The following is a 57,671-nucleotide window of genomic DNA, read 5'->3' on the forward strand; positions in this document are numbered from 1 at the left end:
GTGGTAAGAGCTATTGAAGTAATAATACTTATCCGTAGGAAACGATTTACAAATCCGGAGAGAGGCATATCTATAGCACCACGAATGATGAGCCATCCATAGATGATGAAAGCGATTGTGATACCGATTGATACAAAGGGCGTAATTGTAGCTATTGTTTTTGAGGAAATATCCGTGACATATGTTTTTGTTATCTGATCAATTTTATTGAAAAGTTGCGTGAACACTGTAAAGTCCATGGAATTCCTCTTTAACGAATTTTCAACTTTTTATATAATTTTTAAGCATTTTTCGTTGAGTTTTTTAGGATAGAATTAAATTTCGTAGATCTTTTCAGTCTATGAGAGAAAACTGAATATTACGCACTAACCTTTGCTTTTTACGAGCATACAGGAAAAATAATACACGAAATATTGTTATAAAAAGCCTTATTTAATAAATCTTATGGTAGGCATTTTCGTGTTTTTACTATTCAAGATTTTTATGTTATGTTTATCCTTCTGCTGTCTGATAAGTGTATATTCAGCATTGCGTAAATGTGTGACCATTTGTAGTTTTGCTGTTTCATTTTGTAGCATAGCGAGCATTCCAATTATATGTGCTTGTAACTCAGCAATACTTTTTAGATCTTTTGTTGTCTTGATTTCGTTTAATAGTTCTTCAATTTGCTGAAAACGATTGTCTGCTTCTTCAAAAGTCTTTAGACTTACGGCTTTATCAGTGATGGCTGCATATTGGCTACGCTTGTTGATAAAACTGCTAGATTCATGGACAGAGATAGGAATTTCTTCTTCTTTTAAAATATTTTCAAGCGATGTAGCTAGAGCAGAAGATTTATTTCTATTGTAGAGCGTCTCCGGATTTTTGAGAAAAAAACTGCTGTGATCTGTTTGTGCATTTTTAAGTTTTTTAATGTCGAACTTTTGGTTTCCCGTTATAGACTCGTGTATCTTTTTTACTTCCTCAAGTTGTTTTTTTAGTGTTTCGAGAAGTGGGTCAGGTGGCGCTTCCTTTTGTTGTGGAGGTTTTTTAGGCGTTGCTTTACGTGACTTTCCAAAAAAATTGGGCCACGACGTTGGAATTGATGATGACAAATCCGCTGCTCCAGCGCCAAAAACCCAGGCCATTGCTGGGTTTGAAATCCCTAAAGTTATTACAACTACTATTGGAATGACCTTTTTTTTCATGTTTCCCTCCTGTCATTTTTTGCGTGCTGTAAGAAAATTGGTAGCCATATTGCCGGATCATCACCAACTTCCGCGATAATGCTTTCGGCTAATTCTGCGTTATCAGGTGTACCTGATAACACCAAGAGCTCGTCACTAAAGTCGTGTTCGATGGTTTTTCCACCGCTTGTCAGATGGAATTTACCAAGATTCAGTTCTGCAAGCGCAGATTGATCACCTTGCTTAATGAGGAATTGGCGACTAAACTCACCAAGTCCTTTAACGAGTTCAAATTCGGTATCTGTTAGTTTAAAACCTTTTGTATAATCTTCATAGTTTGCTTTGGGATTGGCTAGAAAAATGTAAGTCGCACATTGTTGAATGAGTGTTTTGGCAATATTACTTTCCAAGGCATCGCTAGGCTCTTGTGTTGCGTAAACAAAAATACCATTTTGTTTACGGATAGTCTTTTGCTTATTTTTCGCCAAATCTTCAAAGTACGGATCTTGCAAAGGCTTCCAAAACTCATCAAAGATATACATAAATCGCTGTCCGCTAATCATGCCTTCTGTACGGTAAAGCAAATACATCATCACTGGGGTGCGAGTTTCAAAATTATCTAAAAATTCCGTGATATCAAAGCCGTAAATTTGATGTGTTGAGAGATCAAGAGCATCATGGGGATTATCAAATAACCATCCATAATCACCACCTTCACACCATTTTAGTAAGCGAGCATGAACAGATGGGTGAGCATTATAATCATTTAAACGTGGATTTGGTAAAAATTGTATCAGAAAGGACAAACGACGTAGTGATTGGTCAATGTTACTGCTCATAACAGACATAACCGCTTTGTTAATTTCCTCCTCGTCGTGATGCGTGACCTCACCACCAGCTTCTGCCAATTTTTTAACAAATTGCTTCAGAAAAATCAGATTTTCTTGTGTGGGTGGGAGTTGGAACGGATTGAAACCACTTTTCCTGCCTGGCTTGAATGTTAAATATTTTCCACCCATCGCTCGAATGGCAATTTCCATACCACGATCTTTATCAAAAACAACAGTTGTCGGCTTAAATTTTTGTGCTTGTGCTACCAAAAAGCCGAGTAACACGGTTTTACCGGAACCAGATTGTCCGATAAGTGCGGTATTACCGAGCAAACGTTTATTTGTTGAGTCCTCTTCAAGTTTGGAGGCATGAAAGTTGAAATAAAGCGGTGTTTTACTGGTTGTTTTAAGAATTGTGACGGCTGGACCCCATGGGTTGCCAGTGGGTTTTCCTGACATAAAATTATGAAAAGATGAAAATGATAAAAAGTTCAATGATGTAATCGGAGCAGGACGTGGTCTCCATTTCCAATTGCCAGGAAGTTGTGCCCAATAGCCAGCCTCTATCGCTAAGTCTACAGGTTTGGGGAGTAGCGCAACGTCTAGTAATGCTGCACTTGCTTTGGCCATATGGTCGCGAACTTGTTGAATTGTATCACCATAGATAGTCAATGTGCAGTGATGTTCTCCCATGACAAAATGTCCACTGATAAGCTGGTTTAATGCTTCATCAATTTGTTCAATTTGGCTCGTTGCCACATCTCGTGCATCAATAAGGTTACGCTGATGCCGTTGTAAGTAGTCTTTAGCAGCATGTCGGGAGAGCACCGAAAAGCTCTGTGTCAATACGAACTCGAAGTCACTTTCCAACAAAACATTTAATTGTCCTGGTTTGGTTGTTGCATCATATTCTTTAATTTCCAGCATTCCAAATCGACGCATTCCACTGCTTGTTCGCAGTTCACCAAGAGCACCCCATTTTGAGAAAAAAGGTCGATTGATAGACATATAGTCAGAAAAACGGTCCTGGCAAATTGGCATGGGGCGATATTCACCATTGACAAGCATTCCAAGGAACTCAAGTGCAGAAGAATAAGCATGCCCATTTTTTTCATAAGCACCAAGAAGTTCTGCACCGTAACGGTTTAAAGATTGGCCTAAAGTACGATTGATGTCATTGAGTTCTTTGATACATGAGTCTTGTCGCATCTTTTTTTGATCAAGCGTTTCACGTTCATGTTGAGAAAAGAACGACATAATTTTGTCTGCTATCGGTTGAAAAATGACAGTCAGATATAAATCATTGACCATCAAATTATAACCAGTAAAGCTTTGCCGATATTTTTCATCAAGTTGATAGCAAAACATTTGATCAAATGTTGAATCAGGATATTCATAAACACGGCGGCGCACAATGTGTGTCCAAAATGATAAATTGGCTGTTGCAATACCCCGTAGAGTATTGTTAAGCTCTTTTATCCATTGAAAAATATCTTCTTCTGAAGCGCTTTGATGTGAACGCCCGTCAATCTTCCAAATCGATAAATATTCCGCATTTTTAGTAGAGATAATCGTATCTGTAATATGATGTGAATAAGGCAGAAACAGGCTTACAGGTGTCTCTGATGCAAGGCGTTTGCTACTTTCAACAGCTGTCATGTTTATCTCCTTTTACTATAATCAGAGGGACTATAACTTGATGCGCCCCAAAAACCTTTGTTGCGATTGCGAAATTTAGTATCGATCCATAACCACCAGATACGAAACGCCTTATCATCGTTTTTAGTAATTTGCACCATAATGAACCATAATGGAGGTGCTATAATCCACAAAAAGATACTTACTGTCATAGCAGTAGCAGCGACCCCCATAACCATAACGATAAATGGCATCATGGGGACCCCCCATATAGTTGGAACACGTGTTGCTCCTTTGAATAGGGGGAATTCTTTTTGTTCTTGTGATTTCATGGGGTGCTCTTGTCAGTGGAGGTGAAATAATATGTGGCTAATATAAAAGGCTGCACCAGCAATAATGACGCTGAAGGCCCATCGCATAAATGTAGCTCTTGCAATGATGCGAAATATATAAATAAGCAAAAGAAATAAAAGAATAATGATGGCGACGATAGGAATAAGTATACTTAATCCATATTGCATCCCTATGAAAACATCTAAACTTTTCGTTTCCGTTTGAGCATATGCAGATTGAGTTATTAATAACACAACTGAAGTGATAACAATAGCACTAATCTTATTACATATTTTTACTCGAAGTGTGTTTAATTGCTTCATATCTTTTATCCCCTTTTAATTAAAGTTGCTATAAATAATATTCCTTTTTTTGTAGTATGAGCGACATTATTACTGGTACAAATCTATAATCGACGAACATTAAAAACATTACGTATTATACTAATTTATGCATTACCTGTAAATAGCAGTTTAGCAAGTTGGGTTGCAGAACCTGCGATGACAACACCAATTGCCCACCGTATAAATGTATCTCTTTCAATGTATCTTCCTGCGTAACCAATTGCTAAGCACAGAAGTATAACAGCAGCAGCAACAGGAATAATGTTATCAATAAGATCTTTTTGTAGAGCCTTTAGAGCTTTTTCAGCAGGACCTAATTTTACATTTGCATATGCAAACTGTGTTATAAAAAAGGCGCCTATAGTTGCAGAAATTACAATAATTTTGTTATTATTTTTTAATTTGAGATTAATTATTTTTTTCATATTTTACTCTTATGAATACTTTGTATATTTTTAATATAAACGAAATATCACATAATATGTTTAAATTTATCAAACATAAATTCTCACATTAGAAACATTATGTGTTATAAAGACTCACACTTGACCCTTGAATAACAGGCTCGCAAGTTGGGTTGCTGAGCCAGCGACGATAACACCGATTGCCCATCGTACAAATGTATCTTTTCCGATGTAGCGGCCTGCGTAACCAATTGCTAAGCACAAAAGTATAACAGCAGCTGCAACAGGAATAATATGAGTAGTAAGATCTGTTTGCAGAGCCTTTAAAGCATCTTCAGCTTTTAGTTTTGCGTTCGCAGGATGTGCTATAAAAAATACACTTATAGCTGCAGAAATTGCTGTGATTCTGTTGTTATTTTTTAATTGGAAATTAATTAATTTTTTCATATCTTACTCTTAATTAATGCTCTTATTAGTACTTTGTATTTATCATTATAAAGCATATAAGATTCTTATATGTTTAAATTTATCAAACATAAATTCTCACATTAGAAACATTATGCGTTATATAGACTTACACTTGACCCGTGAATAGCAGTTTAGCAAGTTGGGTTGCTGAACCAGCTATAACGACACCAATTGCCCATCGTACGAATGTATCTCTTCCGATATAGCGCCCTGCATAACCAATTGCTAAGCACAAAAGTATAACAGCAGCAGCAACAGGAATAATATGAGTAGTAAGATCCGTTTGTAGAGCTGTTAAAGCATCTTTAGCTTTTAAAGTTTGCGCTTGGGAGTGTACAGGATGAGCCATAAAAAATATAACTACAGCTGCAGAAATTGCTGCGACTTTGTTGTTACTTTTTTGTTGAAGGTTAATTAATTTTCGCATATTTCTCTCATTAAGATTATAAATAACATTTTGTATTATAGTTTTCATCTTTAATTTTAACTAACTGCACCTGTGAATAACAGCTTAGCAAGCTGGGTTGCTGATCCAGCGATGACAACGCCGATTGCCCATCGTATAAATGTATCCCTTTCAATGTAGCGTCCTGCGTAACCAATTGCTAAGCACAAAAGTATAACAGCAGCAGCAACAGGAATAATATTTTTAACAAGATCACCCTGCAGAGCATCTAAAGCAGTTTTTGCATTTGTTAATTTTGCTTGAGCATACACAGGATTGCTAATAAAAAATGCAGTTATAGCAGCAGAAATTGTGATAATTTGATTATTATTTTTCTGGAAATTAGTTAATTTTCTCATATTTAGCTTCATTGATTTATCATAAATATTTTTCTACGCAATAAGAAACAATTTCATTGATGCGTAATGAAGGCATTGAAATCCAAAGTTTCTTTTACAAAAAATATTTCATATTCCAAAAGATTTATACAGGTTTAAATAATAAATTGGCAAGTTCAGCTGCTGAACCAGCGATAACAACACCGATACCCCACCGTACGAATGTATCTCTTCCGATGTAGCGCCCTGCATAGCCAATTGCTAAGCACAACAGTATAACGGCAGCAGCGATAGGGATAAGCGTTTTTAAGTCTGTTTGGAGTGCAGTTAAAGCGTTATTTGCAGGAGTTAAAACTACTGCTTGGGCTAACATAGGATTGGCCATAAAAAAGACAGCTGAAGCTGCAGAGCTTTTAATGGTTTTATTATGAATTATTCTCTGAATGATATTTAATTGTTTCATATTGTTTATCTCAATTTAGATTTCTCTTTAGAATAAAAAAATATTTTATACAGCATGACTTTAATAGTCATTCTCATTACTGGCTTTTAAATAACAAATTGGCAAGTTCAGCCGCTGAACCAGCGATAACAACACCGATACCCCACCGTACAAATGTGTCTTTTCCAATGTAGCGTCCTGCATAACCAATTGCTAAGCACAAAAGTATCACGGCAGCAGCAATAGGGATAATCGCTTTTAAATCTGTTTGGAGCGCTTTTAAAGCTGTGTCTGCAGGAGTTAATGCTACTGCTTGAGCATACACAGAACTACCCATAAAAAATATAGTTAAAGCTGCAGAAATTTTAGTAGTTTTATTTCTAATTATTGTTTGAAGGGGATTTGATTGTTTCATATTGTTTATTCCAATTTAGATCACAGTTGACATAAATAATCTCTTTTTTGATATAGTTTATTATTTCACTAAATAAAAACACAGAAAGCTAAGTTTCTTTTTATGATGCAAACATTTCGTGCCTAATAAGATTTATCAGGGGTTTTTAAATAACAACTCAGCAAGTTCAGTTGCTGAACCAGCGATAACGACACCAATTGCCCACCGTACGAATGTATCTTTTCCGATGTAGCGCCCTGCATAACCAATTGCTAAGCACAAAAGTATAACGGCAGCAGCGATAGGGATAATCGCTTTTAAATCTGTTTGAAGCAGCCCTAAAGCTTTTTTTGCAGGATCTAAACCCGCTGCTTGGGCTTGTGCATGAGCAGAATCACCCATAAAAAATACAGTTAAAGCTGCAGAAAATAAAGCAATTTTATTACGAGCTGTTGTGTGAAGAATATTTAATTGTTTCATGTTCTTTATCCTGATTAAGATTAAAACTCCCACAAATGACCCCTCGTTCATGAAGAAACTTAAAGAGATATTTTGGATCAGCCCAAGTTCTTAATTTTCCTCTTTGTGTAAGTAACGTATATTTATTTGGCTTTCCGGTGATTGGATCATCGGAAATAAACGTAAAATACCATTCTCTTTCTGAAAGCATCACGACTGTAATCTCACGTGCTGCTTTTTGACTAAATGCTATATCAACGCTGTTTTGTTCTATCATTTTCATTATCTTTGCCCTCAATTAGAAGAGATTTTGTCCAATCTTACTAATTAGAGCTTTAACATTTTCTTATCTACCTTTCATTATAATATCCTATCAAAATTCTAGAGTTTCGTGAAAATATCAGCTGTCACTCTAGCGAGCCTCTCGATGAAGAAGAATCTTCAACCGAAAAAGCATCGCCGGTACCACTTTCTTTATGAGTAAATGCATCTTCTTCTCCCTTTGAAGAGAGAGGAAGAGAATCTACGTTAGTTGTCTGTTCTGGTTCTTCTTTTTTAAGCTTTACAGACTCCTGCAAATCTTCATTTTCCTGTACGGCAGCTTTTACTCCAATATATGAAGTAACTTTCTGTATAGAGGTGTGGTTTGAGTTTTCTGTGTTGTAAAAATTTAGCACAGATTGCAAAGTTGCTTTTTCAAAGATGCACTTTGATGTTGTTTGTTCATAGCAGTAAGTCAAAGCGCTTTGTACAGCTGTAAGATTTCCGCAAAAATCAAATGCATCAAAAAGAGAAAACAATTTCACATTTATAACATCAATTTGCCCTAAAATTATGTTAAAATTATGTTTATTCTGGCTAAACTGTTCAGTTATTGGGATTGTTTCCTTAAGCTGAGATGATTGATAGAAGAAGTTATTTTTATCATCTGTTACATAGACATTGTCCCGCGCTTCTTGTTCGGCGATAACTGAAAATGTTATGGGAGGCGTATTGGATATGTATGCAGCAGCAAAAAATGTGAAATCTGGAACAATCATTAGCAATACACCTTATTATGAAGAATTTTATTAATACAAATGCTAATTCTTTGTGGTGCTTTTTCTCGTTGTTTTTTGATTTTATAAATTTGCAGAACAAGATTGTTTAGCTTAGAATATTCCCTGTGATTATTGTTTTGTTCTCTTCTAAAAATATTTCTAATACATGCGAATATCCAACCAACAAGATAAAAGTGTGGAATAAAATAGAGCATATTACGCCAACCAATATTATTGGAATCACGAAAAAAGGCGCTGCTTTTAAAAAATAATAACCTTTGATACTGTATTGAAGCTGCTTGTTTTATATAATTTTCTAGTTGCAAAAATCTTTTCAAAAAAAATTTATACGAAGTAAAAAGCCGTTGTGTATGAGGGGAGGTTTTATTGTCATAATGAACTACACTATCATTATACAGAGAGGGCTTGTTCTTTGTTGCGTATTGCCATAACTTATAGAGTGACGATTTATATTTACTTTTGACTACTGATTCATGAGAGTCAGAGAGGTGTGATGGCGTTTGAGCACTGCATTTAGTAGTTCCAGCGATTGAGCTGAAAAAAGATGCAGTGATGGTAATTGATATACCAATAAACAGTTCTTTGTGGTCCAAAGCACATCTCCGTCAAAGTGATATATGCATCGTAATTTTAATTTCGATAATAAATAGACAGAAATTGTCTATAATTGTGTTTAAAGTATGGCAAGAAAAAATTCTTTTTTGCAAGGGGAGTAATTAAGGTGAATGATCTCAAAAATATGAATTTTGATGAACTACAAGAGATGCGTACACAAATCGATGTGGAATTAAAAAAACGGCAAGCAAAGGAAAAGCAAAATGCGCGACGAAAAATTCTTGAAATTGCTAATGCCCATGGAATTGATATCGCTGATCTTGTGAGCAAAGAGCGCCATTATAGAAATCCTAATAACCAATGGGAATTATGGAATGGGCGTGGACGTAGACCTAAGTGGATTAAAGAGTGGTTGGAGAATGGGTATACACTTGATGAACTTGAAGTAACATAATACGTGTACGATATTTACAAGATAAGGGAATACCAAGGAATGTAAATGCAAGAAGTATGCTCTTTTGGGTAATTTGATTGTATAAACATACTGAACAAATGTATTAAAGTATTGAGTGATCAAATAAAATGATAGGGGGCATGAACAGATGTATTTAAGTGAAAAAGGTTTTGTTGTTATAATCTGGCAAGCATAATGATGATGCCGGATTAAAGTATTGTAATTGCTTTTGGCATTTGAGAGAGGGGGATATTTTACTTCTTTTTATAGTTTTATTGACTCTTTACAAAAGTGCTCGAAATGAGAACAATTTATTGCATAGGGATTTTCACTCAACATGTAAAATGATAATTTTATCAATTAATATGTTAATAAATTAGCATACTTATATTTTTGAAATATTGTTCTGTAGAATAAGCCTGATGTTATAGATTTTGTTTGGTCTTTTTTCTATAAGATTATATATGAGGCATTTTCTTTATTTATCGTTCGTTTTGTTGAGATGAGAGAGTGTGTAGGAAATGAAAAATTTCTATGGCTGTTATGGGTTTTATAGAATTTATGACATATTTCTGAGCGCTTGTGATTAAAATTCATTTATGAGCATTTATGAATAATGAATAAAGAGCATATTTGAAAATAAAAGGATTGAGTCATTTCTATTGCGGTTTATCTTCTTTTATGGTGTGAAATAGGGGGTGATATGCAAGTTTACAATTGTGTGTGATGGTATAGAGTACGGAACACTTTATTATATATTAGAATATTTTTTCTAAAATCGTGTGGTATTCCACAATAAGTTAAAGGGTTTGTCTGAGGAACAGAATACCTCAAACAGAATACAGTTGTGTTACCAATTTACGCGCTTTTTTTAAAAGAAAAATTTTTCAATGCAACGAAGCTTATTTTATGGTGCTTTTCGTGAATAGTATAACGTGAAAGTCCCTATGATTACATAAAATCCATTTTTGTACGCCAGCATTTTTATTTCAATAAAAAATATAAGCCGGCGCCATTATACACTTTACTCGCCTCCAATGTTACTAAAGCCCTTAGTACTTGAGAGGGTAAGGCTTTTTATTGCTGTTTTTATTTATACGACACTCCCGCTTGTGATGTGCAAGTGAATGATTTTGATTGCTTCAACATGAGAGAGATTTGAATTAAGGGTATTTTATGATCGTTAGATTTCTCACTCAATATGATAACAATGAATTTATTATTATAAATAAAATGTTGTGTGCTAAAAAGTCTTGTTTATTTCGTTATGACGTGAAATGGCTTCTTTTAAGGTGTGGTGATATAAGGCAACCTCTTTGAGACATTATTTTTCAGTGCGTAGTGAATATTCTTAGAATGTATCTCGCTTGTCGAGTCTTATGTTAAGTGAAATATGGGAGGAGGAAGTCAAGAAAAAATTACTCGACAGGAATCTGGTTTGTAAACAGATTGGATGAGATAGGAATTTTTTGTTCTTTGAAGGAGGGAGGCAAAGGTTGTAAAAAAGTGAAATAGGATGAATTTTTGCTTAAAGTGGGAAGCCGTGTAGAAGACGTGGAGCATTGGGAGTGAGACCGGAAGCTTCTTGAATGAAGTATTTTTTTATTTTTGGCGCTTGATTAACGATACCAAGGCCGGTATCGCGGAGCATCCGTAAAAGAAGGCTATCATTAGAAAAGAGTTTATTAAGCCAATCATTGCTTAAAGCCATACGGACAACTTCAAAACGTCTCCAGCTTTGATAGCACTCTAAAGCAGTGAGGGAGCCAATGTCAAGACCTAGTCGCACTGTTTCAATAATCACTTCAGCGAGGGCAGCGCTATCGCGTAATCCTAAATTGAGTCCTTGTCCTGCAATGGGGTGGATGGTATGGGCGGCATCGCCAACGAGAGCAAAACGTGGTTTAACGCATTGACGTGTTAAAGAAAGACTCAAAGGAAAAGCTTGACGTTCGCCATTCCAAGAGAGTTTGCCTAATCGATGGCCAATGCGTCTTTCGAGTTCTGTTTCAAAAATAAGGGCATTAGCTTTGAGATAATATTGCGCAGTTTTATGATCTTCATTCCACACAATGGCAGATCGGTTGCCTTTGAGAGGGAGAAGAGCAAAAGGACCGGCAGGTAAAAAATGTTGAATTGCTTGACCATTATGGGGTTTTTCATGTTCAACTGTACAGATGATTGCTGTTTGTTTATAGGGATGAGAAAAGTTTTTAAGACCTGCTTTTTGGCGTAATTTCGAATGGGCTCCGTCGGCTGCAATAAGCAATTTTGTTTGCCAAACCTCTTCATTATTTAAAGTGACGGTTTTATGTTGGTCTTCTTGATGAAAATCAATGACACGCGTGTTTGCAATAACAGGGATATTGAGATCTTTGACACGTTTTTTTAAAGTGTTGATGAGTTCTCTCTGCTCTACCATAGCAGCAAAGGGCTCACCAGGGTTAATGTCGCCTTCAAAGGTTAAAAGAGTGGGTTTGACAGGGTCACTTGTGCTTGTATCTGTGATGATCATTGAATGAATGGGTTGCGCATAGGGTTTTATAGGTTCCCAACATTGTAATTGTTTTAACATACGAATAGAAGCAGCAGCAAGGGCAATGGTTCGTATGTTAGAAGCAGGAGTATCTTCTTGTGGAGCAGCATCAACGATTTTTATTTTCAGATTAGGGGCTGTTTGCTTGAGTGCTATCGCTAAGGTTAAACCGACAGCCGCCCCCCCTGCAATGAGAAGATCACATTGTTTTGTTTTATGAGATTTAATTTTTTTATTGGGTTGTACGTCTTTATTGCGATTAGAACACACAATACTTCTTCCATTGTTTACAGTTTGCTTTCTTTTAAAAAGAATATCTTTTTAAATTGCCTAAAATATCTTAACGTTTACTTTTCTCTCTGCTTTACAAAAACGAGGTTTCTTTTTGGCGCCAATCTGATGACAGATTGGTTTTTCAGAGTTCTTCTGCTTCATCATTTATGTGATTCATTTTACAGATTTATCGGATAAGCTTTTTTGAATGTCCTCTTCAATTCTTTTTACACTTGGTTGATAAAAAAGAAAACTAAAAATAAACAAAGATGATCGTATATTTTTTAAGTTGTATGAATTACTTTAGTATGCCTGTTCTGACGGGGGATATTTAGTTAGTATGATAGATAAAAAATTGTGTTCATTCGTGATGGTTAAAACAGTATTCATATTTTGCCGTTATCATGATGTAGCGTAAAAAACATTATCTGTTTAGGCAGGCGCCTATAGGACCCATGTCAAACTTTACACATGAGGTGTTTTTTGGTTGATCGTGTGATAAATATCCTAGGAGAGCTTTTTGTGCGCCTTATGAAGGATAGTCTCTTAAGGTTGTGATATATGAGTGATATGAAGTGGTTAGAAGGTAGAACGCGCTAGATAAGACGTCGGATTGTTTACAGGCTATTTGTTTACAGATCGGTACAGAGTTTAAGCTTCATCCTTTTTTAAGAGAGAGAGTTATAACTCTTTAAAATATGAAAATTTTGTATTTGGAATTGATAGATGCACCGAAGTTCTTCTCCTTATGATTCATTAGAAGTGCGAAATTCTCAAGGTTCGCGTCTTATTGAGATGTTTTTACGTCAGATAGGGGTATTTATTGGGCTTGGGCTTTTGGGCTTTATTATTTTTTTTGTGTTTGCTTTGGCGACGTGGAATGTTGAGGATCCATCTTTAACCCATGCAAGTACAAATGAGGTTACAAACCTTATGGGGTGGATGGGGGCAATTTTTTCAGATTTTATTATGCAGTTTTTTGGCTTGGCAAGTCTTGCTGTTTTGTTGCCGCCATTATTTTGGTCTTTTCTCTTGTTGGCGCAAAAGAATATCTACAATTTGACTTTGCGCTTTTTTTTATGGGTGCTATCAACGATTTGTTTTTTAATTGCTTTTGCCCTTATGTCACCTGTTGCTTCTTTTACTTATTGGCCATTGCCAATGGGATTGGGAGGGGTTTTAGGAGATAAAGTTTTAAGTGTTGCTTCTTCAGTCTTTCCTCTTTTTCTTTCTCCTCTTTACACGGTGTTTTTCAGTGTTGTTTTTATTTTTTTAGGTTTTTTCACTGCTGCTTTTGCTGGCAATGTGATATGGCGGCGTCGAACAAAGAAAAGAAAAGAAAAAAGCATTCCAAAAGACGCAATCGTTAATCCAGTTTTTGAATTGGAAGAAGATACGGAATATGCTGCAGAGGATGATCGTGAAAATCATGGTTTTTTTGCGACAACTTTTGGCGCTCTTTTACATCTTTTTTATTTTTTACAAGCGCGTTTCTTTCGTTTGTTCTGTTTCAAAAGGCGTTTTCAGAGTAAGGGGCAAGGAAAGTCATTTGATCGGATTGAGCCAACTTTTTTGGGTGAAAAAGTAAAGTGTGAGGAAAATCAAAATAAAGCCTATGTTTCTCCTGTTAAAAATCGAAAGTCTTTAACAGCTTCTTCAAATGGTGGTTTTGTTCTTCCTCTTGTAGATTATCTTTCGGTTCCACCACCGTCTGTTAGGGATGCAAAACTTTCTCCTGCTGTTTTAAGAGCAAATTCTCAGGAACTTGAAGGGGTTTTGTTAGATTTTGGAGTCAAGGGGCAAGTTATTGATGCTTGTCCTGGACCGGTGGTAACTTTGTATGAATTTGAACCGGCTGCCGGCATTAAGTCTTCTCGTATCATTGGTTTGGCAGATGATATTGCACGCTCGATGCGTGCGATTTCGGCGCGTGTTGCGGTGGTTCCAGGACGTAATGTGATTGGAATAGAATTGCCCAATGCAAAGCGTGAGATGGTTTATTTACGAGAAATGTTGCAGGCGCAGGAATTTATTGAAAGCAAAGCAAAATTAGGGCTTGCTTTGGGTAAGACAATCGGGGGGGAAGCTGTTATTGCAGATTTAGCAAAAATGCCCCATCTTTTGGTTGCTGGTACAACAGGATCGGGAAAGTCTGTTGCTATCAATACAATGATTTTATCGCTTCTTTATCGGATGACACCTGAACAATGTCGTCTCATTATGGTGGACCCGAAAATGCTTGAGCTTTCGGTTTATGATGGCATTCCTCATTTATTAACGCCCGTGGTGACAGATCCTAAAAAAGCCGTGATTGCTTTAAAGTGGGCTGTTCGTGAAATGGAAGAGCGCTATAGTAAAATGTCAAAACTGGGCGTTCGTAATATTGATGGGTTTAATGCACGTCTCAAGGAGTCAGAAGGTCAAGGAGAGACAATGGTGCGTACAATTCAAGTGGGCTTTGATCATGAAACTGGTGAGCCTCTTTATGAAACGGAAACACTTGATTTTAGTCCTATGCCCTATATCGTTGTCATTATTGATGAAATGGCTGATTTGATGATGGTTGCTGGTAAAGATATTGAAGGCGCGGTTCAACGTTTGGCACAAATGGCACGTGCTGCCGGTATCCACGTGATTATGGCGACCCAGCGTCCTTCCGTCGATGTTATTACTGGGACGATCAAAGCCAATTTTCCTACACGTATTTCTTTTTCTGTGAGTTCAAAAATCGATAGCCGAACAATTTTGGGCGAACAGGGGGCTGAGCAATTATTGGGACAAGGAGATATGCTCTTTATGATGGGAGGAGGACGTGTTCAACGTGTGCATGGTCCTTTTGTTGCGGATGATGAAGTGGAGCAGGTTGTTGCGCATCTCAAAGCGCAAGCACGACCTGATTATTTGGAAACAATTACGCAAGAAGTTGAAGAGGATGGTGCTGATGTTTCTTTGGCTTCTCCCTCAGAAGATGATCCCTATAGTCAAGCTGTTGCTATTGTGCTTCGTGATCGTAAGGCTTCGACCTCTTATATTCAACGCCGTTTAGGCATTGGTTATAACCGTGCTGCGACATTGATTGAGAGGATGGAAGAAGAAGGTATCATTAGTCCAGCAAATCACGCAGGGAAACGAGAAATTTTAGTGCCTGCCGAAGAAGAACGCTTTTAAAAATCTTTTGATAGTTTTTTCAAACAATATCGTTATCTTGTAAAGAAGGGTGTTTATTCATCGTTGATTACTTAAGTTATAAATTATAAAGTCAATTAAGTATTGCTTGGGAGCATTTTTTATGAAAACGTCTTTTTTGTCGCAAAGAAGAGTCTTTGGGTTGGTGGGAGTTATTATCTTTTGGTGTTTAACTTTTCCTGTTTTTTCGCAAGCGTCTAATAAAGTGATAAAGGCGCAAAATGTTGTAAATCACTTTGCGGCAATCAAAACAATGACGGGTGATTTTATTCAGTTTAGTCCAAAGGGGAAAATGTCTCAGGGGACATTTTATTTAGAGCGCCCAGGGAAAATTCGTTTTATTTATAAGAAAATGCCTTTACAGATTATTGCAGATGGTCAATTTGTAGGTATTAACAATCGGGCTTTGAATACTTGGAACTTTTCACAACTTTCGCAAACGCCAATGAAGTTTCTGTTGGCTGATAAAATTGATGTATCTTCTGGGCGGTTATTGGCATTTCGCGAAGATCCAGGGGCTGTGACGATTGTTCTGCGTGATAAAACGATTGGGGCAGGGCAAATAAGGATGGTTTTTGATTCTAAAGGCTCTGCTTTGCGGCAGTGGACAATTGTTGACCAACAAAATTTGGAAACTACTGTGCAGATTATGAATGTGCGGACAGACGTCCGTTTCGCTAATGGAATGTTTGCACTTCCTTCGAAGAAATAGTGCGGTGTTGTTTCATTGGGATTGAAATGGATGTTATTTCGTATTGCAACTTGGAATATTAATTCTATTCGTTTGCGTCTTGCACAGGTTTTTCAGTATTTGGAACTCTTTTCCGCAGATGTTTTGTGTCTACAGGAAACAAAATGTCCAGATGCTTTATTTCCAGTGGGGGCTTTTGAAGCAGCGGGTTATAAGCATATCGCATTGAGTGGACAAAAATCTTATAACGGGGTGGCTATTGTTTCTCGTTTGCCTTTTAAAAAGGTAGAAAAGCGTTTCTTTTGCCAAAACCAAGATTGTCGCTATATCTCAGTTATTGTGGAAGCCCATGGGAGAAACTTGCGGATTCATAATTTTTATGTTCCTGCTGGGGGAGATATTCCAGATGCTGATGTGAATGAAAAATTTCGTCATAAGCTTGATTTTTTAGAAGAAATGTCTTCCATACGTGCGGATCAAGGAGATGGTCTTTCTTCTCTTTTGGTGGGCGATTTAAATATTGCTCCTTTGGCAGAGGATGTTTGGTCTCATCAGCAATTGTTGAAGGTTGTAAGCCATACTCCCATTGAAACCGAGCGTTTACAGGACTTGTGTTGTCAAGGTGGATGGGTTGATCTGATGCGGTTGCATATTCCTGTGCCTACTAAACTTTATACATGGTGGAGTTATCGTGCACGCGATTGGGCATTTACCGATTATGGGCGGCGGCTTGATCATGTTTGGTCTTCTCCTGATTTAGCACCTTTTGTTGTAGATCTTTCGATTTTTCGTGATGCGCGCGGATGGGAACGTCCTTCAGATCATATTCCTGTGCAAACTGTATTTGATTTTTCACGTTAAGTTTGAAATAAGAAGTAAATAAAGTATTAATATTAAATAATGATTCTGAAAGAATGCGGGAGACTAGATGTATATCAGAAATCTCAAAAGGGGCGCTTCTCGTGGATTACTTTCTAGTATCTTTTTGTGTTTGCTTTTGTCAGGATGTATGGTTGGTCCTAATTACCAGAAAACATCTTTTCGTGTTCCAGCAGTTTGGGGAGAAAAATCTGCACAGGCGTCTGGGCAGTCAGTTGCGCTTGCCGGATGGTGGCGGCGTTTGAATGACCCCGTTCTAGATGCGTTAATGGATTATGCGATTTCTGGAAATAATAATGTTGCTGTTGCCAAAGCTCGGGTACGTGAGGCGCGTGCGGGTTTAGGGCAGGTTGTAGGAACTCTTTTACCAAATGTGTCCAATTCAATTTCAGGAACCCGTAGTCATTCTGGACAGTCTGATGCATTGTTAAATCAATATCATAGTGGTTTTGATGCAAGCTGGGAGCTTGATTTTTTTGGTGGGCATAAACGAGCGGTTGAAGCAGCGCGTTATGGTCTTGATGCGGCTGTGGAAGATATGCGCGCTACCATGGTGACACTGTTAGGAGATGTGGCAACAAATTATGTACAAATGCGTGGTTGGCAACAGAAGTTGTTGATTGTGCGACAAATTGCTGTATCACAGCGTAAAACCTATGAATTGATGCGTGCTAGATTAACAGCTGGTGATATTTCTGAGCTCGATGTTTCAAATGCGCAAGCGCAAATGGCAAATACAGAAGCGGATATATCACAGATGGAAGCGAATTTGGCAATGAGCGTTCATCGCCTTTCTGTCTTAACTGGTCGTGTGCCTACGGCATTGAAGGCTCTTTTACAAAAAAATGCTAAGCATGCAAAGATTCCACAACCACGCTGGCCGATACCAGCAGGAATTCCAGCCGATATTTTGTTAACACGTCCGGATTTACGACGGGCAGAGCGTCAATATGCGCAAGCGACAGCGCGGATTGGTCAACGTGAAGCAGATCGCTATCCATCACTTACTTTAACAGGTAATATTTCGACAGCAGCAACGGCGATAGATCAGTTATGGAAAAATTCAACGATTGGCTGGTCTTTTGGACCTGGTCTGCGTTTTCCTTTTTTTAATGGAGGTCAGGTTGAGGCTTCTATTGCTGTTGCGCGTGCACAGCGTGATCAAGCTTTTATTACTTATCGGGCTGCTGTTTTGGGAGCTTTAGAAGATGTAGAAAATGCGTTGGTAAGATTAACTAAAGAACATCAACGCTTAGAAAAGCTAATCATTGCGAATAAAGCTTCTCTTCATTCCTTAAAACTTTCACGGAGTCTTTTTGAGAATGGAAATACCAGTTTTCTTGAATTGTTAAACGCTGATCGCTCTTATTATTCTGCACAAATGGCACTTAAAGATAGCCGTGTTTCTTTGGTTACGCAATATATCACGTTGATGAAAGCATTGGGGGGGGGCTGGGATGGCGTTGTTGATGTATCACGTCCGGAAGTCGTTGATGGTGCACCTCATTCGCGTGCAAAGGTAGGAAAATGAAAAAAAGTCTACTCAAAAATTTCATTACAAAACACAAAAAACTTTCTTTCTTTTTAGCTGCTATATTCCTTCTTCTCTTGTTTTTATGGTTGCGTTCTGTTGTTTTTGGAACATCTAGCCCAACTTATATAACCGCGGTGGTGAAGCGTGGGGATATTGAAGAAAGTGTTTTAGCTTCTGGTCTTGTACGTCCTTATCGATTGGTGGCTGTTGGTGCGCGTGCAACAGGGCGTGTGGTGTCAATGCACGTTTCTCCTGGGAGTGTTGTGAAAGAAGGCGATCTCTTGGCAGAAATTGATCCTACAGATCAAGAAAATGATTTAAAAAGAAAAAAAGCAGCATTATCTCACTATTATGCGAGTTTGGTAGAACAAGAAGCCTATCTTTCTCTTGCACAGAAAAATTTAGCACGTCAGAAAAAAATGATCGAGTCACGTGCGGTTTCACGGGCTAATCTCGATGATGCTGCGACACAAGTAAAAATACGTGAGGCGCAAATTGCGCAACTTCAACAGCAGATTGTGCAAGCACAAATTGATGTGGATAGTGCAGAGGTCAATTTAGGTTATACACGCATCACGGCCCCTTCAGCGGGAACGGTTTTGGCAACAGTTGTGGAAGAAGGGCAAAATGTGAATGCGGTTCAGTCGGCGCCAACAATTGTTATTTTGGGCGATTTGTCAAAGATGACGATCAAGGCGCAAATCTCAGAAGCTGATGTTCTTAAAGTTCAGGCTGGACAACCACTTTATTTTACAGTTTTAGGGAATTCGCAGCGTCGTTATGAGGGCGTTTTAGAAAAGATAGAGCCTGCTCCTGAAGAAATTCGTGCTGATGTGAGTATTAACCCTGGTATGGTAGGGGGGTCTAGTGCTTTAATCTCATCAGCTATTTATTATAACGGAATTCTACATGTTGATAATGCGGACAATTTTTTACGAACCTATATGACTGCTCAAGTTCATATTATCTTAGGGCGTGCTCAAAATGTCTTGTTGGTTCCAAGCGATGCTTTACGCGATGAGACAAAAGAGCATAAGGCATGGGTTTCTGTTTTGGAGGGGGGGAACAAGGTGGTTACTAAACAGGTGAGCGTTGGATTGAATAATAAGGTGATGGCAGAGATTGTTTCAGGACTTAATGAGGGCGATGTCGTTATCACTGGCTCGCCTGATGGGGTGATGCCAGAACCTTCTGACGTGCATAGTGAAGACGAGATTTAAATCATGAACACAAATCAAGCAGATGCTGTCTTCGTGTTGGAAAATATTGTACGTAAATTTCCTGCGGGCGAAACATCTGTTACTGTTTTGAAGGATATCAATCTTACCATTAAGCGCGGTGAAATGGTAGCGATTGTGGGAGCTTCTGGTTCAGGAAAATCTACATTGATGAATATCTTAGGCTGTCTTGATCGAGCAACTTCTGGTCGTTATTGGATTGCAGGGAAAGAAACAGCTTCTCTTTCAGCTGATGAATTGTCGGCTTTGCGGCGCAATCATTTTGGTTTTATTTTCCAGCGCTATCATTTGTTGAATGAATTGACAGCTCTTGGGAATGTTGAAATTCCGGCTATTTATGCAGGATGTGCTGTGGAAGCAAGGAAAAAGCGTGCACAAGATCTTTTAACGCGCTTGGGCATGGGCGATCGGGTGAATCATCGTCCAAATCAACTCTCAGGTGGTCAGCAACAACGGGTGTCCATTGCTCGAGCGTTGATGAATAATGCGGAGGTTATTCTTGCCGATGAGCCAACTGGTGCACTAGATAAACAGAGTGGACAGGAAGTGTTGCGTATTTTGGATGAGCTTCATCAAGAAGGTCGTACTATTATCATTGTAACCCACGATATGCAGGTGGCCAAAAGAGCAGAGCGTATTATCGAAATCAGTGATGGAGAAATTATTGCTGACAGTATGACAAAGGTTGCAAAAAAAAGAGCAGCGGGGGCAAAAATAAAAACGGATAGTCAATCTTTTTACGAAAAACAGAAACTAAAAGTTAAACAACAGCTTGGCTCTTTTCGGTCTTTTGTTGAGCGGTTTCGTGAGGCATTTATTATGGCTTTGTTGGCAATGAATGCACATCGAATGCGAACTTTTTTAACAATGCTTGGAGTGATTATCGGTATTGGGGCGATTATTGCTATGGTGGCTTTGGGAAATGGTACACGAGAGAAAATTTTGGAAAATTTTAAAAGCTTGGGTGCTAATACATTAACAATTTTACCTGGCAAAAGTTTTTCTGATCCACAAGCAGAGAAAATAACAAGTCTTGTTGAAGCTGATGCAGAAGCCTTGTCTGGGTTACCTTATGTTTCTGGTGTAACACCTCAGATTTCAACAAGCTCGAAAGTGCGTTTTGGCGCAGTTGAAGTCAATGCCGTCATTGTGGGGGTGGGAGAACAATTCTTTCAGACACAGGGGCTTAAAGTTTTCAAAGGACAGTTTTTTGATCAAAAAAGTGTGCATGATCGGGCGGTTGATCTCGTGATTGAAAAAGAAGCATTGTCTGTTCTTTTTCCCCATAGCCATGAAAGCCCCCTTGGCAAAGTGGTGCATGTGGGTAATGTTCCAGCGCGTATTATTGGTGTTGTTGATTCGCAAAATCACGCAAATGGAAACACATCAAATACATTACAGCTTTATTTGCCCTATACAACAGTGCAAACGCGTTTTCTTGGCACAACAGAAGTTCGTGCAATTACCGTTAGGATTTCTGATGATGTCGATTCACATTTAGCGGAAAACATGGTGAAACGGTTTCTCATTATGCGGCATGGCGGAGAAGATTTTTTCATTAGAAATTCAGAATTCTTTCGTGAACGTATCATGGAGAGTACACATATCTTAACACTTTTAATTTCTTCAATTGCAGCGATTTCCCTGATTGTAGGTGGTATTGGGGTGATGAATATTATGCTGGTCACCGTTTCTGAGCGGATCAATGAAATTGGTGTGCGTATGGCAGTTGGTGCACGCCAAAGTGATATTTTGCAGCAGTTTCTCATTGAAGCGGTGTTGGTTTGTGTCATTGGTGGTGGTTTGGGGATTCTGTTTGGGCTTTCTATCGGTGGTTTATTTCTTCTGTTTAAGGCGCCTATCCACTTGGTTTATACGATTGATTCGATCATCCTATCCCTTACTTTTTCGACCCTCATTGGAATCTGTTTTGGCTTTTCTCCAGCGCGGCAAGCTTCACGGCTTGACCCTGTTGTCGCTCTTTCACGCGATTAAGCTTTATCAATTGTAGGGCATGTTTGTTGTGAGGCTTTCTACTTAGATGAAGCATTTATGGAGCGAAACATGGATGGGAAAAATTTAGCATTATTCACTGTTCTATTTTAGAAAATGTTTTGTTCGTTAAGTGGAGCATGCTTTATATAACATTAAAGGATGAAGTTTTACGGCACAACGTATCATGAATAAATTTCCCTTGTATTTTTATAGCTATACAAAATACAAAGCGCGATAACTTTAGGATTTTAACCTAAAAATAGGCGTGGAAGTGGAGTGTATATCTGTTAACAAACAAGATAAAAAAGAAGAAAATTTAAACGAAAAACAGCTTATATCTAAAAAAACGAACGGGTATACGAGGCGGGTTGGTCTCTATAGTTTTTCTTTTCCTTTTGTTTATTCGTGGCCCTGTTTTTTGCTCACAAATTGTATGGCAAAGGGAGGGGCGTTGGTATTGGTAACGTTTGGTTTTAAGATTCTTTATGGCTTTATGCGACGGAGATATAGGTTTTTACGAAGCTCCAGTTTTGTAGGGAGAACGAGATGAATACACTTATGGGCTCATGTTGCTGGGAATGTTAATTGCTGTATTCATTATTATGTGTATTGGTGTAGCTGGTTATTGGTTTTATGATATACTTTAATTGCGTTTAGCACCTCCTGAATATGCGCTTAAACTATTTTCAATAGATAAATATCAAAAAAAGCTCACCAAAATAATAAAGCAAATCTCTACATTCTTGTAAGTGATTACATGATATTTATCAGGGATGTGGGAAGAGCAGATTCTACACTTTTGTTGATAAGTAAAACTTTATTCATTTGTTTTGCTTAGTACATATTCCATTATAAATATCGGTTCATTCAGTAAATCGAGTTATCTAAAGTCTTTTGGGTGGAACAATAGGCATTGACCAATTTGGCTAGACTCGATAATTGAAAGTATTTTGAGTTGGGTGGAAGCATGACGCTGCAATCGCTTTTACAGACATATCGTGACGAAGCGCGTACCGAACGAGACAAAGGTACATATTTTGAGCGTTTTGCTCTTGCTTATCTGACACATGATCCTCTTCAGTCTGGATGTTATGAAAAGGTTCAAACCTTTAAAGATTGGGCTCGTGAAAATGGTTGGGATGGTCATGATACTGGTATCGATCTTGTGGCAAAGATTCGTAATGAAGAGGGTTTTGCAGCAATCCAATGTAAATTTTATGATGCAGCATATCGGATTAGAAAAGCAGATATTGATAGTTTTATTTCGGCATCAGGGAAAGCTCCATTCAAGCGGCGTGTTATTATAGATAGTACTGAAAGTGCTTGGAGTGATAACGCTGAAACAATGATACGGGGGCAGGATATTCCTGTTATACGGATTAATCTTTCCGATATACAACAAAGTCCGATCCGTTGGGAAACTTTTGCAGCCCAGGGCAAAATTGTGTTGGAGGATAAAAAGAAAATCCGTCCACATCAGCAGGATGCGTTGCGTGATGTGCGTGCTGGGCTTGCTCAAGCAGATCGGGGTAAGCTTATTATGGCTTGTGGTACTGGTAAGACATTTACCAGTCTTAAAATTGCTGAGGATTTAGCGGGTGAAGGCAAGTTTGTTCTGTTTCTTGTTCCTTCCTTGGCACTGATGTCACAGACGGTCCGTGAATGGACAACGGATGCAGAAATCGGATTGAGATCCTTTGCTGTCTGTTCAGATACACAAGTGGGAAAGCGTCGTAAAAATAGTGATGATGTTGCTGAAATTGATGTGTTTGATCTTGCTTTTCCGGCGACAACAGATGCTGCTAAACTTGCAGAACAGGCGGGTAAGAGTGTTGCAGATAGGATGACCGTTGTGTTTGCAACCTATCAATCCATTCAGGTAGTTGCGGATGCTCAGAAAAAGTATGGTTTGCCAACATTTGATCTTATCATTTGTGATGAAGCGCACCGTACAACAGGGGCAACGCTGGTTGGAGAGGATGAATCCAATTTTGTTAAGGTGCATTCTAATGATGTTATTCGTGCCAAGAAGCGCCTTTATATGACAGCGACACCACGTATTTTTGGTGATAACGCAAAAAGTCGCGCGAATGAAGTTAATGCCGTTCTTGCTTCGATGGATGATGAAAAGCTTTTTGGTAAAACACTTTTTTATCGGGGGTTTTCTTGGGCAGTACAAAATGATCTTTTAACGGATTATAAGGTTATTGTCTTAGCAATGGATGAAAAATTGGTCAGTTCCGCTGTTCAGAAGCGTCTTAGTGATAACAAGTCTTCACTTGTTCTTGATGATGCAACGAAGATTATTGGTTGTTATAAGGCGCTGACAAAACAAGATCTGAAGGCTGATGTTGGTGCTGATCCACACCCCATGCGTCGTGCTTTGGCGTTTTGCAAGACTATTGAAAGTTCTGAACTGGTGCGTGATGAATTTTCTGCGGTTGTTAGAGAATATCTTGATTATACGAAAGAGGATACGGAAAAAGAGCATTTTCTGAAGTGTGAAATTGAGCATGTTGATGGCACTTTCAATGCGAAGGATCGTGGTGCATTACTTGATTGGCTGAAAGCTGATAGTGGTGAGGATGTTTGTCGTATTTTGACCAATGCACGGTGTTTGTCTGAGGGGGTGGATGTTCCGGCTCTGGATGCGATCATGTTTTTAAATCCACGTAAGAGCCAGATTGATGTTGTGCAAGCGGTTGGGCGGGTGATGCGTCGGTCTGAGGGCAAAAAGATGGGGTATGTCATTTTGCCAATTGGTATTCCCTCTGGGATTCCAGTGGAACAGGCTTTGAACAACAATGATAAATATCGGGTTGTTTGGCAAATTTTAAATGCTTTGCGTGCGCATGATGATCGTTTTGATGCGACGATTAATAAGGCATCGCTGAGCCAAGATATTAGCAATGTGATTGAGATTATTGGTGTCACACAGAGCACTGAGTTACAGGCTGTTACAGCTGTTGTAGACAATCTTCCACTACGCTCACAGCCTGCACGACCGGGAATTGGAGCACCGGAATATGATTTAACTCGTACAGATCAGCTAAACAAGGAGTTTTCTTTCCCGGTGGATGAAATTTCTCGTGCGATTTTGGCAAAGATCGTCAAGAAATGTGGGACACGTGATTATTGGGAAGATTGGGCGAGCAACATTGCTGAAATTGCTAAGAATCATATTACGCGTTTAACAGGTATTCTAGCAGAGCCAAATACTGAGGCGCGTCAAGCCTTTGACAGGTTTGTGGCAGAACTGCGTGATGATTTAAATGATGCTGTTACAGAAGCTGATGCGATTGAGATGTTGGCACAGCATATTATCACGCGTCCTGTCTTTCAGGTGTTGTTTGAAGGGTATCAGTTCACACGTGAGAATCCTGTCTCGCGTGCTATGCAGCGTATGCTTGATGTGCTTGATGAGGCAAACCTTGATAAGGAATCTAAAGATCTTGAAAAATTTTATGCAAGTGTAAAATTACGCGCCAGTGGCATTACGGATCCAAAAGCAAAACAGAGGTTGATTGTAGAGCTTTATGATAAGTTTTTTCGTTATGCTTTTCCACGTACTGTAGAAAAACTAGGCATTGTTTATACCCCCGTTGAGGTTGTGGATTTTATTTTGCACTCTGTCAATGATGTCTTAGAGCAAGAATTTGGGCAAATGCTTGGCTCATCGGGTGTGCACATCATGGATCCCTTTACTGGAACGGGAACTTTTATCACGCGGCTTTTACAATCGGGTCTGATAAAACCAGAGGAGATGAAGCATAAATTTTGTCATGAAATTCATGCCAATGAAATTGTGCTTTTAGCCTATTATATTGCAGCCATTAATATTGAAACGACCTATCATGGTCTTATGGGGGGAGATTATGTTCCCTTTGAGGGAATTTGTTTAACTGATACATTCCAGCTTTATGAGCAAGAAAAGGACCTGATCAGTGATTTGCTGGTGGATAACAGCACACGTCGATCACGCCAGAAGGAACTGGATATTCGTGTTATTGTTGGCAACCCTCCTTATTCTTCGGGGCAAAAAAGTGAAAACGACAATGCGAAAAATATTGGCTATCCTAAATTGGATCGTCGCATTCGTGAAACTTATGCTGCTCAATCCAAAGCGAGTAATGTTAATGGACTTTATGACAGTTATATTCGTGCTATTCGCTGGGCAAGTGATCGCATAAAAGACTGTGGTGTTATTGGTTTTGTGACAAATTCAGGTTTTATCAATGGATATTCTACGAGTGGATTACGAAAAGAATTGAATGAAGAATTTTCAAGCATTTATGTTCTCAATTTGCGTGGTGATATTCGCAAAAATATGATGAGCAAAGGACGTGCTCAAGAAGGGCAAAATGTTTTCGGCAGTGGAAGCATGACGGGAATTGCTGTGACACTATTTATTAAAAATCCAAATGTCATGGAGCATTGCAAAATTCACTATTACGATATTGGTGATAATTTCACGACAAAAGAGAAATTATCTCAACTTCAGCGGTTGAATAGTGTTGGTGGGATCAAGCGTGCACAAGGCTGGCAGATGATTACACCAGATGAGCATGGTGATTGGTTGGATCAGCGCAACAGTGATTTTGAAAAATTTCTGGCCTTAGGTGATAAGAAGGGCAGTGATAAAAAACTCTTTGAAACGTTTTCTCGTGGCATACAAACTGGTCGTGATGCTTGGGCATATAATTTCAGTTGTGAAACTTTAGCCAATAATATGAGCAAGATGATTGCTTTTTATAACGGTGAAGTAGAGCGTTTTAATAATGCTTATGCACATTCTGATCGTAAAACACGTATAGGTGCTGTAGACGATTTTGTTAACACGGATGCCAAAAAGATCAGTTGGAGTCGTGCACTTAAACAACAGTTAGCTAAAGGAAAGGTTTTTGAACTTAAAGAGACATGTCTTATTCAGAGCTCATACCGTCCTTTTACACGACAGTGGCTCTATTATAATCGTGCTTTTAATGAAATGATTTACCAAATGTCGCGTATATTTCCATTAGAAAAAGCGGTTGAAAATAGGGTAATACAAATTACAGGAGTTGGAGCAAGTAGTGGTTTTTCTGTTCTGATGACTAATTATTTATCCAATCTTCATACAATGGATACTGGTCAGTGTTTTCCACGGTATGTTTATGAGGATGCTGAGTCCTTGAAAAATAAGGAGGGGGATCAGGTTCATTTGTTTGCAAATTTTGCAGAGGAAAGCAAAGAAACTGGTTTGCAGCGGCGTGATGCACTCACGGATGAAGGGTTGGTATATTTTAAGGCTGCCTATCCTAGTGAAATGATTACAAAGGATGATTTGTTTTATTATGTTTATGGGATTTTGCATTCTGAAGATTACCGTGCTCGTTATGCGCATAATTTGTCTAAACAATTGCCACGTATCCCAACAGTTAAAAAGGTAGAGGATTTTTGGGCTTTTGTAACAGCGGGGCGAAAACTTGGTGATTTGCATATGAATTATGAAGAGGTTGAGCCCTATCCTGTTACCTATAAACAGGGTGATCCAAGAACTTGGATGATTTCTGATGAGAAGAGCTTCTATCGTGTTGAAGCGATGAAATTTGCTGGTAAGCGTGGTGCTATTGATAAAAGCACAGTGATTTATAATGCGCATATCACGATGCAGAATATTCCTCTTGAAGCTTATGATTATGTGGTCAATGGCCGGTCTGCTCTTGAATGGGTTATGGAGCGCCAGATTGTCAAAACGGATAAAGCGAGCGGTCTTGTGAATGATGCTAATCGCTATGCTGTTGAAACGGTGGGTAATCCGGCCTATCCTCTGGAATTGTTTCAGCGGGTTATTACAGTAAGCTTGGAAACAATGAAAATTGTTCGCAGTCTTCCAAAATTGGAAGTGAGAGAAACTGAAAAGGTTAAGTTATCCATTGTGCGGTAAAACAGCGCTGTGTTGTAACAAACTGGCACTATCACACACCTTGCCAGCTCGTGGGTATTGCGACAGCTCTTGGCACTTGAGACAAGTCCATAAGAGGCATGTCTTTTTTGTACAGTTTTACGCCACGCAAGCTCTCTTCCCTTGTGATGTACAAGTCCTTTGTGATGTGCAAGCAAATGGTTTTGATTGATTCAACAGAGAATATATTTAAAATGAGAGAATCTGATGATATTGAGAGCTCTCATTCAAGTTGTAGCGTATAAACTTTCCTTATAAATCAATGTGTTGCATGTGATAAAACATCTTAGGTAGTAGACGGATAAAATGATGACGCATGCGCTTTAGCGACCGTGATGAATAGCTTTAAGCAGAGCTTGTTCGTTGAGTCTTATGTGAGTAAACCATATAAATGGGGAAGCTGAGAGGGACCTGCCCAGAGAAGTAGGATTGTTTACAAACCGTTGCTGATGGGAATCATCGTCCTTTGAGATGTTGGGAGGAAATCACAACTCTCATGAAATCTGTCCTTTGAGCAGGGATGATTGGAAGTGAGCAGGGAGAACGCGTTAGACAAGAAGCTGGATTGTTATTGTTTACAGATCGCTAGAGTTTAAAAATTTTCGTTCTTTTTTGGGGAGGCAGCCAAACAAAAAGTGTTTTTAGTGGGAAATGATTTCAAAAAAGATTGCGATAAAGAACGTGGGATGTTCGTGGTGGTGTGCGTTTTGAGCTTATTCCTATCTGTGATCTAAAATGCTCTTATGAAGATGCTTTGTTGAATGAAGAGATTGTTACTAATATATTGGTTTATAATGATAGTTTAACCTTCACTCTGTTGAATGAGAAATCTAAGTATCATAAATTTTCTTATTTTAAATCTATTAAAATTACTTCTTTGTATGCCATACGAGGTTGGTATGCTCGTGTTTAAAAAAGGCGTAAAGCATGTCTCTTACCAATCATCCCAAGTGGCGTAAGAGCTATCGTAATATTGGGGGCGGTAAAATATAGGATGGGGTAATTTGCATTTTTTATGAAGCGTAAAGAGGGTGGTATAAATAGATCTCTATAACAAGTCGGGAGATCTTATAGTTGTCTGGGCGCTCTATTTACAAGAGCTTATATATTGAGATGGCATGTACAGATCCCGTGCTGTGAGATATGTTTGGGATGTGAGAAATGTCTTTGGGTGAATGTGCAATACAGTGATACGTGTATGGGGTATTCTGTGTTATATGAGGGTAGCTCTGTCGAGCTTTTATAGAGGCAACCTCGTGTGGAAGGCTATGGAAAGAACGGTATGAAGCGGTTCGTGGGTGGCAAGGTTTTTAAAAAAGTCAGAAGGATAAAGATTAGAATGCGGTTCTGATATAGACTTGGAGCGTTTTAATATATTGGAATATGAGAATGCGGATTTGATTGATCTGTTGTATTGCGCTTTCAGCATTGCTCTTTTTAACAGGATAAGCAATGAAATGGATATCAGGCATTAAATACTTAAGTTCTCGCATTGAGCGCCACATATGGTAATCATGGGTGACGATATAAAGGGTTTTATAGTGGTGTTTTTTGATCCAAGCAGCACTTTCTTTGGCGTTCCCTCTGGTGTTAATCGCTTGATGCCCAATGTCAATACAACAGGAGACAAGCCGTGGGGTAATATGCCTGTTATGCATGAAACCTTTCAGATTGGTTGTGGCGTTTACGCCACTGATAAGGAGTCGTGAACCAAGCCCCTTTTGTAAGAGATGAAGTCCTGTCTCTATTCGGTTTTCTCCGCCTGTCAGTACAATGATAGCATCAGCTTTGGGGAGAGGCTTTGGGGGAGAAAGTCGTTCAGTTTTTTCAGAAAAAACAATAAAACCGCCCCAGAAAATGAAAACAATGATTGCAAGAGTAAGTGTTGTCGGTGGAAAATAGCGAAATAAAAAGCACACAGACCAACGATAGTGGGGTCGTTTTGGAAGAGGACGTTCTAAATTGTTTTGCCTTAACGAGTTGGAATGGTAGGAGTGGTAAGTCATAAAATTAAAATAAACCATTTTCACATTGATCGATTTTTTTCAGTTGCGCTAAAATAGTCATGCGGTTTGTAAGAGTGGTAAGAAAAGAAACGAAAATAATAAGAAAAATGATTTTTCCGTAAGGAACGGAACTTATGGAAATATGTCCAAACAAAGCTGTTACTTGGCTAGCTTCCACTCTTCCCAAGTTATAATTCGTCCAGAGACAAAAGGCTAAAAACAGAAATATGCTTGTGAGACCACCATATAAAGCACCACGCAGTGCAGTTTTAAAAAAATGCCAGTCAAATTGGCGGGCAATGAAAATAGTTTCAGTACCAAGAAAATATAAGACATTGATAATATGCGCATTTTCTGCCAATGCATTGCGGGTGGTAAAAATGATGGTAAGAATAAGAGAGCCTAGAACCAATGCTAAAATTGAAAAACCAATGAAAACAGTGGTGTGTGCCATGGTTGCAAAACGATGGACCCAAACACGGTGATCATCAAATTGACCTCCTGGAATTTGGGTTTTAATGGCGTGATTAATGGCTGCAAAATTGATTTTTTCATCCTCTTTCAGGGTCACAATGATAAGGCGGGGAAGGGGTAGTTCATTGACATTAAAGCCTGTTCCAAGCCATGGTTCCAGTAACTTTTCGGTAGCTTTTTGGTCAACAATTTTTGCATCTTGTACACCAGAAAATGTTTTAACCAATTGTACGGCATCACGGAGTGCTTTGTTGATATCAACATTGTCTATGGGGCGTATTTGTATTGTTGCTTCATAGCTAATCTGATTACTCCAATTTTGGGCGGCACGTTGGACTAAATCAACACCGATTAAGGTGAGGCTTGAAAGAAACGTCATAATAGCAATCACGGCAACCAATGCTTTTCCAGAAATATTGCCACTGGGAATAATCGCTGTTGTATTTTTTTTATTGCTTGTAAAAATGGGGAAAGACTTATTCATGAATCGTCATCCGTCCGTTATGGAGAAGCATACGTCGTGCTGCAACTTGTTCCATTAAGGCAATATCATGGGTAGCAATGATAACAGCTGTTCCAAAACGATTTAATTCAATAAACAAACGCAGTAGGCGTTTTGCTAAGGGCGGATCGACATTTCCAGTAGGTTCATCGGCAAGTAGAATTTCAGGTTGATCAATGAGCGCGCGTGCAATGGCTACCCTTTGTTTTTCTCCGCCGGAAAGAACTGGTGGTAAAACATGAATATGATCTCCAAGGCCTACCCAACAGAGAAGATCTTCCACTTCACTGCGATAGGTTGCTTCTTCTTGTCCTTTAATGCGTAAAGGTAAGGAGACATTTTCATAAGTGGTCATGTGGTCGAGTAAACGAAAATCTTGAAAAACAACACCGATACGTTGTCGCAGCGCAGGGAGCTCTTGGCGTTTGAGTAACGCTGTGTCTGTTCCAAATAAATCAATATGACCGCGGGTGGGTTTGAGTGCCAAAAACATAAGACGCATCAACGACGTTTTCCCTGCTCCAGAGGCGCCAGTGAGAAATTGAAATGATCCAGGAGGAATATGAAAGCTAATATCACGAAGGACCTCAGGTCCCATTCCATAGCGTAGACCGACATTTTCAAAATGAATCACTTTTTATTATTACTCCTGATTTTATATTGCATCATTTATTCTAAGAACTCTTACTTTCATTGCTTTAGATTTTTGTTGTAAGCTTGGTTATTTTAGATTTCATGGTTTTCAATATTTTTTATACACCCTCGTTATAGATAAATATTTTTGCTCAAAAATATTATCACTTATACTTTCTCTTTTTAGCTTTATTTATGATTTTAGCAGGAATTTCAAAGTGATTCTAGCATAAACATCAGAACTATTTTTCCTTCTTTCTCAGAGGCTTTTTTGCATTGAGGGGGTACTGGGCAATTTTAAAAAGCTATGTTGCTCTTTTTATCTCACTTTCTTATTCTTATCTGTATTCATATTCCAATCTTGACATCTTCCAACCTTGAAGTTTTTTCTTCAATTGTTTCTTATTTGTTATGAAGAAAGGCGTTTGTTGTTAGAGTTGTTGAGCTTCCCATGAATTGTTTTGTTTTTTATTCTCATCGGTGGTTTTCGTAACAATGCTAGGATAATTTTAGCAGAAAAACAAAAACCACCGTATGTTATATTTCTTCGTGGGTTCTTTAATTTTGTCGGTTAGCAATCAGATCTTCAACAACTTGTGGTTCGGCAAGAGTTGAGATATCTCCGAGAGTATCAAAATCGTTTTCGGCGATTTTTCGTAAAATACGTCTCATAATTTTTCCTGATCGCGTTTTAGGAAGCTGTGGGGCAAATTGAATTTTATCCAATATGGCAATGGAGCCTATTTCTTGTCTTACATGTTTAATAAGCTCTTTTTGCAACTCTTCATTTGGAGCTGTCCCTTCCATTAAGGTGATAAAACTATAAATTCCTTGTCCTTTAATGGGATGCGGGTAACCCACAATGGCTGCTTCTGATACAGCGGGATGAGAAACAAGGACTGATTCAATTTCAGCAGTTCCTAACCTGTGCCCCGAGACATTGAGAATGTCATCAACCCGCCCTGTAATCCAGTAATAGCCGTCACTATCGCGCCTACAACCATCGCCTGTAAAATATCTTCCTTTATAAGAGGAAAAATAAGTTTGAATAAAGCGCTCATGATCTTTATAAAGCGTGCGCATTTGTCCTGGCCATGAATCACTGATACAAAGATTGCCTTCTGCTTCACCTTCTAAAATATTGCCTTGGGCATCAACAATTTGGGGTTGAACACCAAAAAAAGGACGTGTGGCTGATCCTGCTTTGAGGGGGGTTGCACCAGGCAAGGGTGTGATCATATGCCCTCCTGTTTCCGTTTGCCACCATGTATCGAGAATCGGACAACGGTCATTTCCAACTGTATGATAAAACCATTCCCATGCTTCTGGGTTAATCGGTTCTCCTACCGTGCCTAAAAGACGCAACGATGTTCTGTTTGAGTGTTCAACAAACGAATTTCCTGCTCCCATTAAGGCGCGGATAGCTGTTGGTGCGGTATAGAGTGTATTGACTTGATGCTTGTCGACAATTTGCCAAAATCTTCCTTTGTCAGGAAAGGTTGGTGTGCCTTCAAACATTAAAGTAGTCGCACCATTGCATAAAGGTCCATAAACCAAGTAAGAATGACCGGTAATCCAACCAATATCAGCTGTACACCAGTAAACTTCATCGGGGTGGTAATCAAAAACGTATTGATGTGTTATCGCGGCATAAACAAGATAGCCCGCTGTGGTATGCAAAACGCCTTTGGGGGTGCCGGTGGAGCCTGAAGTATAAAGAATAAAAAGTGGATCTTCAGCGTTCATTGGTTCTGGTGGGCAATCTGTTTTGGCATGAGTTATCTCTTCGTGGTACCAAAAATCACGCCCCTCTATCCATTGAATGGGTCCACAAGTCCGCCGTATAACCATGACTTGGTCTACATGCACGTTTTGGCGTGCTGCTATCTCAATAGCATGATCAACATTGTCTTTTAAGTTGATCCGTTTGCCGCCACGCAAGCCGTGATCAGCGGTAATGATGAAGGTTGATTCGCAGTCAACAAGGCGTCCTGCTATTGCCTCTGCAGAAAAGCCAGCAAAGATAACCGAATGAACAGCACCAATGCGGGCACACGCGAGCATAGCATAGGCTGCTTCGGGTATCATGGGAAGATAAATGGTTACTTTATCGCCTTTCTTAATGCCACGACTTTTCAAAAGATTAGCAAAACGACAAACATGTTCATAAAGCTCGTTATAGGTTATTTTTTTATCATGATAAGGATTATCCCCCTCCCAAATCAGCGCAATGTGATTTCCATGGGTTTTCAGGTGGCGATCAATGCAATTATAGGCAACATTTGTTATCCCATCTTCGTACCATTTTATGGAGACATCTCCGTTAAAAGAAGTGTTTTTTACTTTTGTAAAAGGTTTAAACCATTCAATGCATTGACCATGTTTGGCCCAGAAGCTTTCTGGATCATTGATGCTTTCTCGATACCATTGTTGATAAGTTTTCTCATCGAGTAAAGTATTTTTTTTGATCTCTTCTGATACTGGATAGATTTTTTCAGTCATACTTCCCTCTTTTTATTTTTTAGAAAAATCAGCCATTGTATTTTTATATTTGTGGCAGAGTCGTCCCTAAAGCTTTTCATTGTGAGGTTAGACTAAATGACAAAGATTGGAATAGTCAATTTTTAAAATCTGATGTGATGATATTAAAGAGGGTATTCTATGCTTTTAGGATACTCAAATGTGGCAAAGCCTATTGCGGTATAGAGCTTTTTATAAACGCATAAAGATATTTTAAAGATGTCTATTATAAAATATTCCTTACAAGTTGATATAAACCAACATCGTTAAATAAAAGACTCATAAGAAAGAATGTACAGTTTATTAATAATGACTTTTTTAGAAAATCTTCCCAATTGTAATAAATAAATTTATAATAAAAAATATATATTAAACCAGAAAAAAACGTTGCTATAAGCGATTCAATAATTTTATGAGTAAAATCTGTGATTATAAATGATAATTTCTCATTAATAGTATCGTTGCTACTTTATTCAGCGTGCTTAGGACTCATCCAATAAATATTAATATAAACCAAAGTATTTACATAAACTATCAGAAAAAATGAACAGAATTACTGTATATAATGTTGATTTTATAGATACTTTCCAACTGTAACCACCAATTTTTTTAAAACCAATAGCATATATAGGGATGAATACAATGAGAATGCAAAACAGTCTTATGATTTCATAAAGAATATTCATTATAACAAAATCCTGATTATAAGATGTGATTCACAATAGATATCTCCGAAAACTATTTTATCCACAGATGTAGATATTTAATTTTGGTATATTCTTTCAAATATACTTACAAAACTATTAATTTCAGAGATATCTTTAAGCTATTCTCTATAAATTAGAACCAACACTCACGAGCTTTTTCTATAAGTCCCCAAGTAGCGCCTCCTATGTATCCCAATGACAAAGCTCCCATTCCACCTGTAAATGCACTCACTGGTCCCCCATTTATACCACCTTGAATTGAACCAACTACTCCTGTCGGAACTCCTACTTCAAAGCCTTTTGCATTCATGTGAGATATAAAATCATTAGGACTACATGCATTAGTAGGTCTTGAATTGTGCGAATGACCAAAAGAATGCTTTGTCGCCATATGACCGAATGTGTTGAATGAACCAAACATATTAATTCTTCTTAATTAGCTATATTAAAATAGTATTATAATGATACATTTCAAATTGGTGTCATGCATTTTAGAGAACTGTAAAATATAAATTTTAAAAATGGCAATAAAATACTGTATAAATAATAACTATATTATGTATATATGAAATATTATTCTTTATAATATAACAATATTATTTGCAATATTTTAAAATATAAGAAATAGCACCATATTTTTCCTTAATTAAAGTTTAAATTTAGAAAAATTGCGTATATGAAAAAAATTGGTGTTTTTCTCTTTGTTTATGAGAACGATAAAGAAATATCGTTATTGGGATCGATCTCATTGCCATTGTTTTGCCTGCATGTATTATGTGCATATGAATGGGATTCGTTCTTTTATTTTTCAGGCGAATATTGACCGTATGTTACGCTTTGTAGAGCATAGAAAGTCTTTATGCTATCGTTGGACCTTATAGATTGCTATTCATGTTGTTTAGCGCGGCTTTTGGTGCTCTATTGGGCAATTGAGATGTTTATTTTGCTCAAGTGACTTACATGAAAGAGTTTTGTTACTGTATTATGCAGTCATAAGCCTCTTTTTGCCTGCTTTACGCCATTGGCATGTGGGGAAATTGTTTACGCGTGTTGGAGAAGTTTAAGAGAATTCATGATTTTTAATGGAAATCATTGCGATAATCGTATTGAATATTCTTTTGCAATTATTTATTTCGCGATAGTTTTTGATTCATGCGCAACGCCTCTCTTATCATTTTGCCTTTATATAAGGATTTATTTTTTACGTTGCTTTTGCTGGAGAGGCGGTCAGAGGGGAGGTGAAGTAGAGCCAATGTGCGAGAATATGAGAGCCAAATTGCAATGCTATCTTAAATCTATTGTACGTGTTGTGGATGTGCCGGTGAGAATTTTGAGAAGACCAGCTTTTTTGCTTATTTTGCTAACAGGATGAAAGAGGGACTGGAATCTTTTTTGCTAGAATTGCTCTTATTGATATTGAAGGAAATATTTTTTCTCATTTCTGCTGTTTTTGGCTTGTTCGTAGAATTTTCAATGGGAATTTATATGAGGGGAAATTGCTTTACACAGGGCGTTTTCCAAATAAAGCAGAGCCAATGCGAAGGACGTTAGAGCCAAACTGTAGAGCGGTTTTGAAGTCACTGGACATACCCATGGAAAGCTTTGGAAGATCTGCTTGTTTTGCTAATTTTGCTAAGAGCGCGAAATAGGGTCCGGGGTTTTCATCGACAGGGGGGATACCCATAAGACCGATGATATCAAGTCCATAGTTGTTTTTGCATTGGTTGACAAAAGGGATTACTTCTTGCGGTGCAACACCACTTTTTTGCGGTTCTAAGCCAATGTTAACCTGAACATAGCAAGGAAGATGCCTTTTTTGTTTTTGCATTTCTTCGGATAAAATTTTGGCTATTTTTTCACGATCAACCGTTTGAATGACATCAAAAATTTTGATAGCTTCGGCGGCTTTATTTGATTGTAGGGGACCGATGAGATGAAGTTTAATATTTTCAAATTGTTGACGTAAAGCAGGCCATTTTTGTGCTGCTTCTTGTACGCGGTTTTCTGCAAACAAAGATTGGCCTGCTTGTAAAAGGGGACGTATATCAGTGGCAGAAACAGTTTTTGAAACAGCGATAAGTTCAATTTCTTCTACAGGGCGTTGTAGCTCTTGGCATGTTTCAGCAATGTCTTTTTGAAGGTTTTGCCATGCTTCAATGGAAGGGGCATCGAGGGGCGTTTGTGTATTCATATTTTTGTGCTTTACCTTTTTTGTTCAAGAGTTGGTTGTTTTTTTAAAAGTTTTATAAAATACTTAGGAAAAAATTTCACGAAAATGTTGACGATGAGGTTAATCCATGGTCAAGCATAATAAAACAAGTTTTTGGTTCTGTTTTATTAAAAGAGTATAATGGGAATGACGATTGGACATTATAATATAGGCGAACGCTATAATCCACGTGCGAGAGAAAAAAAATGGCAAGAAATTTGGGATGAAAAGAAAATTTTTCAGACTGTTCAAGAAGATGCTCGTGAAAAATATTATGTTTTAGAAATGTTTCCTTATCCGTCAGGCCGCATTCACATGGGGCATGTGCGCAATTATGCCATGGGGGATGTGGTGGCACGCTATAAAAGGGCAAAGGGTTTTAATGTGCTTCATCCTATGGGCTGGGATGCTTTTGGTATGCCGGCTGAAAATGCTGCTCTGCAAAGTAAAGTGCATCCTAAAACTTGGACCTATCAGAATATTGCTGTGATGCGCGGGCAATTAAAGCAATTAGGGCTCTCACTAGATTGGACACGTGAATTTGCGACTTGTGATGTGGAATATTACCATCGTCAACAAATGTTGTTCCTTGATTTCTATCAAAAGGGTTTGGTTGCGCGTAAAGTGGCTAAGGTGAATTGGGATCCTGTTGACCACACCGTTTTGGCAAATGAGCAGGTTGTTGATGGGCGGGGATGGCGTTCTGGTGCGTTGGTGGAACAGCGTGAATTGACGCAGTGGTTTTTCAAAATTAGCGACTTTAGTGAAGAGCTCTTGGCTGGGCTTGAAGAGCTGGAGCAGTGGCCTGAAAAAGTTCGCACTATGCAAAAAAATTGGATTGGAAAATCGCAAGGTTTACTGATTCGTTGGGCTTTAAAGGCAACAAGTGGTGTTGATGATGCACGTGGTGTTGATGATGTTTGTGAGACATTTAATGAGGTTGTTTGTTATTCAACACGTCCTGATACACTTTTTGGCGCCTCTTTTTTAGCTCTGTCTGTTGACCATCCCATTGCACAAGCTTTGGCAAAGAAAGATAAAGCGTTGAGTGCTTTTATCGAAAACTGTCGGTGTGGTGGAACGACAACGGCAGCACTTGAAACAGCTGAAAAACAAGGATTTCTCACGCCTCTTTTGGCAGTTCATCCTTTTGATTCAACAGTACATATTCCTGTTTATATCGCGAATTTTGTGCTCATGGATTATGGAACAGGGGTTGTTTTTGGTTGTCCGGCTCATGATCAGAGAGATTTCGATTTTGCGCGTAAATATGATCTTCCAATAAAACCGGTGGTTTTACCAAAAGGAGAGCAAGCAGAAGATTTTGTCATTGCTGACACACCTTATACGGGTGATGGTGTGATGATTAACTCCAGCTTTTTGGATGGTTTGACACCTCAACAAGCTTTTGAAGAAGCAGCCAAAAGGCTTGAGAAACAAATGCTCAATGGGCAACCGCAAGGGAAAAAAACAGTGCAATTTCGTTTGCGTGATTGGGGGATTTCGCGGCAACGTTATTGGGGGTGCCCCATTCCGATGATCCATTGTACATCTTGCGGAGTGATTCCTGTGCCGCGTACTGATTTACCGGTTGTGTTGCCTGATGATGTTACTTTTGATCAGCCTGGAAATCCTCTTGCACGACATGAAACATGGCAGAATGTTACTTGTCCTTCCTGTGGTCAACCTGCCAAACGTGAAACCGATACCATGGATACATTTGTTGACTCTTCTTGGTATTATGCACGCTTTACGGCTCCTTTTGCGCAGGAACCTGTCGACAAACAAGCAATCTCTGAATGGTTGCCTGTGCAACAATATATTGGTGGAATTGAGCATGCCATTCTTCATCTTCTCTATGCACGCTTTTTTATGCGTGCCATGAAATTGATTGGTCATGTGACTGTTGATGAGCCTTTTAAGGGGCTTTTTACCCAGGGTATGGTGGTTCATGAAACCTATCGGGATGATCAAGGGTGGGTTTCTCCAGCAGAAATTTCCATTGTTGAAAAGGATGGAAAACGACAGGCTTATAAATTGACTGATCAAAGTGAAGTGATGATTGGTTCGATTGAAAAAATGTCGAAATCCAAAAAGAATGTCGTTGATCCTGATGATATTATCGCATCCTATGGCGCTGATACTGTGCGTTGGTTTGTGTTGTCAGATTCTCCCCCTGATCGGGATGTCATCTGGACAGAATCTGGTGTTGAAGGAGCTCATCGCTTTGTACAGCGTGTTTGGCGTTGTGTGGCTTTGAGCGCTTCTGTTTTAAAGGATGTGGCGCCTTGTGCAGGGCATCAGGGGGCAGCTTTGGAACTCTCAAAGGTTGCACATCGTACGCTTTGCGCTGTAGAAGATGATTTGGAAAAATTTGCTTTTAATCGGGCTATTGCACGCCTTTATGAATTCTTGAATATTATGGCACCGTTGCTCAACAAGATAGCAAGTGTTGACGATGAAATGAAAGCTTCTTTACGTCAAGCCATGGATTTTTTTCTTGCCATGATTGCACCGATGATGCCTCATTTAGCAGAAGAATGTCATGCTGCTTTAGGGGGAAAAACTTTAATGTCTGCGCTTGCTTGGCCTGTTTATGACAGCGCGTTAACCGTTGCGGAATGCTATACTTTGCCAGTACAAATTAATGGTAAAAAACGCGGTGAGGTGAGCGTTGCAGCAACAGCAAATGAAACGATGATTAAAGAAGCGGTTTTGGCTTTAGATTTTGTAAAGGCACAGCTGGTTGAAAAGCCTGTGAAAAAAATCATTATTGTTCCACAAAGGATTGTGAATGTCGTTTTTTAAAAGTTTTATTCTTGTCGTTTTAGCTGGCGTATTCACACTGTTGTGTGGATGCAAAGTTGAACCGCTTTATCGTCAAGAATTGCAGAGTGCAATGACAATGAATTCTGCTTCTTATGGGGATTCTGCTTCTTATGGGAAGCCTGTTTCTGGGCAAGCTTCTTTGGGGCTTGCGCAAAAGCTTGCTTCTATTGTTGTGGAAGAGCCTTCGGATCGTTTTGGTCAAATGGTGCGCAATCATCTGCTGTTTCTTTTGTATGGAAATGGTGGTAAACCTTCTCTACCTGCTTATCGATTGGCATTGCAGATATCTGTATCTACAAGAGAATCTATGCAGATAGAGGTTGATTTCGAGAAAAAACGAAAAGGACGACCTTCTGTTGGAACTGTTATGAGCAGAGCTTCTTATACTTTGCAGGATATGAAAAATACTCTTGTTGCAAAAGGAACAGCAATGATGAGTGCATCTTTTGACCGACTTCGTCAAGAATATGCAACGATGCAAGCAGAAGAAGATGCAAAAAAACGGGTTGCTGAAGAGTTGGCTGAACAGATTTTTTTGTTACTTTCAAAAGATCTTTCCAATAAAAATTCTAGATATTAAGCAATATTTTGTCCTGTTTTTTTCCAGTCGTTGAGAAATATTTGCAACCCTTTATCAGTGAGAGGGTGTTTGACCAGTGCTTTTAATATTGCTGGTGGAACTGTTGCAACGTCAGCACCACTGAGTGCTGCTTCTTTGACATGATTAACGGTGCGGATTGAAGCGGCCAAGATTTGTGTTTCAAAGTTATAGTTATCATAAATTGTGCGAATTTCATGAAGCAGTTCACTTCCATCATTTCCGCAATCATCCAGTCTACCAATAAAAGGCGAAACAAATGTTGCGCCTGCTTTGGCTGCAAGTAAGGCTTGATTGGCAGAAAAGCAAAGTGTAAGATTTGTTTTTAGTCCTTCTTTTGTGAGGGCTTTACAGGCTTTTAATCCATCGAGTGTTAAAGGAAGCTTGATACAAATATTGTCGGCAATCTTTGCTAAAACAGCCGCTTCTTTCATGATGCTTTCAAATTCCGTTGCTGCAACTTCAGCAGAAACAGGTCCGCTAATGAGAGCACAAATTTCTTTTGTGACATCAAGAATATTGCGTCCTGATTTTAGGATAAGAGAGGGATTGGTGGTGACACCATCTACAAGGCTTAAATTCTGTAACTCTTGGATTTCTTCGATATTGGCGCTATCCACAAAAAACTTCATATCTAACCTCTTCTTTTTAGCTTTTATCCTATTTTTTGTTATGCGCTATTGTTGACTGCAAAAGCAAGAGAAAGAATTACTCTTTGTGTAAAGAACAAGAATGCTATGATGTTAACCATGTACCCGTTTTCGGTAAAGAAATATTACTTATTGTTTCCATACCCATTTTATATCGTTGCTCGTAATAAGGCATAGGGCTTATTGTGTACCAACATTTTTGCGTATTGGAATCTTTGCGTAGCGGTATTTTTATACTTATGAAAATAAGCTAGCATTATCACACACTTTGCTCATTTCCTATTTGCGATTGCTCTTGATATTTGAGAGTGCATCATAAGATACCTCCTTTTTTCAGGGGGGTACGTTTAACCTCATTTTTGATAGAAGTGAATGGATTTATTTTATCGTAAAACACCATTGAAGAAGGCATGTAAATTTTACACATGAAGTGTTTTTTTATGGTCAATACATTGATTTATTCTGTGTTACCCATTCTTCAACAATACGCTTTTGTGCTACTTGTATTGTTGCTTGATTCTCAATCAAGCTGAAAGATGTACGCATGTGTTTCCACGTTTTGGCACAAAGCCAAGGTGAATATTGTAACGGTTCCATTTGCGATATTATTCTCCCTGTAATTAAAACCATGGGAGACTCTCTCATTAATAAGGATTTACAAATGTTCTTCGATGGGGTTGAAATGAGAAAAATTCATCGTATTGAGGGTTTTATTACAATAGGTAAAATGATGATTATATCTTTATAAATCAGTTTGTTGAAGATAAATTGAGATATGAGGCGGTAAAAAAATAAACGTGTGTGTTGGGAAGAAGTCATACTATGGGATCGCTTTGTTGAAGGATGCACTTACGATATCATGTTGAATGCTTATAGTGATGAGCTTTATTTGCACAGAAGAATGGCGCTGGTTTTTTTGCTATAGAGTTTTTTATTATAGACGATGAGATTGGTTCTTTTATTGGCACTTTGGTGATGAAATGAATATTAAAAAGAATTTTTGTGAGAAAAGTGTTGTGATAGGGGGGAGAGATTGAATCCTGCAATGAATTTTATAAGAGTGTTTAAAGATAAGGTGTAGACCTGTTGGTGCTCAAGAGGTCGTAGATTGGTTTAAAAGATGCATTCAAACGTGATAGAGGAAGAGATTGTATCTGTATTGGTTCCTCTTCCTGTTGCTCACGCTTATAGTTATAAAGTTCCCTCTTCTATGGAGGTGAATGTTGGTTCCTTTGTTCGGGTTCCGGTGATGGGGCGTGAGCTTTGCGGTTTTGTTGTGGATGTTGGAGAGAAGGCAGCAGATGGGCAAAGGTCTGGTTCGGTGGCGCGTGAAAAATTACGCTCTCTGCTTCATGTTTTTGATTGTCCCCCATTAAAGGCAGAAATGATCACATTTTTGCGTTTTGTTAGTCGCTATACAATGGCGCCTTTTGGTCTTGTGGCGCGATTGGTTTTGTCTGTACCGGCTGCTTTAGAGCCGGAAGCGCAGATGCTGGGTTTGCGATATTGTGGTGGAAATGTAGAACGTCTCACACCAGCGCGATCACGGGTTTTGGAATTGGTGCGTAATGAGAAGATATGGACACGTTCTGGTCTTGCGCATGCGGCTGGAACTTCGGTTTCTGTTGTTGAAGGTTTAAAAGCGCTAGGGGTTTTTGAAGATATTATAGTTCCTGCTCCTGATCTTGTGGCAATGCCTGATCCTGACTTTTGTCCTCCTCAGTTGCAGGGAGCGCAAAATGAAGCAGCAACAATGTTGCGGGAAGGTGTTTTATCTTCTCAGTTTCAAGTTTTTTTGCTTGATGGTGTTACGGGATCAGGAAAGACGGAGGTTTATTTTGAAGCGGTCGCTCAAGCCTTCAAAGGGGGCAAGCAGGTTTTAATTTTATTGCCGGAAATTGCTTTAACACAGCAGTTTTTAGATCGTTTTTATGCACGCTTTGGAGCTGCGGCAGCAGAATGGCATTCTGATTTGACGCCACGTCGTAGAGAACGTGTCTGGCGGCAAGTTGCAGAAGGGCGGGTGCGTGTCGTTGCGGGGGCTCGTTCAGCGCTTTTTCTTCCCTTTCATGAGCTTGGCTTGATTGTTGTTGATGAAGAACATGATAGCGCTTATAAACAAGAAGAGCGCATTTTTTACCATGCGCGTGATATGGCTGTTGCACGGGGCTCTTTTGAGCATTTTCCTGTTATTTTATCTTCAGCTACACCGTCGATTGAAAGCCAAGCCAATGTTTTAAAAGGGCGTTATCAAAAGGTGCATTTACCTTCCCGTTTTAAAGAAGTAGCACTTCCACAGTTGCGGGTGGTTGATATGCGCCAAGGAGGGGTGCAAAAGGGGCGCTTTATTTCCTTTGCTCTTGAAAGGGCTTTAAAGCAAACGCTTGATAAGGGCGAACAAGCTCTTCTTTTTCTTAATCGTCGTGGTTATGCACCTTTAACTTTATGCCGAATTTGCGGACATCGTTTTCATTGTACTGATTGTTCAAGTTGGTTGGTCGAACATCGTGCGCAAGGGCAATTGAAATGTCATCATTGTGGATATCATGAACCACTTCCTCAAGCCTGTCCTGAATGTGGGACATTAGATCATCTCGTGGCTTGTGGACCGGGTGTGGAAAGAATTGCAGAAGAAACACAAATGCTTTTTCCTCAAGCGCGATCATTGATTCTTTCAACAGATCTCAAAGGAGGGATTGGGCAATTGCGAAGCGAATTACAAGCTATTGCAAATGGCGATGTGGACATTATTATTGGAACACAGTTGGTCGCTAAAGGACATCATTTTCCTAAGCTCTCTTTGGTTGGCGTTATTGATGCTGATCTTGGTCTTGCCAATGGCGATTTACGCGCAAGTGAACGTACCTACCAGCTGCTTTCCCAAGTTACCGGAAGAGCAGGGCGTGAGGGATTGGAAAGTTTAGGATTATTGCAAACTTATCAACCAGATCATCCGGTTATCAAAGCCTTACTTTCATGCCAGCCAGAAGATTTTTACACACGTGAGATTGCAGCGCGTCAGCATTATCATTTGCCTCCCTATGGGCGACTTGCCTCTTTGATTGTATCTGCACAACAGCGCCAAGCAGCAGAACATTATGCGCGCGCATTGCGTCAAGCAGCGCCGCGGGAGAAAAATATCTCGGTTATGGGACCAGCAGAAGCGCCTTTGGCTCTAGTTCGGGGGCGTTATCGTTTTCGGCTTTTGCTGCAAGGACAGCGCTCTTTTGATATACAAGGGTTTATACGCGCAATGCTTAGCGGTACACCCAAAATGCCCAGTTCCGTTCGGGTTCAAATTGATATTGATCCGCAAAGTTTTTTCTAAAACCAGTCTCGCATAAAGTGAAGGTCTCTTTAGCTTAGGGTGCTTTACTTTAATATTATCTATTCAGAATAAGCGTCCAAGCAGCAGAATATGATGCATGTGCATTGCATTAAGTAGAGACACGGGAAAAAATATCTTTGTTATGGGACCAGCAGAAGTGCCTCTCTTATTCGAGGGCGCTATCATTTCGGCTTTTACTCCTTTTTTGTTTTAGGGACAGTACCCTTTTGATAGGCGGATTCTTTTTATAATGGCTGATTATAGGGGCTGAAAATGCTTAGCTGTACACCCCAAAATATCCAATTCTATTCGGGTTCAAATTGATATTGATTTATGCTTTTTCTAAAATCAGTGCAATATAGTGCCATATCAATATAGTGCCATATAAAGTGAAGCTATGTGGGCTTAATGAAGGTCGTGTTTTTGATGTTGTTTGACCTTAAAACCTTATGAAGCAGCGTTCATAAGATGTATTAGTGCTGTACGAGTCGTACCTGCTTTTGTATGCTAGATTAGGGCGAGAGTATTGCATATATCTATTTTATTTATCTTTGACGAGCACACAGACTCATTTGGGAGCGTAAAGGTTAAAATGAGCATTTATCGTTGTCGTCCTTATTTATGGCTCTAGAATTTTCAAAAGCGCCCATAATTATAATTTTATAAATAATAACATATTGATTTATAGTGATAATATGCCGTTATTCACTTTAGAATCTCAACTATTGTAGGATTCTCTTATTTCAAATCTGTTTATATTGATCAATCAAAACCATTCGTTTGCATGTTACAGATGGGGGAGACTGTGTCGAGTGAAACTATATAAGAAAGGACTAAAATACCTCATCATCTCAAGTGTTAAGGGCTGTCGTAAAATTGGGAGATGGCAAAGTATGTGATGGTGCCGGCTTGTTCTTTCATAAGTGTAAAGATGAGGCTGCTCAATGGAGCTACCATTATAGCATTTATGGGCGCTGTCGTGAAATGGAGATTATCCATTGCTTCATGCTTTTGTTACTTTTGTTCTCTAATGGGGGCACATTTTTCATGTAAAGCAGAACGCCCAAAACGGAATATTACAGAACATCTATTGTATTACTGTATTCATATGCTTTTTTAAACAAATGTTTCTCAGCATGCTCGAATTCATTTTACGATGTTTCTCGAGTGTAGAATGTAAAAGCTTTCATGAATGAAAAAACCGCGTTAAGGCTCCCCATTTTTATTTCATAAAGGTATAAAATGGCGCCATTTATTATTTAGCTTTTAGGATTACGAAAGCTCTTGGTACTTGAGAGCGTTTATACGAGGTGTTTTTTCTTTAATCATTTCCTTTTTTGTTTGTGATGGAGCAAGGGAGTGATTTTGATAGAAAGATTTGAAATAAGAGAATCTTTCGATGTTTGGGGCTCATCTGGTATGAAAAATGATACATTATCATTATAAATCAATGCATTGTATGCTTAAAGAGTGTGTTTATAAGAAAATATACTTGGTGAAATTTTTTAAAAGGAGTGGGTATTTGAAGAAATAAGATCAATTTTTTCTTTAATTTTTAGGAGGATATTCATTATTTTTTCTTTCTTAGCAGTTTGCAATAATAGACTTTTTCAGTCGCATTCGCATTTCGTTAAAGGTCTTGAGGTGATAAAGGAAGTGTTTTTTAGAGAAGAAGTGTTTTGTTATGGTGGCAAGAGCATTTGAAGCAAAATCAAAGAGAGTGAAAAAATCGCTCAGAGAATGTCAAAAAGAGGCATAAAAAAACTGTGATGCCATCCTGTATATCTAAAAAAAATTCTTTTCAAAAATATTTTGAATATTTTATTAAAATTTTTAAAAAGCAGCGATTTGTGGTGTTGCGAGTCGGCTATGTCTATGCTAGAAACCAAGAAGTTTTTGTTCTAGGTTTTAAGAAGAAGATTCTTAAGATTGAGAATGTCTGTTTCATTTCATCTGATAACTATCAGAGAGTCGCTCAAGGGAAAGAGGCGGTATTTCGTGTCGGATTCATTTTCTCTCATACCGCTGCCGTTGGTAGATCAACGCTATGCGCAAGCGCTTTTTGATTGCGTTCAAGAAGCTGGAAACGTTGAAAAGGTTGAAAAGGCAGTGGAAGATCTTTTGCTTGTTTTGGAGCAAAATAAAGATTTAAAACGCTTTGTGCTTAGTCCATTCTTTTCAGTTAAAGAGCAAATTAAGGTGATGCAATCTGTTTGTGCAAACATCAAATTTGCTGATAAAAACGCAGGTCAGGTTATTGGTAATTTTTTACGCGTTATTGCAACAAACCGTAGGCTTAGTGCCGTATTTGGTATTTTACATGCTTTCCAGCGTTGTGTTGCGCGCGCTCGTAGGCAGGTTACTGCGCAAATTGTTTCTGCGCGCCCCTTAAGTTCTCAACAAAGACAAGAGTTGTGTGAGGCTTTGGAAGGTGTCGTTGGAGGAAAAGTTTTGCTACACAGCATTGTGAATCCAACAATTCTTGGTGGATTAATCGTTCGTGTGGGGTCGTCTCAAATTGATACGTCTCTTCTCACAAAATTGTCTTCGCTTAAGCTTGCATTGAAAAAAGAGGTCAGCTGATGGATATTAGACCATCTGAAATTTCAAAAATTCTAAAAGAGCAAATCAAAAACTTTGACCAAAAGGCTGAGGTTTCAGAAATTGGTTGGGTTCTCTCTGTAGGGGATGGTATCGCTCGCGTTTATGGTTTGGATAATGTCCAAGCAGGGGAAATGGTTGCTTTTCCAAACGGTGTGCGCGGTATGGCCCTCAATTTGGAAGTTGATAATGTTGGTGTGGTCATTTTTGGCTCAGATCGCGATATTCGTGAAGGTGATTGCGTTAAGCGGTTAGGCGCTATCGTCGATGTTCCTGTGGGGCCCGCTTTGCTGGGGCGTGTGGTTGATGCGTTGGGAAACCCTATAGATGGGAAGGGTCCCATTAAAGCAACGGAGCGTCGTCGTGTTGATGTTAAGGCGCCAGGGATTATTCCGCGTCAGTCAGTGCATGAACCGATGTCGACCGGATTGAAAGCGATTGACGCACTTATTCCTATTGGACGGGGGCAGCGTGAATTGGTGATTGGTGATCGCCAAACAGGAAAAACAGCAATTTTGCTCGATACATTTTTAAATCAAAAACCTTTTCATGAAAAAGGGGCTGGACGAGAGCAAGACAAAGTTTATTGTATTTATGTGGCTATCGGTCAAAAACGTTCAACGGTGGCACAATTCGTTAAAGTTTTAGAAGAACGTGGAGCGTTGGAATATTCTATTATTGTTGCAGCGACCGCTTCTGATCCAGCACCACTGCAATTTATTGCACCTCTTGCTGGATGTGCTATGGGTGAGTATTTCCGTGATAATGGGCAACATGCTTTGATCGGTTATGATGACTTGTCAAAACAGGCGGTGGCGTATCGTCAAATGTCTCTTTTATTGCGTCGTCCTCCAGGTCGTGAGGCTTATCCGGGAGATGTTTTCTATCTTCATTCGCGTCTTTTAGAGCGGGCTGCGAAGTTGAATGCGGAAAATGGATCTGGGTCATTGACAGCTTTGCCGGTTATTGAAACGCAAGCAAATGATGTTTCTGCCTATATTCCTACAAATGTGATTTCGATTACTGATGGGCAAATTTTTCTAGAGACTAATTTATTTTATCAAGGAATTCGTCCTGCTGTAAATGTTGGTCTTTCTGTGTCGCGTGTTGGTTCTGCCGCACAAATTAAGGCGATGAAGCAAGTTGCTGGCTCGATTAAAGGTGAATTGGCGCAATATCGTGAAATGGCAGCTTTTGCGCAGTTTGGCTCTGATTTGGATGCGTCAACCCAGCGTCTGTTAAATCGGGGTGCGCGCTTGACAGAGTTGTTGAAGCAGCCACAATTTTCTCCACTCAAAACAGAAGAACAAGTGGTGGTTATTTTCGCAGGTGTGAATGGCTATCTTGATGCTTTGGCGGTTTCTGATGTTGCGCGGTTTGAGCAGGGACTTTTGGTGCTTTTGCGTAGTGATTATCAAGATCTCTTAAAGGCAATTGCTGAGCAAAAGCAAATAACAGACGAGCTGAAAGACAAGTTGATAACTGTTCTTAATACTTATGCAAAAAATTTCTCGTGATGAATTGATGGAATGCTTGAATGGCCTCACTAAAAGATCTTAGAGACCGTATCGCTTCGGTTAAAGCAACACAAAAGATCACCAAAGCTATGCAGATGGTTGCAGCGGCGAGGTTGCATCGTGCTCAAGAGGCAGCGCAGTCTGCGCGTCCTTATGCGAAGAAGATGGCTGATATTTTGACCAGTGTTGCTGCTGATGTAGATGGTGTTGATGCGCCTGCTCTTATGCGTGGTACGGGGCGAGATGATGTGCATCTCTTGGTGGTGTGTACTGCTGAGCGCGGTTTGTGTGGTGCTTTTAATGTGCAAATCGCTCGTCGTGCACGTGAACAGATTAAGGCATTGTTGGCATCTGGTAAAATAGTGAAAATTATCACTGTGGGCAAAAAAGGTGCGGATATTTTATCGCGTGATTACAAAGGCTTGATAATTGATCATATCGATTTGCATGCTGTAAAGCGCATTGGTTTTGCAGAGGCGGTGATGATTAGTCAACGGATTGTTGATTTATTCAATGAAGGCGCTTTCGATGTTTGTACGCTGTTTTATTCTGAATTTATTTCTGTGATTAATCAGCGTCCAACAGCTTTTGGCTTGATTCCGATGATTGCTCCAAAAGCAGCTGTTGAGGCAATAGATGTTGAGGAGCAAACAGATCATAGCAAAGGTTCACAATCAATTGTCTATGAGTATGAACCTGATGCGGCTTCTCTTTTAGAGGCGCTTGTGCCACGCAATCTTTCGGTGCAAATCTTTCGGGCTTTGCTAGAAAATATTGCTGGTGAGATGGGTGCCAAGATGACAGCTATGGACAATGCATCGCGCAATGCAGGTGAAATGATTAATAAATTGACGGTAGCTTATAATCGTCAACGTCAGGCACAGATTACGACAGAATTGATCGAAATTATTGCGGGCGCTGAAGCGCTTTAAATGGAAAAGGTAAGGATTGATGGTAAAAGCAGTAACCTCAAGCAAAGGAACAGAAAAAGGTGAAAAAAAGAAACCAGCTGCTCGTTCCGGCGTGAAAAAAGCCGCTTCGAAGTCTCAAGTGGATGTAACGGCTTCAGTGGATGTAAAGGCTTCCTCTGCGCCTGCGCGTAGTGCAGCTAAAGATACACCTGTAAAAAAAGATACATCCGCAAAAAAAGAAGAGCGTGCACAAGGCGCTGTTGGTGAGATCAAGCAGGTTATTGGTGCTGTCGTTGATGTGCAATTTGAAGGTGAATTGCCAAATATTCTTAACGCTTTGGAAACAGAGAATTTAGGCAATCGCTTGGTATTAGAAGTTGCGCAGCATTTGGGTGAAAATACCGTGCGTACGATTGCTATGGATACCACTGATGGTTTGATGCGGGGCCAAAAGGTTGTGGATACAGGCACGCAAATTAGCGTTCCTGTAGGAGAAGCAACATTGGGACGTATTATGAATGTGATTGGAGAGCCGGTGGATAATGTGGGACCAATTCCTGCGACCAAAACGCGTTCTATTCACCAAGAGGCACCTCCATATGTTGAGCAATCAACCATTTCAGAAATTCTCGTCACTGGTATTAAAGTCGTGGATTTGTTAGCTCCTTATTCTAAAGGAGGTAAAATTGGCTTGTTTGGTGGTGCTGGTGTTGGAAAAACCGTTCTTATTATGGAGCTTATAAACAATATTGCAAAGGCACATGGTGGCTATTCTGTATTTGCTGGTGTGGGAGAACGTACACGGGAAGGAAATGATCTTTATTATGAAATGATCGAAAGCCGCGTGAACGTGAATCCAAAAGAGAATAATGGTTCAACGGAAGGATCAAAGTGTGCCCTTGTTTACGGGCAAATGAATGAACCACCAGGAGCGCGTGCGCGTGTGGCTCTCTCAGGATTGACAATTGCAGAAAGTTTCCGTGATGAAGGACAAGATGTTCTCTTCTTTGTGGATAATATTTTCCGTTTCACGCAAGCTGGTGCTGAAGTGTCAGCGCTTTTAGGGCGTATCCCTTCTGCTGTGGGGTATCAGCCTACCTTGGCAACGGATATGGGGGCTTTGCAAGAGCGTATTACCAGTACAAAAACAGGCTCTATTACTTCCGTTCAGGCAATTTATGTTCCTGCCGATGACTTGACGGATCCAGCGCCGGCAACGTCTTTTGCTCATTTGGATGCAACAACAGTTCTTTCGCGCTCTATTGCGGAAAAGGGAATTTATCCGGCGGTTGATCCGCTTGACTCTTTCTCGCGTATGTTGGATCCATTGATTGTAGGGGAAGAGCATTACACTGTTGCTTGTCAAGTGCAAACCATTTTACAACGTTATAGAGCGCTTCAGGATATTATTGCTATTCTTGGAATGGATGAACTTTCTGAAGATGACAAATTGCTGGTGGGACGGGCGCGTAAAATTGAACGTTTCCTTTCGCAACCTTTCCATGTTGCGGAAGCCTTTACTGGTTCGCCAGGGAAACTCGTTCCTTTAGAAGAGACAATTAAAGGCTTTAAAGGTCTTTGTGCTGGCGATTATGATGATTTGCCAGAAGCTGCTTTTTATATGGTTGGTTCGATTGATGAAGCACTTGAAAAAGGAAAGCGTCTCATGGCAGAGGCGTCTTAATAAGAAGCTTCTTGTTCAAGAGAAAACTGTCATGAATATTTTTCGTTAAAAAGGACAAGTCGTTGAAGAAAACAGAGAGTCCTTATATCGGGTATTGTGGAGACTTTTGTGGAAAACAATAGAGAAGAGCATTTTTTATTTGAGCTTGTATCGCCTGAAAAAATTGTGTTTTCAGAGCAGGTATTGTCTGTTGTTCTTCCTTCAGCCTCAGGTTCTTTGACAGTTATGGCGCATCATGCGCCATTAGTGGCAAGCATTGTGTTGGGGAGTGTGCGTGTTCGCACCTCTTTGGGTGAGAAATTATTTGCTGTATGCGGGGGCGTTGCAAATATTACCTTTTCAGGCTGCTCTTTATTGGTAGAGCACGTTGTGGCTGTAGAGCATCTTTCTTTTGATGTATTGGAACAGCGGATTTTGCAGGTCCAAGCGACATTAGAAGGGGGGACAAGAGATGAGGATAATCATAAAATAGAGGCTTTTTTCCAGCAATTGTCAGCTGATGGTGCTGTGTTGATAGAAGCGTAGCAGCGTATACAGGAAAAAGGTGACATGAGCGGAAAAAAGAGTACGGTTATGTTTGCTAAAAGGGGTGGAAAACCTTTTCCTCGTCCTGGTCGTATTTTTGCAGGACCTTTGCCAAAATGTTTTGTTTATATTTTTGCTTCTCTTATTTTGCAATGGGCTTATGGTTTAGGGGCTAATATTGTTCAGTCTAACATTGTCCATCTTACGGGTGATTTTCACGCAACTTTGACCGAGACAACATGGTTGGTAGCAGCTTATATGGCGCCAAATGTGAGTGTAGCGATTATGTTGATCAAAATCCGCTATCAATTTGGGTTGCGTGCTTTTGCTGAATTATCAATCCTTGGCTTCGTTTTGGTTTGCGTGTTGCAACTCTTTGTTACGGATTTGCGTTCTGCATTGATTATTCGCTTTTTTGCTGGGATTGCTGCTGCTCCTTTGGCTTCGCTTGCGCTGCTTTATATGATGGAGGCTTTTGCTCCAGCAAAGAAGTTTACTGTTGGTCTTAGTTTGAATTATATGAATGCGGCTTTAGCGGCGCCTTTATCACGTTTGATTTCTCCTGATTTGCTGGAAAATGGTGGCTTTTCCAGTCTTTCCGCTCTGGAAATGGGGTTGGTTCTCATCAGCTTGGTCTGTATCTATACTTTGCCTCTAACGCCTGTTGTCCGCAGTAAGGTTATTCAAAAGTTAGATTGGATAAGTTATGGTTTGATTGCTCTTGGTCTTGGATTAAATGCCGTGATTATGTCTGTTGGCATATTGTATTGGTGGTATGAAGCACCATGGATTGGTTGGGGGCTTGCACTTGCTATTTTCTCGTTGGCTATTGCTATTATTATTGAGCTTAATAGAGAAAAACCGTTGATTGATTTACGTTGGATTTTCAGTAAAGAAATGGTTCAATCGGTTTTTATTTTATTGATCTTTCATGTTTTTTTGTTGGAGCGGTCAAATTTGCCCGTGGGTTTTTTTAATCTTTTTGGTTTGCTTAATCGTGAAATGGCGCCCATGTATCTTGCGGTGACATTGGGTATTCTGTTAGGGGGGGCTGTTTGTGTCTTTTTTTTACGGGCGGGGCGTGAAGATTATTTTTATTTGTTATCTTTAGGTTGTTTGGCGCTGGGAGCTTATTTAGACAGTCGTGTAAACTATTTAACACGTCCGAAAGATATGATGTTGAGCCAAGGGTTGGTGAGTTTTAGTTATGCACTTTTTTTGCCTCCCGCTCTTTTCAAAGGGTTTGTGATCGCTGGTGAGCGAGGACCGCGTTATGTTTTGAGTTTTATTGCGGTTTTTTTGCTAACGCAAGTGACAGGGGGATTGATGGGATCGGCTTTTTTTGGCAGCCTACAGTTTTATTTTGCCCATAAAAACTTTGAGTCCTTAACACAAAATATTGTTGTGACTGATCCGCTTATTTCTGGTGAGATGAATACTTTGTTTTCGCCTTCTTATGCTACTTCTGTCCCTCATGGCTTAGGGAGTGAACAGGGAACTTCTCTGTTGATAGAAAAATTTAAGTTAACAGCAAATATTTTTGCTTATGATGACGTTTTTCGGCTTTATTTTTATATTTCAATGGTTGTATTCATTATCTTTCTTGTCACAATAGTTGTTAAGTCATGCTCTTTGCGGACGTTAGAAAAGTAGAGTGATGGTATAGAAGAGGGGTGCAAAAAATGATAAAAGCATTACGGTCAAAAGCTACGATTGTTGCATTCCTGTCAGGTATTACGGGTGTTTTGCTAATTTTGTGGGCTTGGAGACTTCCTCCTTTTGTAAATAACATTCAAATAACGGATAATGCTTCCATTAAGGGCAATGTTACTTTGGTTAGTTCACAGATCTCTGGGGTGATTGCACGGATTTATGTGCAAGATTATCAACGTGTTGAAAAAGGAATGCTGCTCTTTGAGCTTGATGATTCTCTTTTTCGTCAGCAGCTTGCACGGGCACAGGCTGTTCTCGATTCAAAAAATGCAAAACTGGCAAGTATTGAGTTGCAAGCTCAGATTTTACAGGGAGAAGTTAATGCTGCAGAAGCGGAATTGGCGCGTTCACGAGCATTCTCTAATGTTGTTTCTGATAGTAAAAAGTTAGGCTTTGGTGATGCGGCAGTTTCTGTTTCTCGCCCTCTTTCACAACTCTTGGCAGCCCTAGAAACAAAACGACAATTGCAAAAACAATTAAATCTTGAAAAACAAAGTTTACAGTCAGAAGTTGCGGGAGCAAAGGTGAGTGTTGAGTTGGCAAAACTTAATCTCGATCATACAAAGATTTTATCTCCTAGAACAGGCTATATTGGATTGGTTGGCGCTAGGGTAGGGCAATATGTTATGCCGGGTACGCAATTGGTCTCTGTTATTTCTGATGACATTTGGATTATTGCTAATTATAAGGAAACGCAACTTTCTCAGATGCGTGTAGGACAACCGGTTGTTTTTTCTGTTGATGCATTGAACAACAAAAAGTTAACGGGGCGTGTGGTTCGTTTTGCTCCAGCGACAGGTTCAGAGTTTTCATTGTTAAAAACAGATACGACAATTGGTAATTTTATCAAAATTGCGCAACGTATTTCAGTACGGATTTCTTTAGATCCTGGGCAGGAGGGAATTGAAAAGCTCATTCCTGGGATGTCTGTGGTTACGTATGTGGATACTTCGCAGCGGGTCGATTCTGGAGGATAAATTTTGGGTTTTTTCAGTTTAATTCTCGTGCCATTTACTTATAGTAAATGGCTCTTCACATTGGAAGATTTCGTTTGGTTTGTTATGATACATCTTTTAAAGCTCTTAGGCTCCTTATACTTCGATATCATGATGTAAAATAATGTTCCTTAGAATATTAAAGCGCATGCATCTTTACTCATTTCCATTTCTTTTGAAATAATTCAGTAGGGGGGATAGATGCACTGTTGAAAATTTTTCTTATAGTTTCTCACAACACTGTCCTTTGGGATGTGGTGTCACCGCGTGTTTTGAGGACAGGGGTGGGAGACTGCCAGGATAAAAAATTGGATAATAGACTGGTGGGATGGATGAAAAACTTATCTTTTGGAGGAAAGCGTAAAGTTAGGGGAAAGACGTAAAGTTTATATTTTGTAAACTATAAAAAATGCCCGCTTTGAGTCGGGCATTAAAAGGGAAGGTTGTTGGTTGTGTTGTTAATTTTTACGGATCAGCAAGAAGCTTACTAAAACGACTCCTGCTGCTAGTGCGAGGGTTTTTTTAGGATTTTCTTTCGCTTTTTTCTTTAATTCTGTAGCATGTTCGTTGAGGTGATAAAGCGTGTGACGGACTTTTTGTTTCCATGTGTCAAACAGCTCAGAAATGTTTTCAAAGTTATCCTTTTGAGAACTCCAATGATTTACGGGGACCAGTTCTCTTTTTAATTGTGCTATACGTTTTTTAATTTTAGCATTTTTGGCGTTGGGTGAAAATAGACACATTTATTGACTCCTTCGTGTGTTAAATTATTGCGTGACAGTTGGAATTGTGTTTGGGGTTTTGCTATAACGGCTTGAAAATTGAAAGGTTGCATTGATAATGCCGCGCGTGGGTGAGAAGAGAATTAAGAGTTTGGGTTTAATGAGGAATTTCTGAATGTGCTTGAGTTCATTTCATGTAAGGATGTAAGGTAAAAATTTTTACAAAAGGGTGTAAGATTCATTCTATCATCTTTATTTCATAAAGATGTAAGTTGGTGTCTTCATTTTTTTGTTTGTTTAAAGTGTTGGGATAGCTTTTGGCACGTGAAATAGTTTATAAGAAGTTTTTATCTACATGTTCTCTTGTGGCTTTAGGGAGTGGTATTGATTGATTCAATTAAGAAGATTTAAAATGAGAAAATCTTACGATATTTGGGTTTTCTATTCAAATTTGTAAAAAATAGATTATTATAAATCAATGTGTTGGATTAATTAGGCGGTGTCTTTCATGCATTTTTAAAAATTGCGTTTTGATAGGCGTTATCTGTTGTGTTGTAAAACACTGTTTTGCGATGACGTGGATGTACGGTATAGGCATGCAACTTAAAAATACAGTATTGTCTCTGTTTGGTTTCGGTTTCTTTTTGAATCAACCAAGTGTAGAAGTATAAACTTGAACAGAAGTAGTAGAACTTATCCGGTGCGTCTATAGGATGAATCGCACCTATGAGTTGAATTGCATCAGTGGTTAGTAGGTGGAACCTTTTGAGAGTAATCTGTTAAGATTGGGGGGCGGTGTAATTTTCGTCCTTTGAAGCGCGGAGGAAGTCAATGTAAATGATGATTGATAGCGCAGGTTTTAAAAATTTGAGGACTTGATGAGTACGACCTATTTTTTATCTAAACCACTTGAGCGTCGTCGGTCTATTGGTGTTGCTGTTGGTGATGTGATCGTTGGGGGGCAGAGCCCGATAGTTGTACAGTCAATGACCAATACGGATACGGCTGATGTTGATGCAACTGTTGCTCAAGTGGCTGCTCTTTGGCAAGCTGGTTCACAATTGGTTCGGATTACTGTTGATCGTGATGAAGCGGCGGCAGCTGTACCAAAAATACGGGAGCGATTGGAGAGGTTAGGATTTTTTGTACCATTGGTTGGGGATTTTCATTATATTGGACACAAGCTTTTATCTGATCATCCTGCGTGTGCTGAGGCGCTTGCAAAATATCGCATCAATCCTGGAAATGTTGGTTTTGGCGCAAAAAAAGATCGTCAATTTGCAGAAATTATTGAGATTGCTTGTCGGTATCATAAACCTATTCGCATTGGCGTGAATTGGGGCTCTCTTGATAATGCGTTGTTAACACGGCTTATGAATGAAAATGCACAGCAAGAAAATCCTTTATCGGTTGCTGAAGTGATGCGGGAAACTGTTGTGCAGTCTGCTCTGCAATCGGCTCTTTGGGCTGAAGAGATGGGATTGGGACGTGATAAAATTATTCTTTCTGCTAAAGTAAGTGATGTTCAAGATCTTATTGCTGTTTATACCACCTTGGCGGCGCGTTGTGATTATGCTCTTCATTTGGGATTAACGGAAGCTGGGATGGGAACAAAGGGGGTTGTTGCTTCTTCGGTGGCTTTGGGCATTTTATTACAGCAAGGTATTGGCGATACGATACGAATTTCCTTAACACCAAAACCTGGTGGTGATCGGACACGAGAAGTAAAGGTGGGGCAAGAACTTTTGCAAGTGATGGGTTTTCGGCAATTTTTGCCCGTGGTTGCGGCTTGTCCTGGTTGTGGGCGCACAACCTCAACGGTCTTTCAACAATTGGCGCAAAAAATTGAAGCGGATTTATACAAAAATATGCCTATTTGGCGTGAAAAATACCCTGGCGTTGAAAGTTTGAAGGTTGCCGTGATGGGATGTATCGTCAATGGACCGGGGGAGTCAAAACATGCGGATATTGGAATCTCTTTGCCTGGAGTGGGGGAAAGTCCTGCGGCACCTGTTTTTATTGAGGGACAAAAGGTAAAAACTTTGCGGGGTGATCACATTGCTGAAGAATTTGAAGCGCTTTTGAGTGATTATATTCATACACGCTTTGGACAGGGTTGAAATAAATTCTTGGAGTGCATTTTTTCTTCATTAAAGGCTGTGTTTTTGCTTGTAAATCAATATTCAGTCCTCATTGTGGTTGCATGTTGAGAAACAAGATGATCGTTTATAAATTGATGCGCTTCTTCATTGTTTTCAAGCATTTTTCCTTGATAATACTGTCTTCAAACAGATCCAATAGCAAACTAAATGTGACATTATTTCTAGCAATTTTCAGGATATCAAATTGATAGGATTGGAGATCCGCATAGCGGCTATTGCCATATTTGTCATAAAATTTAAGCTTTTATCTTTATATAAAAGGATGTATTGACACCTTTCGTGGTGTTATTGGGGAATAGATGACAAATATATTAGCGTTTGGCTTTTTATTTAACGGTATAAGAATTTTAACAGGTGCCTTTATTGTATTTTATATGCTTGAAAAAGGGCTAACTCTTATTGATATCGGGATCATTAAGTCGTTTCAGGCTTTTATTATGATGGTTACAGACATTCCTCTGGGATATTTTGCCGATAGAAAAAGTTATAAAATATCGATCGTTTTGGCAGCGGCTTTTGCTGCTACATGGCTATGTCTCATGGGATTTTCTACAAGCTTTTATGGATTTCTTTTGGCAGAATCTTTTAATGCCTTATCGCTGACATTGATTGCTGGCGCCTATAATGCTTTACTTGTTCAATATGCAAAAGCAAAATTGACATCGACTAAAAAAGTGCTGGGAGCGAGCTCTCAATATAATTACATCGGCATGTTTATATTCAGTTTGATCGGTGCTTATTTTGCTGATTATTCTAGCCAATATATATGGTATATCGC

Annotated in this window: 45 protein-coding genes (1 of these 45 running past the window's edge); 21 read left to right on the forward strand and 24 right to left on the reverse strand. The window is 39.2% G+C overall.

From position 1 onward, the window contains the following. The 15 genes from ACFIJ8_RS04170 to ACFIJ8_RS04240 all read right to left on the reverse strand — a co-directional run. A partial coding sequence (locus tag ACFIJ8_RS04170) for a type IV secretion system protein (protein ID WP_375639062.1) occupies positions 1-239 on the reverse strand: 239 nt, incomplete at its 3' end. A 189-nt stretch (positions 240-428) separates the two neighbouring features. Further along, on the reverse strand, positions 429-1,187 hold the full coding sequence (locus tag ACFIJ8_RS04175) for a type IV secretion system protein (protein ID WP_375639063.1): 759 nt from the start codon (positions 1,185-1,187) through the stop codon (positions 429-431). Then, the gene (locus ACFIJ8_RS04180) at positions 1,184-3,655 is read right to left on the reverse strand and encodes a VirB4 family type IV secretion/conjugal transfer ATPase (protein WP_375639064.1); all 2,472 of its coding nucleotides are present in this window, start codon (positions 3,653-3,655) and stop codon (positions 1,184-1,186) included. The genes ACFIJ8_RS04175 and ACFIJ8_RS04180 overlap by 4 nt, the downstream gene beginning before the upstream one ends. A 2-nt stretch (positions 3,656-3,657) precedes the next feature. Then, complete coding sequence (locus ACFIJ8_RS04185) at positions 3,658-3,966, reverse strand: type IV secretion system protein VirB3 (protein ID WP_375634372.1); 309 nt, start codon at positions 3,964-3,966, stop codon at positions 3,658-3,660. 12 nt (positions 3,967-3,978) lie between these two features. Then, complete coding sequence (locus tag ACFIJ8_RS04190) at positions 3,979-4,290, reverse strand: conjugal transfer protein (RefSeq protein WP_375639065.1); 312 nt, start codon at positions 4,288-4,290, stop codon at positions 3,979-3,981. A 125-nt stretch (positions 4,291-4,415) separates the two neighbouring features. Beyond that, positions 4,416-4,736: a VirB2 family type IV secretion system major pilin TrwL gene (gene trwL / locus ACFIJ8_RS04195; RefSeq protein ID WP_375639066.1), complete on the reverse strand. Its 321-nt coding sequence runs from the start codon at positions 4,734-4,736 to the stop codon at positions 4,416-4,418. A 114-nt stretch (positions 4,737-4,850) separates the two neighbouring features. Next, positions 4,851-5,162, reverse strand: a complete 312-nt coding sequence (gene trwL / locus ACFIJ8_RS04200; protein ID WP_015857016.1) for a VirB2 family type IV secretion system major pilin TrwL — start codon at positions 5,160-5,162, stop codon at positions 4,851-4,853. A 127-nt stretch (positions 5,163-5,289) separates the two neighbouring features. Continuing rightward, on the reverse strand, positions 5,290-5,610 hold the full coding sequence (gene trwL, locus ACFIJ8_RS04205; RefSeq protein WP_375639067.1) for a VirB2 family type IV secretion system major pilin TrwL: 321 nt from the start codon (positions 5,608-5,610) through the stop codon (positions 5,290-5,292). Between the two features lie 56 nt (positions 5,611-5,666). After that, positions 5,667-5,987, reverse strand: a complete 321-nt coding sequence (gene trwL, locus ACFIJ8_RS04210) for a VirB2 family type IV secretion system major pilin TrwL (protein ID WP_375639068.1) — start codon at positions 5,985-5,987, stop codon at positions 5,667-5,669. Positions 5,988-6,111: 124 nt separating this feature from the next. Then, positions 6,112-6,429, reverse strand: coding sequence for a VirB2 family type IV secretion system major pilin TrwL (gene trwL, locus ACFIJ8_RS04215; RefSeq protein WP_375639069.1), 318 nt, complete (start codon positions 6,427-6,429; stop codon positions 6,112-6,114). 76 nt (positions 6,430-6,505) lie between these two features. Next, positions 6,506-6,823 (reverse strand): VirB2 family type IV secretion system major pilin TrwL, encoded by a 318-nt coding sequence (gene trwL, locus ACFIJ8_RS04220; protein ID WP_375639070.1) that lies wholly within the window; start codon positions 6,821-6,823, stop codon positions 6,506-6,508. Between the two features lie 135 nt (positions 6,824-6,958). Further along, positions 6,959-7,282, reverse strand: coding sequence for a VirB2 family type IV secretion system major pilin TrwL (trwL, locus tag ACFIJ8_RS04225; protein WP_375639071.1), 324 nt, complete (start codon positions 7,280-7,282; stop codon positions 6,959-6,961). Continuing rightward, positions 7,245-7,544 (reverse strand): KorA family transcriptional regulator, encoded by a 300-nt coding sequence (gene korA, locus ACFIJ8_RS04230; protein WP_015857010.1) that lies wholly within the window; start codon positions 7,542-7,544, stop codon positions 7,245-7,247. The genes trwL (ACFIJ8_RS04225) and korA overlap by 38 nt, the downstream gene beginning before the upstream one ends. A 124-nt stretch (positions 7,545-7,668) precedes the next feature. Next, the gene (locus ACFIJ8_RS04235) at positions 7,669-8,301 is read right to left on the reverse strand and encodes a TrwN protein (RefSeq protein WP_375639072.1); all 633 of its coding nucleotides are present in this window, start codon (positions 8,299-8,301) and stop codon (positions 7,669-7,671) included. Continuing rightward, positions 8,301-8,915, reverse strand: coding sequence for a hypothetical protein (locus ACFIJ8_RS04240; protein WP_375639073.1), 615 nt, complete (start codon positions 8,913-8,915; stop codon positions 8,301-8,303). The genes ACFIJ8_RS04235 and ACFIJ8_RS04240 overlap by 1 nt, the downstream gene beginning before the upstream one ends. A 128-nt stretch (positions 8,916-9,043) precedes the next feature. On the opposite strand from ACFIJ8_RS04240, the gene ACFIJ8_RS04245 reads away from it, so the two are divergent. After that, a complete protein-coding gene (locus tag ACFIJ8_RS04245) occupies positions 9,044-9,331 on the forward strand; it encodes an H-NS family nucleoid-associated regulatory protein (RefSeq protein ID WP_015857007.1) in 288 nt (95 codons plus the stop codon). Between the two features lie 1,528 nt (positions 9,332-10,859). Here the strand turns inward: ACFIJ8_RS04245 and ACFIJ8_RS04250 are convergent. Continuing rightward, positions 10,860-12,137 (reverse strand): ubiquinone biosynthesis hydroxylase, encoded by a 1,278-nt coding sequence (locus tag ACFIJ8_RS04250; protein ID WP_375639074.1) that lies wholly within the window; start codon positions 12,135-12,137, stop codon positions 10,860-10,862. A gap of 729 nt (positions 12,138-12,866) precedes the next feature. Between ACFIJ8_RS04250 and ACFIJ8_RS04255 the strand changes: the two genes are divergently transcribed. From ACFIJ8_RS04255 to ACFIJ8_RS04285, 7 genes are all read left to right on the forward strand, one after another. Next, positions 12,867-15,308, forward strand: a complete 2,442-nt coding sequence (locus ACFIJ8_RS04255; RefSeq protein WP_375639075.1) for a DNA translocase FtsK 4TM domain-containing protein — start codon at positions 12,867-12,869, stop codon at positions 15,306-15,308. Positions 15,309-15,429: 121 nt separating this feature from the next. Beyond that, positions 15,430-16,038 carry an outer-membrane lipoprotein carrier protein LolA gene (locus tag ACFIJ8_RS04260; RefSeq protein WP_375639076.1) on the forward strand — a complete coding sequence of 203 codons (609 nt, stop codon included), beginning with the start codon at positions 15,430-15,432 and terminating at the stop codon, positions 16,036-16,038. A 30-nt stretch (positions 16,039-16,068) separates the two neighbouring features. Continuing rightward, positions 16,069-16,878, forward strand: a complete 810-nt coding sequence (locus ACFIJ8_RS04265; RefSeq protein ID WP_375639077.1) for an exodeoxyribonuclease III — start codon at positions 16,069-16,071, stop codon at positions 16,876-16,878. 67 nt (positions 16,879-16,945) lie between these two features. After that, a complete protein-coding gene (locus ACFIJ8_RS04270) occupies positions 16,946-18,427 on the forward strand; it encodes an efflux transporter outer membrane subunit (protein WP_375639078.1) in 1,482 nt (493 codons plus the stop codon). Next, complete coding sequence (locus ACFIJ8_RS04275; protein ID WP_375639079.1) at positions 18,424-19,650, forward strand: efflux RND transporter periplasmic adaptor subunit; 1,227 nt, start codon at positions 18,424-18,426, stop codon at positions 19,648-19,650. Before ACFIJ8_RS04270 ends, ACFIJ8_RS04275 begins: the two co-directional genes overlap by 4 nt. A gap of 3 nt (positions 19,651-19,653) precedes the next feature. Further along, positions 19,654-21,663: a MacB family efflux pump subunit gene (locus ACFIJ8_RS04280; RefSeq protein WP_375639080.1), complete on the forward strand. Its 2,010-nt coding sequence runs from the start codon at positions 19,654-19,656 to the stop codon at positions 21,661-21,663. Between the two features lie 967 nt (positions 21,664-22,630). Then, a complete protein-coding gene (locus ACFIJ8_RS04285; protein ID WP_375629309.1) occupies positions 22,631-27,589 on the forward strand; it encodes a DEAD/DEAH box helicase in 4,959 nt (1,652 codons plus the stop codon). A 1,352-nt stretch (positions 27,590-28,941) separates the two neighbouring features. Here the strand turns inward: ACFIJ8_RS04285 and ACFIJ8_RS04290 are convergent. The 6 genes from ACFIJ8_RS04290 to ACFIJ8_RS04315 form a co-directional block, all read right to left on the reverse strand. Continuing rightward, on the reverse strand, positions 28,942-29,631 hold the full coding sequence (locus ACFIJ8_RS04290; protein ID WP_273787644.1) for a YdcF family protein: 690 nt from the start codon (positions 29,629-29,631) through the stop codon (positions 28,942-28,944). Next, positions 29,618-30,571, reverse strand: a complete 954-nt coding sequence (locus tag ACFIJ8_RS04295) for an ABC transporter permease (protein ID WP_273787645.1) — start codon at positions 30,569-30,571, stop codon at positions 29,618-29,620. Before ACFIJ8_RS04295 ends, ACFIJ8_RS04290 begins: the two co-directional genes overlap by 14 nt. Further along, on the reverse strand, positions 30,564-31,223 hold the full coding sequence (gene ftsE / locus ACFIJ8_RS04300) for a cell division ATP-binding protein FtsE (protein WP_273723097.1): 660 nt from the start codon (positions 31,221-31,223) through the stop codon (positions 30,564-30,566). Before ftsE ends, ACFIJ8_RS04295 begins: the two co-directional genes overlap by 8 nt. 557 nt (positions 31,224-31,780) lie before the next feature. Next, a complete protein-coding gene (gene acs, locus ACFIJ8_RS04305) occupies positions 31,781-33,724 on the reverse strand; it encodes an acetate--CoA ligase (protein WP_375639081.1) in 1,944 nt (647 codons plus the stop codon). 858 nt (positions 33,725-34,582) lie between these two features. After that, positions 34,583-34,870 (reverse strand): hypothetical protein, encoded by a 288-nt coding sequence (locus tag ACFIJ8_RS04310; RefSeq protein ID WP_375639082.1) that lies wholly within the window; start codon positions 34,868-34,870, stop codon positions 34,583-34,585. Positions 34,871-35,950: 1,080 nt separating this feature from the next. Next, positions 35,951-36,640, reverse strand: coding sequence for a YggS family pyridoxal phosphate-dependent enzyme (locus ACFIJ8_RS04315; RefSeq protein ID WP_375639083.1), 690 nt, complete (start codon positions 36,638-36,640; stop codon positions 35,951-35,953). A gap of 165 nt (positions 36,641-36,805) precedes the next feature. On the opposite strand from ACFIJ8_RS04315, the gene leuS reads away from it, so the two are divergent. Both leuS and lptE read left to right on the forward strand, forming a co-directional pair. Next, the gene (leuS, locus tag ACFIJ8_RS04320; protein WP_375639165.1) at positions 36,806-39,466 is read left to right on the forward strand and encodes a leucine--tRNA ligase; all 2,661 of its coding nucleotides are present in this window, start codon (positions 36,806-36,808) and stop codon (positions 39,464-39,466) included. Further along, positions 39,453-40,067: an LPS assembly lipoprotein LptE gene (gene lptE / locus ACFIJ8_RS04325; protein ID WP_375639084.1), complete on the forward strand. Its 615-nt coding sequence runs from the start codon at positions 39,453-39,455 to the stop codon at positions 40,065-40,067. Before leuS ends, lptE begins: the two co-directional genes overlap by 14 nt. Here the strand turns inward: lptE and fsa are convergent. Continuing rightward, entirely contained in the window at positions 40,064-40,717 is a 654-nt protein-coding gene (gene fsa / locus ACFIJ8_RS04330) for a fructose-6-phosphate aldolase (protein ID WP_273787650.1), read from the reverse strand. The two genes, lptE and fsa, sit on opposite strands and share 4 nt — an antisense overlap. A 562-nt stretch (positions 40,718-41,279) precedes the next feature. On the opposite strand from fsa, the gene ACFIJ8_RS04335 reads away from it, so the two are divergent. The 9 genes from ACFIJ8_RS04335 to ACFIJ8_RS04375 all read left to right on the forward strand — a co-directional run bounded on the left by ACFIJ8_RS04335 (position 41,280) and on the right by ACFIJ8_RS04375 (position 53,991). Next, positions 41,280-41,483 carry a hypothetical protein gene (locus tag ACFIJ8_RS04335; RefSeq protein WP_375639085.1) on the forward strand — a complete coding sequence of 68 codons (204 nt, stop codon included), beginning with the start codon at positions 41,280-41,282 and terminating at the stop codon, positions 41,481-41,483. A gap of 372 nt (positions 41,484-41,855) precedes the next feature. After that, complete coding sequence (locus ACFIJ8_RS04340; protein ID WP_273787652.1) at positions 41,856-44,063, forward strand: primosomal protein N'; 2,208 nt, start codon at positions 41,856-41,858, stop codon at positions 44,061-44,063. Between the two features lie 1,998 nt (positions 44,064-46,061). Then, positions 46,062-46,646: an ATP synthase F1 subunit delta gene (gene atpH, locus ACFIJ8_RS04345; protein ID WP_273787653.1), complete on the forward strand. Its 585-nt coding sequence runs from the start codon at positions 46,062-46,064 to the stop codon at positions 46,644-46,646. After that, on the forward strand, positions 46,646-48,181 hold the full coding sequence (gene atpA, locus ACFIJ8_RS04350; RefSeq protein ID WP_026500438.1) for a F0F1 ATP synthase subunit alpha: 1,536 nt from the start codon (positions 46,646-46,648) through the stop codon (positions 48,179-48,181). Before atpH ends, atpA begins: the two co-directional genes overlap by 1 nt. A 20-nt stretch (positions 48,182-48,201) precedes the next feature. Next, the gene (locus tag ACFIJ8_RS04355; protein WP_375629331.1) at positions 48,202-49,113 is read left to right on the forward strand and encodes a F0F1 ATP synthase subunit gamma; all 912 of its coding nucleotides are present in this window, start codon (positions 48,202-48,204) and stop codon (positions 49,111-49,113) included. 19 nt (positions 49,114-49,132) lie between these two features. Continuing rightward, the gene (gene atpD, locus ACFIJ8_RS04360; RefSeq protein ID WP_273787655.1) at positions 49,133-50,776 is read left to right on the forward strand and encodes a F0F1 ATP synthase subunit beta; all 1,644 of its coding nucleotides are present in this window, start codon (positions 49,133-49,135) and stop codon (positions 50,774-50,776) included. Positions 50,777-50,884: 108 nt separating this feature from the next. Beyond that, the gene (atpC, locus tag ACFIJ8_RS04365; RefSeq protein WP_375639086.1) at positions 50,885-51,301 is read left to right on the forward strand and encodes an ATP synthase F1 subunit epsilon; all 417 of its coding nucleotides are present in this window, start codon (positions 50,885-50,887) and stop codon (positions 51,299-51,301) included. Between the two features lie 24 nt (positions 51,302-51,325). After that, positions 51,326-52,954, forward strand: coding sequence for an MFS transporter (locus ACFIJ8_RS04370; RefSeq protein WP_375639087.1), 1,629 nt, complete (start codon positions 51,326-51,328; stop codon positions 52,952-52,954). 29 nt (positions 52,955-52,983) lie between these two features. After that, on the forward strand, positions 52,984-53,991 hold the full coding sequence (locus ACFIJ8_RS04375) for an HlyD family secretion protein (RefSeq protein WP_273787657.1): 1,008 nt from the start codon (positions 52,984-52,986) through the stop codon (positions 53,989-53,991). A 476-nt stretch (positions 53,992-54,467) separates the two neighbouring features. On the opposite strand, the gene ACFIJ8_RS04380 is transcribed toward ACFIJ8_RS04375, so the two are convergent. Next, on the reverse strand, positions 54,468-54,752 hold the full coding sequence (locus ACFIJ8_RS04380) for a hypothetical protein (protein WP_273787658.1): 285 nt from the start codon (positions 54,750-54,752) through the stop codon (positions 54,468-54,470). Positions 54,753-55,609: 857 nt separating this feature from the next. Here ACFIJ8_RS04380 and ispG point away from each other — a divergent pair. Then, positions 55,610-56,851 (forward strand): flavodoxin-dependent (E)-4-hydroxy-3-methylbut-2-enyl-diphosphate synthase, encoded by a 1,242-nt coding sequence (ispG, locus tag ACFIJ8_RS04385; protein WP_273787659.1) that lies wholly within the window; start codon positions 55,610-55,612, stop codon positions 56,849-56,851. Between the two features lie 341 nt (positions 56,852-57,192). Next, positions 57,193-57,671, forward strand: partial view of an MFS transporter gene (locus ACFIJ8_RS04390; RefSeq protein WP_375639088.1) — the 5' portion only. 673 nt of this gene lie beyond the right edge of the window; 479 of the gene's 1,152 nt are visible here — the first part of the coding sequence; the start codon lies at positions 57,193-57,195; its stop codon lies off the right edge, out of view.

The organism is Bartonella sp. MF74HXZ, from assembly GCF_042194445.1.
Classification (GTDB): Bacteria; Pseudomonadota; Alphaproteobacteria; order Rhizobiales; family Rhizobiaceae; genus Bartonella; species Bartonella grahamii.

What these genes read in the sequence shown, in the direction of transcription:
- atpD (WP_273787655.1), top strand. Translation starts at nt 49,133, where the DNA reads ATGGTAAAAGCAGTAACCTCAAGCAAAGGAACAGAAAAAGGTGAAAAA.
- leuS (WP_375639165.1), top strand. Translation starts at nt 36,806, where the DNA reads ATGACGATTGGACATTATAATATAGGCGAACGCTATAATCCACGTGCG.
- ACFIJ8_RS04275 (WP_375639079.1), top strand. Translation starts at nt 18,424, where the DNA reads ATGAAAAAAAGTCTACTCAAAAATTTCATTACAAAACACAAAAAACTT.
- ACFIJ8_RS04380 (WP_273787658.1), bottom strand. Translation starts at nt 54,752, where the DNA reads ATGTGTCTATTTTCACCCAACGCCAAAAATGCTAAAATTAAAAAACGT.
- trwL (WP_375639066.1), bottom strand. Translation starts at nt 4,736, where the DNA reads ATGAAAAAAATAATTAATCTCAAATTAAAAAATAATAACAAAATTATT.
- ACFIJ8_RS04270 (WP_375639078.1), top strand. Translation starts at nt 16,946, where the DNA reads ATGTATATCAGAAATCTCAAAAGGGGCGCTTCTCGTGGATTACTTTCT.
- ACFIJ8_RS04285 (WP_375629309.1), top strand. Translation starts at nt 22,631, where the DNA reads ATGACGCTGCAATCGCTTTTACAGACATATCGTGACGAAGCGCGTACC.
- ACFIJ8_RS04265 (WP_375639077.1), top strand. Translation starts at nt 16,069, where the DNA reads ATGTTATTTCGTATTGCAACTTGGAATATTAATTCTATTCGTTTGCGT.
- trwL (WP_375639067.1), bottom strand. Translation starts at nt 5,610, where the DNA reads ATGCGAAAATTAATTAACCTTCAACAAAAAAGTAACAACAAAGTCGCA.
- ACFIJ8_RS04260 (WP_375639076.1), top strand. Translation starts at nt 15,430, where the DNA reads ATGAAAACGTCTTTTTTGTCGCAAAGAAGAGTCTTTGGGTTGGTGGGA.
- ispG (WP_273787659.1), top strand. Translation starts at nt 55,610, where the DNA reads ATGAGTACGACCTATTTTTTATCTAAACCACTTGAGCGTCGTCGGTCT.
- ACFIJ8_RS04235 (WP_375639072.1), bottom strand. Translation starts at nt 8,301, where the DNA reads ATGATTGTTCCAGATTTCACATTTTTTGCTGCTGCATACATATCCAAT.
- ACFIJ8_RS04175 (WP_375639063.1), bottom strand. Translation starts at nt 1,187, where the DNA reads ATGAAAAAAAAGGTCATTCCAATAGTAGTTGTAATAACTTTAGGGATT.
- ACFIJ8_RS04335 (WP_375639085.1), top strand. Translation starts at nt 41,280, where the DNA reads ATGTGTTTCCACGTTTTGGCACAAAGCCAAGGTGAATATTGTAACGGT.
- ACFIJ8_RS04355 (WP_375629331.1), top strand. Translation starts at nt 48,202, where the DNA reads ATGGCCTCACTAAAAGATCTTAGAGACCGTATCGCTTCGGTTAAAGCA.
- ACFIJ8_RS04370 (WP_375639087.1), top strand. Translation starts at nt 51,326, where the DNA reads ATGAGCGGAAAAAAGAGTACGGTTATGTTTGCTAAAAGGGGTGGAAAA.
- trwL (WP_375639068.1), bottom strand. Translation starts at nt 5,987, where the DNA reads ATGAGAAAATTAACTAATTTCCAGAAAAATAATAATCAAATTATCACA.
- atpA (WP_026500438.1), top strand. Translation starts at nt 46,646, where the DNA reads ATGGATATTAGACCATCTGAAATTTCAAAAATTCTAAAAGAGCAAATC.
- ACFIJ8_RS04190 (WP_375639065.1), bottom strand. Translation starts at nt 4,290, where the DNA reads ATGAAGCAATTAAACACACTTCGAGTAAAAATATGTAATAAGATTAGT.
- ACFIJ8_RS04295 (WP_273787645.1), bottom strand. Translation starts at nt 30,571, where the DNA reads ATGAATAAGTCTTTCCCCATTTTTACAAGCAATAAAAAAAATACAACA.
- trwL (WP_375639071.1), bottom strand. Translation starts at nt 7,282, where the DNA reads ATGAAACAATTAAATATTCTTCACACAACAGCTCGTAATAAAATTGCT.
- ACFIJ8_RS04375 (WP_273787657.1), top strand. Translation starts at nt 52,984, where the DNA reads ATGATAAAAGCATTACGGTCAAAAGCTACGATTGTTGCATTCCTGTCA.
- fsa (WP_273787650.1), bottom strand. Translation starts at nt 40,717, where the DNA reads ATGAAGTTTTTTGTGGATAGCGCCAATATCGAAGAAATCCAAGAGTTA.
- acs (WP_375639081.1), bottom strand. Translation starts at nt 33,724, where the DNA reads ATGACTGAAAAAATCTATCCAGTATCAGAAGAGATCAAAAAAAATACT.
- ACFIJ8_RS04255 (WP_375639075.1), top strand. Translation starts at nt 12,867, where the DNA reads ATGCACCGAAGTTCTTCTCCTTATGATTCATTAGAAGTGCGAAATTCT.
- lptE (WP_375639084.1), top strand. Translation starts at nt 39,453, where the DNA reads ATGTCGTTTTTTAAAAGTTTTATTCTTGTCGTTTTAGCTGGCGTATTC.
- trwL (WP_375639069.1), bottom strand. Translation starts at nt 6,429, where the DNA reads ATGAAACAATTAAATATCATTCAGAGAATAATTCATAATAAAACCATT.
- ACFIJ8_RS04280 (WP_375639080.1), top strand. Translation starts at nt 19,654, where the DNA reads ATGAACACAAATCAAGCAGATGCTGTCTTCGTGTTGGAAAATATTGTA.
- korA (WP_015857010.1), bottom strand. Translation starts at nt 7,544, where the DNA reads ATGAAAATGATAGAACAAAACAGCGTTGATATAGCATTTAGTCAAAAA.
- trwL (WP_015857016.1), bottom strand. Translation starts at nt 5,162, where the DNA reads ATGAAAAAATTAATTAATTTCCAATTAAAAAATAACAACAGAATCACA.
- ACFIJ8_RS04315 (WP_375639083.1), bottom strand. Translation starts at nt 36,640, where the DNA reads ATGAATACACAAACGCCCCTCGATGCCCCTTCCATTGAAGCATGGCAA.
- ACFIJ8_RS04290 (WP_273787644.1), bottom strand. Translation starts at nt 29,631, where the DNA reads ATGGTTTATTTTAATTTTATGACTTACCACTCCTACCATTCCAACTCG.
- ACFIJ8_RS04340 (WP_273787652.1), top strand. Translation starts at nt 41,856, where the DNA reads ATGCATTCAAACGTGATAGAGGAAGAGATTGTATCTGTATTGGTTCCT.
- trwL (WP_375639070.1), bottom strand. Translation starts at nt 6,823, where the DNA reads ATGAAACAATCAAATCCCCTTCAAACAATAATTAGAAATAAAACTACT.
- ACFIJ8_RS04310 (WP_375639082.1), bottom strand. Translation starts at nt 34,870, where the DNA reads ATGTTTGGTTCATTCAACACATTCGGTCATATGGCGACAAAGCATTCT.
- ACFIJ8_RS04185 (WP_375634372.1), bottom strand. Translation starts at nt 3,966, where the DNA reads ATGAAATCACAAGAACAAAAAGAATTCCCCCTATTCAAAGGAGCAACA.
- ACFIJ8_RS04180 (WP_375639064.1), bottom strand. Translation starts at nt 3,655, where the DNA reads ATGACAGCTGTTGAAAGTAGCAAACGCCTTGCATCAGAGACACCTGTA.